General features: G+C 64.5%; 63 protein-coding genes (2 of these 63 cut by a window edge). 45 read left to right on the forward strand and 18 right to left on the reverse strand.

Annotation, left to right across the window (positions count from 1 at the left end):
• Both RCH15_RS01930 and RCH15_RS01935 read left to right on the forward strand, forming a co-directional pair.
• Positions 1-3321, forward strand: the 3' portion of a protein-coding gene (locus RCH15_RS01930) for a hypothetical protein (protein ID WP_326957482.1). 447 nt of this gene lie to the left of the window's left edge; 3321 of the gene's 3768 nt are visible here — the last part of the coding sequence; the start codon falls outside the window, past its left edge; it ends in the stop codon at positions 3319-3321.
• 48 nt (positions 3322-3369) lie between these two features.
• Positions 3370-3495 carry a hypothetical protein gene (locus RCH15_RS01935; RefSeq protein ID WP_326957484.1) on the forward strand — a complete coding sequence of 42 codons (126 nt, stop codon included), beginning with the start codon at positions 3370-3372 and terminating at the stop codon, positions 3493-3495.
• 37 nt (positions 3496-3532) lie between these two features.
• Here the strand turns inward: RCH15_RS01935 and RCH15_RS01940 are convergent, their stop codons facing one another.
• Entirely contained in the window at positions 3533-4960 is a 1428-nt protein-coding gene (locus tag RCH15_RS01940; RefSeq protein ID WP_326957486.1) for a GH1 family beta-glucosidase, read from the reverse strand.
• 416 nt (positions 4961-5376) lie between these two features.
• Between RCH15_RS01940 and rpsJ the strand changes: the two genes are divergently transcribed.
• The 23 genes from rpsJ (at position 5377) to map (ending at position 18387) form a co-directional block, all read left to right on the forward strand.
• Positions 5377-5685 carry a 30S ribosomal protein S10 gene (rpsJ, locus tag RCH15_RS01945; protein WP_038464699.1) on the forward strand — a complete coding sequence of 103 codons (309 nt, stop codon included), beginning with the start codon at positions 5377-5379 and terminating at the stop codon, positions 5683-5685.
• Between the two features lie 17 nt (positions 5686-5702).
• Positions 5703-6353, forward strand: a complete 651-nt coding sequence (gene rplC / locus RCH15_RS01950) for a 50S ribosomal protein L3 (RefSeq protein ID WP_326957488.1) — start codon at positions 5703-5705, stop codon at positions 6351-6353.
• 4 nt (positions 6354-6357) lie between these two features.
• Positions 6358-6981: a 50S ribosomal protein L4 gene (gene rplD, locus RCH15_RS01955; RefSeq protein WP_326957490.1), complete on the forward strand. Its 624-nt coding sequence runs from the start codon at positions 6358-6360 to the stop codon at positions 6979-6981.
• Entirely contained in the window at positions 6978-7283 is a 306-nt protein-coding gene (gene rplW / locus RCH15_RS01960; protein ID WP_326957492.1) for a 50S ribosomal protein L23, read from the forward strand. The genes rplD and rplW overlap by 4 nt, the downstream gene beginning before the upstream one ends.
• 29 nt (positions 7284-7312) lie before the next feature.
• On the forward strand, positions 7313-8152 hold the full coding sequence (gene rplB / locus RCH15_RS01965; protein WP_326957494.1) for a 50S ribosomal protein L2: 840 nt from the start codon (positions 7313-7315) through the stop codon (positions 8150-8152).
• A 12-nt stretch (positions 8153-8164) separates the two neighbouring features.
• On the forward strand, positions 8165-8446 hold the full coding sequence (gene rpsS, locus RCH15_RS01970) for a 30S ribosomal protein S19 (protein WP_018773666.1): 282 nt from the start codon (positions 8165-8167) through the stop codon (positions 8444-8446).
• Positions 8447-8484: 38 nt separating this feature from the next.
• Positions 8485-8850 (forward strand): 50S ribosomal protein L22, encoded by a 366-nt coding sequence (gene rplV, locus RCH15_RS01975; protein ID WP_003803798.1) that lies wholly within the window; start codon positions 8485-8487, stop codon positions 8848-8850.
• Positions 8851-9684, forward strand: coding sequence for a 30S ribosomal protein S3 (rpsC, locus tag RCH15_RS01980; RefSeq protein ID WP_326957496.1), 834 nt, complete (start codon positions 8851-8853; stop codon positions 9682-9684).
• Positions 9685-10101 (forward strand): 50S ribosomal protein L16, encoded by a 417-nt coding sequence (gene rplP / locus RCH15_RS01985; protein WP_123257072.1) that lies wholly within the window; start codon positions 9685-9687, stop codon positions 10099-10101.
• A gap of 2 nt (positions 10102-10103) precedes the next feature.
• Positions 10104-10433, forward strand: coding sequence for a 50S ribosomal protein L29 (gene rpmC, locus RCH15_RS01990; RefSeq protein ID WP_326957500.1), 330 nt, complete (start codon positions 10104-10106; stop codon positions 10431-10433).
• The gene (gene rpsQ / locus RCH15_RS01995) at positions 10430-10738 is read left to right on the forward strand and encodes a 30S ribosomal protein S17 (RefSeq protein ID WP_326957502.1); all 309 of its coding nucleotides are present in this window, start codon (positions 10430-10432) and stop codon (positions 10736-10738) included. Before rpmC ends, rpsQ begins: the two co-directional genes overlap by 4 nt.
• Before the next feature lie 485 nt (positions 10739-11223).
• Positions 11224-11592 carry a 50S ribosomal protein L14 gene (gene rplN / locus RCH15_RS02000; RefSeq protein WP_024366126.1) on the forward strand — a complete coding sequence of 123 codons (369 nt, stop codon included), beginning with the start codon at positions 11224-11226 and terminating at the stop codon, positions 11590-11592.
• Between the two features lie 3 nt (positions 11593-11595).
• Positions 11596-11955 (forward strand): 50S ribosomal protein L24, encoded by a 360-nt coding sequence (rplX, locus tag RCH15_RS02005; protein WP_326957506.1) that lies wholly within the window; start codon positions 11596-11598, stop codon positions 11953-11955.
• Positions 11955-12536: a 50S ribosomal protein L5 gene (gene rplE, locus RCH15_RS02010; protein ID WP_024366124.1), complete on the forward strand. Its 582-nt coding sequence runs from the start codon at positions 11955-11957 to the stop codon at positions 12534-12536. Before rplX ends, rplE begins: the two co-directional genes overlap by 1 nt.
• A gap of 95 nt (positions 12537-12631) precedes the next feature.
• Complete coding sequence (rpsH, locus tag RCH15_RS02015) at positions 12632-13030, forward strand: 30S ribosomal protein S8 (RefSeq protein WP_024366123.1); 399 nt, start codon at positions 12632-12634, stop codon at positions 13028-13030.
• Positions 13031-13048: 18 nt separating this feature from the next.
• Positions 13049-13585, forward strand: coding sequence for a 50S ribosomal protein L6 (gene rplF, locus RCH15_RS02020; RefSeq protein ID WP_326957508.1), 537 nt, complete (start codon positions 13049-13051; stop codon positions 13583-13585).
• Positions 13586-13587: 2 nt separating this feature from the next.
• The gene (rplR, locus tag RCH15_RS02025) at positions 13588-13971 is read left to right on the forward strand and encodes a 50S ribosomal protein L18 (RefSeq protein ID WP_326957510.1); all 384 of its coding nucleotides are present in this window, start codon (positions 13588-13590) and stop codon (positions 13969-13971) included.
• A 26-nt stretch (positions 13972-13997) separates the two neighbouring features.
• Positions 13998-14678, forward strand: coding sequence for a 30S ribosomal protein S5 (rpsE, locus tag RCH15_RS02030; protein ID WP_326957512.1), 681 nt, complete (start codon positions 13998-14000; stop codon positions 14676-14678).
• 3 nt (positions 14679-14681) lie between these two features.
• Positions 14682-14888, forward strand: coding sequence for a 50S ribosomal protein L30 (gene rpmD / locus RCH15_RS02035; protein ID WP_326957514.1), 207 nt, complete (start codon positions 14682-14684; stop codon positions 14886-14888).
• On the forward strand, positions 14889-15383 hold the full coding sequence (rplO, locus tag RCH15_RS02040) for a 50S ribosomal protein L15 (protein ID WP_326957516.1): 495 nt from the start codon (positions 14889-14891) through the stop codon (positions 15381-15383).
• Between the two features lie 185 nt (positions 15384-15568).
• Positions 15569-16879, forward strand: a complete 1311-nt coding sequence (secY, locus tag RCH15_RS02045) for a preprotein translocase subunit SecY (RefSeq protein WP_326957518.1) — start codon at positions 15569-15571, stop codon at positions 16877-16879.
• 5 nt (positions 16880-16884) lie between these two features.
• On the forward strand, positions 16885-17454 hold the full coding sequence (locus tag RCH15_RS02050) for an adenylate kinase (protein ID WP_326957723.1): 570 nt from the start codon (positions 16885-16887) through the stop codon (positions 17452-17454).
• A 105-nt stretch (positions 17455-17559) separates the two neighbouring features.
• The gene (gene map, locus RCH15_RS02055; RefSeq protein WP_326957520.1) at positions 17560-18387 is read left to right on the forward strand and encodes a type I methionyl aminopeptidase; all 828 of its coding nucleotides are present in this window, start codon (positions 17560-17562) and stop codon (positions 18385-18387) included.
• A gap of 128 nt (positions 18388-18515) precedes the next feature.
• Here map and RCH15_RS02060 read toward each other — a convergent pair whose 3' ends face one another.
• The 3 genes from RCH15_RS02060 to RCH15_RS02070 all read right to left on the reverse strand — a co-directional run bounded on the left by RCH15_RS02060 (position 18516) and on the right by RCH15_RS02070 (position 21819).
• Entirely contained in the window at positions 18516-19862 is a 1347-nt protein-coding gene (locus tag RCH15_RS02060) for an ABC transporter substrate-binding protein (protein ID WP_326957522.1), read from the reverse strand.
• A gap of 71 nt (positions 19863-19933) precedes the next feature.
• On the reverse strand, positions 19934-20818 hold the full coding sequence (locus RCH15_RS02065) for a carbohydrate ABC transporter permease (RefSeq protein ID WP_326957725.1): 885 nt from the start codon (positions 20816-20818) through the stop codon (positions 19934-19936).
• 50 nt (positions 20819-20868) lie between these two features.
• Positions 20869-21819, reverse strand: coding sequence for a carbohydrate ABC transporter permease (locus RCH15_RS02070; protein ID WP_326957524.1), 951 nt, complete (start codon positions 21817-21819; stop codon positions 20869-20871).
• Between the two features lie 267 nt (positions 21820-22086).
• On the opposite strand from RCH15_RS02070, the gene RCH15_RS02075 reads away from it, so the two are divergent.
• The 8 genes from RCH15_RS02075 (at position 22087) to RCH15_RS02110 (ending at position 27407) form a co-directional block, all read left to right on the forward strand.
• Positions 22087-23034: a P1 family peptidase gene (locus tag RCH15_RS02075; RefSeq protein ID WP_326957526.1), complete on the forward strand. Its 948-nt coding sequence runs from the start codon at positions 22087-22089 to the stop codon at positions 23032-23034.
• Between the two features lie 177 nt (positions 23035-23211).
• On the forward strand, positions 23212-23433 hold the full coding sequence (infA, locus tag RCH15_RS02080) for a translation initiation factor IF-1 (protein WP_009358723.1): 222 nt from the start codon (positions 23212-23214) through the stop codon (positions 23431-23433).
• Positions 23434-23501: 68 nt separating this feature from the next.
• Positions 23502-23615: a 50S ribosomal protein L36 gene (rpmJ, locus tag RCH15_RS02085; RefSeq protein ID WP_009358722.1), complete on the forward strand. Its 114-nt coding sequence runs from the start codon at positions 23502-23504 to the stop codon at positions 23613-23615.
• 183 nt (positions 23616-23798) lie between these two features.
• Positions 23799-24173: a 30S ribosomal protein S13 gene (gene rpsM, locus RCH15_RS02090; protein WP_024366110.1), complete on the forward strand. Its 375-nt coding sequence runs from the start codon at positions 23799-23801 to the stop codon at positions 24171-24173.
• 98 nt (positions 24174-24271) lie between these two features.
• Positions 24272-24673, forward strand: coding sequence for a 30S ribosomal protein S11 (gene rpsK / locus RCH15_RS02095; RefSeq protein WP_018773682.1), 402 nt, complete (start codon positions 24272-24274; stop codon positions 24671-24673).
• 133 nt (positions 24674-24806) lie between these two features.
• The gene (locus RCH15_RS02100; protein WP_024366109.1) at positions 24807-25817 is read left to right on the forward strand and encodes a DNA-directed RNA polymerase subunit alpha; all 1011 of its coding nucleotides are present in this window, start codon (positions 24807-24809) and stop codon (positions 25815-25817) included.
• A gap of 77 nt (positions 25818-25894) precedes the next feature.
• Positions 25895-26485, forward strand: a complete 591-nt coding sequence (rplQ, locus tag RCH15_RS02105) for a 50S ribosomal protein L17 (RefSeq protein ID WP_326957528.1) — start codon at positions 25895-25897, stop codon at positions 26483-26485.
• Between the two features lie 31 nt (positions 26486-26516).
• Positions 26517-27407, forward strand: coding sequence for a tRNA pseudouridine synthase A (locus tag RCH15_RS02110; protein ID WP_326957530.1), 891 nt, complete (start codon positions 26517-26519; stop codon positions 27405-27407).
• Here RCH15_RS02110 and RCH15_RS02115 read toward each other — a convergent pair.
• Positions 27373-29088: a sensor histidine kinase gene (locus tag RCH15_RS02115; protein ID WP_326957532.1), complete on the reverse strand. Its 1716-nt coding sequence runs from the start codon at positions 29086-29088 to the stop codon at positions 27373-27375. The two genes, RCH15_RS02110 and RCH15_RS02115, sit on opposite strands and share 35 nt — an antisense overlap.
• A gap of 254 nt (positions 29089-29342) precedes the next feature.
• Between RCH15_RS02115 and RCH15_RS02120 the strand changes: the two genes are divergently transcribed.
• Positions 29343-30188, forward strand: coding sequence for a response regulator transcription factor (locus RCH15_RS02120; RefSeq protein WP_326957534.1), 846 nt, complete (start codon positions 29343-29345; stop codon positions 30186-30188).
• 19 nt (positions 30189-30207) lie between these two features.
• Here RCH15_RS02120 and RCH15_RS02125 read toward each other — a convergent pair whose 3' ends face one another.
• The 10 genes from RCH15_RS02125 to RCH15_RS02170 form a co-directional block, all read right to left on the reverse strand.
• Positions 30208-30666: an Hpt domain-containing protein gene (locus RCH15_RS02125; RefSeq protein WP_326957536.1), complete on the reverse strand. Its 459-nt coding sequence runs from the start codon at positions 30664-30666 to the stop codon at positions 30208-30210.
• 161 nt (positions 30667-30827) lie between these two features.
• Positions 30828-31712: a type II secretion system F family protein gene (locus RCH15_RS02130; RefSeq protein ID WP_326957538.1), complete on the reverse strand. Its 885-nt coding sequence runs from the start codon at positions 31710-31712 to the stop codon at positions 30828-30830.
• Positions 31713-31739: 27 nt separating this feature from the next.
• A complete protein-coding gene (locus RCH15_RS02135) occupies positions 31740-32672 on the reverse strand; it encodes a type II secretion system F family protein (protein WP_326957540.1) in 933 nt (310 codons plus the stop codon).
• Positions 32673-32685: 13 nt separating this feature from the next.
• Positions 32686-34176, reverse strand: coding sequence for a CpaF family protein (locus tag RCH15_RS02140; RefSeq protein ID WP_326957541.1), 1491 nt, complete (start codon positions 34174-34176; stop codon positions 32686-32688).
• On the reverse strand, positions 34176-35357 hold the full coding sequence (locus RCH15_RS02145) for an AAA family ATPase (protein ID WP_326957543.1): 1182 nt from the start codon (positions 35355-35357) through the stop codon (positions 34176-34178). Before RCH15_RS02145 ends, RCH15_RS02140 begins: the two co-directional genes overlap by 1 nt.
• Positions 35358-35371: 14 nt before the next feature.
• Positions 35372-36094, reverse strand: a complete 723-nt coding sequence (gene cpaB, locus RCH15_RS02150) for a Flp pilus assembly protein CpaB (protein WP_326957545.1) — start codon at positions 36092-36094, stop codon at positions 35372-35374.
• Between the two features lie 11 nt (positions 36095-36105).
• The gene (locus tag RCH15_RS02155; RefSeq protein WP_326957548.1) at positions 36106-36981 is read right to left on the reverse strand and encodes a pilus assembly protein TadG-related protein; all 876 of its coding nucleotides are present in this window, start codon (positions 36979-36981) and stop codon (positions 36106-36108) included.
• Positions 36982-37001: 20 nt separating this feature from the next.
• Positions 37002-37382 carry a TadE/TadG family type IV pilus assembly protein gene (locus RCH15_RS02160; RefSeq protein WP_326957550.1) on the reverse strand — a complete coding sequence of 127 codons (381 nt, stop codon included), beginning with the start codon at positions 37380-37382 and terminating at the stop codon, positions 37002-37004.
• Between the two features lie 85 nt (positions 37383-37467).
• Complete coding sequence (locus tag RCH15_RS02165) at positions 37468-37671, reverse strand: Flp family type IVb pilin (RefSeq protein WP_326957552.1); 204 nt, start codon at positions 37669-37671, stop codon at positions 37468-37470.
• 174 nt (positions 37672-37845) lie between these two features.
• Positions 37846-38511 (reverse strand): A24 family peptidase, encoded by a 666-nt coding sequence (locus RCH15_RS02170; RefSeq protein ID WP_326957555.1) that lies wholly within the window; start codon positions 38509-38511, stop codon positions 37846-37848.
• A gap of 306 nt (positions 38512-38817) precedes the next feature.
• Here RCH15_RS02170 and rplM point away from each other — a divergent pair, with 306 nt between their 5' ends.
• From rplM to RCH15_RS02190, 4 genes are all read left to right on the forward strand, one after another.
• Entirely contained in the window at positions 38818-39261 is a 444-nt protein-coding gene (gene rplM, locus RCH15_RS02175) for a 50S ribosomal protein L13 (protein ID WP_024367145.1), read from the forward strand.
• 36 nt (positions 39262-39297) lie between these two features.
• A complete protein-coding gene (gene rpsI / locus RCH15_RS02180; protein ID WP_326957559.1) occupies positions 39298-39807 on the forward strand; it encodes a 30S ribosomal protein S9 in 510 nt (169 codons plus the stop codon).
• A 234-nt stretch (positions 39808-40041) separates the two neighbouring features.
• Positions 40042-41403, forward strand: coding sequence for a phosphoglucosamine mutase (gene glmM / locus RCH15_RS02185; protein WP_326957561.1), 1362 nt, complete (start codon positions 40042-40044; stop codon positions 41401-41403).
• Positions 41404-41467: 64 nt separating this feature from the next.
• The gene (locus RCH15_RS02190) at positions 41468-42418 is read left to right on the forward strand and encodes a glycosyltransferase family 87 protein (protein WP_326957564.1); all 951 of its coding nucleotides are present in this window, start codon (positions 41468-41470) and stop codon (positions 42416-42418) included.
• Here RCH15_RS02190 and mscL read toward each other — a convergent pair.
• The 3 genes from mscL to coaA form a co-directional block, all read right to left on the reverse strand.
• Positions 42384-42791, reverse strand: a complete 408-nt coding sequence (gene mscL, locus RCH15_RS02195) for a large conductance mechanosensitive channel protein MscL (protein ID WP_326957566.1) — start codon at positions 42789-42791, stop codon at positions 42384-42386. The two genes, RCH15_RS02190 and mscL, sit on opposite strands and share 35 nt — an antisense overlap.
• 89 nt (positions 42792-42880) lie before the next feature.
• Positions 42881-43588, reverse strand: coding sequence for a M15 family metallopeptidase (locus RCH15_RS02200; RefSeq protein ID WP_326957568.1), 708 nt, complete (start codon positions 43586-43588; stop codon positions 42881-42883).
• A gap of 206 nt (positions 43589-43794) precedes the next feature.
• A complete protein-coding gene (gene coaA / locus RCH15_RS02205) occupies positions 43795-44763 on the reverse strand; it encodes a type I pantothenate kinase (protein WP_326957570.1) in 969 nt (322 codons plus the stop codon).
• Between the two features lie 130 nt (positions 44764-44893).
• Here coaA and glmS point away from each other — a divergent pair, with 130 nt between their 5' ends.
• The 7 genes from glmS to mgrA all read left to right on the forward strand — a co-directional run.
• Positions 44894-46786 (forward strand): glutamine--fructose-6-phosphate transaminase (isomerizing), encoded by a 1893-nt coding sequence (gene glmS / locus RCH15_RS02210; protein ID WP_326957572.1) that lies wholly within the window; start codon positions 44894-44896, stop codon positions 46784-46786.
• Between the two features lie 4 nt (positions 46787-46790).
• Entirely contained in the window at positions 46791-47138 is a 348-nt protein-coding gene (locus tag RCH15_RS02215) for a holo-ACP synthase (protein WP_326957574.1), read from the forward strand.
• Positions 47139-47198: 60 nt separating this feature from the next.
• A complete protein-coding gene (locus RCH15_RS02220) occupies positions 47199-48713 on the forward strand; it encodes an NAD(P)H-hydrate epimerase (RefSeq protein WP_326957576.1) in 1515 nt (504 codons plus the stop codon).
• A gap of 90 nt (positions 48714-48803) precedes the next feature.
• Complete coding sequence (gene glgX / locus RCH15_RS02225; protein WP_326957578.1) at positions 48804-51044, forward strand: glycogen debranching protein GlgX; 2241 nt, start codon at positions 48804-48806, stop codon at positions 51042-51044.
• Positions 51041-53359: a malto-oligosyltrehalose synthase gene (gene treY / locus RCH15_RS02230; protein ID WP_326957579.1), complete on the forward strand. Its 2319-nt coding sequence runs from the start codon at positions 51041-51043 to the stop codon at positions 53357-53359. The genes glgX and treY overlap by 4 nt, the downstream gene beginning before the upstream one ends.
• Positions 53360-53391: 32 nt before the next feature.
• On the forward strand, positions 53392-55176 hold the full coding sequence (gene treZ / locus RCH15_RS02235) for a malto-oligosyltrehalose trehalohydrolase (protein WP_326957581.1): 1785 nt from the start codon (positions 53392-53394) through the stop codon (positions 55174-55176).
• A 15-nt stretch (positions 55177-55191) separates the two neighbouring features.
• Positions 55192-55812: the 5' portion of an L-glyceraldehyde 3-phosphate reductase gene (gene mgrA, locus RCH15_RS02240; RefSeq protein ID WP_326957583.1), read on the forward strand. The gene runs 417 nt beyond the window's last position; 621 of the gene's 1038 nt are visible here — the first part of the coding sequence; the start codon lies at positions 55192-55194; the stop codon falls past the right edge of the window.

Raw genomic sequence — 55812 nt, forward strand, 5'->3', positions numbered from 1 at the left:
TGGTCCGGAATCTCCGTCCTGGGCGGCGCGCTCGTTTGGTACTTCGTGGTGCTGATCGCCGTCGCGGTGCTGCTGACGCTGCTGGCGCTGACCCGTCCGGGATGGGTTCCGTCGGTGTATCTGGAACCGCTCATGGACCTGCACCCTTTCGTGGTCCCGGCGGTTGCCACGGCGGGAACCTTCCTGCCCGGACTTCTGAGCAGCGGTGAATATGCGTTCGTCATGTCGCTGTCCGGAGCGTATTTCGCCTTGATCGCGGCACTGCCGCAAAGCCGTTTCCGCGTTGCCCACTATTACGGGGCACGGGCCAGCCTCACCGTGGCCGCGGCGGCCGCTGCCTGGGCGGCGACGGGCGGGGTGCAGTGGATGATCCTTACCGTTGTGGTGCTGGCGGCGTTCCAGGCAGTGCTGGTGGCTTCCGGACGGGACGTGGTTGCCCCTGCGCTGCTGGGACCGGCCGGCCGCCGGCGCACGGATGCCCTCGGCACCTTCGGGCTGCAGTTGCTGTTGACCGTGGTGTGGGGTGCAGCGGCCTGGTTCGATTCCGCGGCCGGCGCCCCCGCCGGTGCCGGCGTTCCGCTCTGGGTGCCGCCGCTGCTGGCTCTGCTGACCGGCATGGTCCTCGCCGTGCGGCTGAGCGGAGTGGCGGAATGGGGGCCGCCGGCCGCCCTCGTCGTCACCGCGGCCGGTATGGACACGGCAGGCGGGTGGGCCCCGGCCGGGTTTCTGATTTCGGCTGCGGTGTTCTGGACCGTCCGATCGCTGCCGGCGGCCGAACCCTTGCGCCTGCATTTCGTTCTCGCGGCCCGCGTCGCCGTGTCGCTTGCTTTTCCGGCAGTCGCCGCGGCGGTCACCAGCGCGTCGCCCGCGGCGCTGCCGGTAGTGTCCGCCTTCCTGCTGGGGCTCCTGGCGCAGCAGCTGACCACGGCCGTCCTCGTCCGGACAGGCGTGGCCGCGCCGGGTCCCAACATCACTCTGGCCGCGTTTACGCTCGCGGCAGTCCCCACTCTCGCAGCGGTAGCCCTCGCCGATCCGACGCCGGGGAGGGCCTACACCGGCGCAGCCATCGTGCTTCAGCTCCTCGTCGGCCTCGGCATCGGCCTGGCACTGTCGGGCGCAGCGGCTAGTTCACCGTGGCGGCCCGGCGTTCCAGAGCTGCTGCCCGTCGGGATGGCGGCAGTGCTTTCCGGCATGGCATTCACGGGTGTCTCATTCATGGCCGGCAACATCAGTCTGGCCCTGACGTTCCTCTATCTGATAACGACGGCGCTGCGGCGCGGATCGCTGCGCCAGCGCTGGTGCTACTGGTGGCTGGCGCGGGGGGTCGGCACGCTCCTGGTCCTGACGGGATACCACCAGCTCCGGCGGGCCACTGGCCCGGTGTTGGTCGGGGGCGAGGAACTCGCCAGCGCCGCTGTCGCCGTGTTGGTTCTTGGCTTGCAGCTGACGTTCCCGCTGCTTGCAGCTGCCCGGGGCCGGGCTCCACGCGGCGTGCTCGCTGACGCCGCCGTCGTGCTGGTGCTGCAGGGCGCAGGCCTTGCTCTCCTGAGGTCCGCCCGGCCGCACGATGCCGGGTCCTGGCAGCTGACCGGCGTCGTCGTCCTTATCGCCCTCAGTGCTGCGGCGGCCGGGTTCGTGTTGCGCACCCGGCCGGCGGCTGCGGTATTCGCGCCCGCGGCGCTGGCGGGGCTGTTGCTGGCGCGGACCGGTTCAGCGCTCGACGTCGAGCTTGTTTTGGGTGTCTTTTCAGTATTCAGCGCCGTTATGGTGGTGGCTGCCGCCCAGCGCACGGCCAAGGGGAGTTACTTTGCTGCCGCCCGAGTACTGACTCTGGCTTTGGCGCTGGTGCTCAGCTATGACGCGGCCGCTTCCGTCACGGCCGTGTCCGTGGTCTTCGGGCTGGCTCTCGCAGCCCAGCATGGGATCCGTTGGTTCATGCGGTCCCGGCTGCAGGCGGTGCCCTTCCAGCAGGCTGCGGTATGGATTACGCTCGCTGGCCAGGCGGTGCTTCCCGCGGGGTTGCTGGCGGCAGCACCGGACGACGGCGGCCGCTGGGCCGTCCTGCTGCTGGTGGTTCTCCTGCTGGTTTCCGCAGCCGTGGCAAGCCGCGTGTTTCTGGCGCGGGGAGCGGCCTACCTTATGGTCTATGCGGCCGTGTTCGGTACCGTGGCGCTGGGGCCCCGCCTGCAGTTTGCCGCCGCAGCATCCGCCGGCGGAGTCTTGGATCGGCCCTTGTTGGATTACGACGGTGTGGTGGAGGTACTTCTCGTGCTGGCCGCGGCTGCGGCCGGGGCAGGTGCGCTGCTGCAACGGAGGCGGCGGGATGACGTCGAGCGCTGGCTTTGGCTTGTTGCCGCCGGCGGGTTCGCCGGAGCCGGCCTGCTGCTGGCGCAGGGTGCCTCCGGCTGGTTGGTCGCGGCCGCGGTTCTGGTCTGCGCCGCGGTCCTGTTCACAGCCTCCCATGTTGAACGGTGGTCCGTTTGCTACCCGCCGGCAGTCGCTGCCGTGCTGGTCGGCGCCACGCTGGCAGCCGCGGAACTAACAGGGCAGGCATCGGGCGTGTGGAGCAGCTACCTGCCGTGGCTGGCAGGGTGCGCCCCAGCCGGGGTGGGGCTGTACGCGGTGCGCTGGTTGCGCCGGGGGCCGCTGGCCGCGGATCCTCTCCGACGCTGGGCCCTGGCCTCAGGCGGGTTTTTGGGTCTGGCCCTCACGGCAGCCGCCGGGCTGCGCTGGGACCCGACCGCCTGGACCGGTGCCGTTCTGGTGGCCGTCGCGGCCATGGTGTGCTGCATTGAAGCCCCCGTCGGGGGCCGCCGGGTAGCCGCGGAGCTGGGCGCCCTGGCCACAACCGCGGCTGTGCAGCGCGCAGTGCTGTTCGCCGGACCGGATGCAAGCCCCGGCTGGCCCGGCTGGTTCTGGGTCCTGCAGTGGTACGTGGTCCTTGCCGCGGTGCTTGGTGCGCTGCGCCTCGCCGCCGGGAACCGCCCGGTTGCCCGGGCGGAGTGGGCCGCCGGTGCCGGCCTGCTGTCGTTGTCCGGCCTGGGAATTATTTTTGGCGGGGACCCCTCGCAACAACTGTGGGTGCTGGCTGTCCTGGCCGTCCTGCTCGTGGCGGGGCTGACCGCCGGCGAGCGGTTGTTTGTCTGGTGGGGGGCGGCGGGGGTGGCGCTGTGCATTCTGTGGGCGCTGCGCCAGTACACGTTCGCTTTGCTGGCTCTCGTGGCCGTGGCGTTGATTGGAATCGCGGTCTGGCGGCTGAACCGCAGCAAACCGGCCGTGGCCGAGCCGGCACCGCAGCCAGAACCGGCGGACCACGGATAGCGTCGGTCAGACGCTGATATTCTTACTTCCCTACGAAGGGAACCCACCATGGGCTGGATCATTTTTCTCATACTCGCGGCCGCCGTCATCGCCGGTGTCTTCTGGGCGAAAAATCATTTCCGCGCTGAAATTGAGCGGGCCAAGCGCATCAACCGGGCCAACGGCGACAAGTAGGGGCCCGCTGGGGTAGCGGCCGCCGGACACCCGAGGGCTACGTTTTGCGGGCCCTGCTGAGCGCCTGGTACCAGTAATACGAATCCTTCGGCGTGCGTTCCTGCGTGTCGAAGTCCACGTGGACCAGCCCGAAACGCTGAGAATAGCCGGCCGCCCATTCGAAGTTGTCCATCAGGGTCCAGACGTAATAGCCGAGCAACTCCACGTCCTCGGCAATGCCGCCGGGCGCCGTGGCGTCCAGGGCATGACCCAGGTGGGATGCGATGTAACTGATCCGGTCCGTATCCGCGAGGGGTCCGGAAACGTGGTCCGGTTCGGGAAAGCTGGCCCCGCTTTCGGTGATGTAAAGCGGGGGCAACGACGCGCCGTACCGGTCTTTAAGCTCCCTGAGCAGCGGACCGAGATGGTCCGGTGCCACCGGCCAGCCGAATCCGGTGGTGGGATACTCCGGGAACTCCACCAGATGGAACGGCATCTTCAGCACGGCGTCCGCGGTGCCTGCCGGGCTCTCGCCGGTTCCGCGCCCTGTCGCCACCTTTACGGGGTAGTAATAGTTCAATCCGTAGAAATCGAGGGGCTGGTGGATGGTGCGAAGGTCTGCGTCGGAAATTCTTCCCAGTGACCGGAACCAGGGCTTGGCGAGCAGCGGCACCTTAGGATAGCGGCCCAGGAGGATCGGATCCGCGTAGACCCGGTTCAGTACCAGGTCGAAGATGTCGGCCAGCATCCGGTCGGTCACTGACCGGCCCGCAGGCCGCACCGGTGAATGCAGGTTGGTGACGCCTACCGCGCCCGTAACCGCCTCGGCACGCAGTGCCTGCACCGCCAGGCCATGTCCCAGCAGTTGGTGGTGGACCGCAGGGAGGGCGTCGAAGAGCAGGTCGTGGCCCGGGGCGTGGACGCCCAGGGCGTAACCGTTGAGGGTGACAGATACTGGCTCGTTGAGCGTCACCCACTGGGCCACGCGGTCGCCGAAGCGCCGGCCGGCTGCCGCGCTGTACTCCGCGAACCGTTCGGCGGTGGTGCGGTTCAGCCATCCTCCGCGGTGTTCGAGGGGCAGCGGGGTGTCCCAGTGATACAGGGTGGCCATCGGCGAAATGCCGGCCTCAAGCAATTGGTCGATGAGCCGGTCGTAGAAGTCGAGACCTTCGTTGTTGAACGCTCCGGTGCCCTCCGGCTGGATCCGCGGCCAGGAGATGGAGAAGCGGTAGGAGTCGATGCCAAGCGTGCGCATCAACTCCACGTCCTCGGGGGCGCGGTTGTAGTGGTCGCAGGCTACGGCGGGGGAGTGGCCGTCCTGGATATTGCCGGGTTTCTGAACGAACGCGTCCCAGCCGGAGGGGCCGCGGCCGCCAGCCGCAAGGGATCCCTCGATCTGGAAGGCCGCCGAGGCCACCCCCAGTTGGAAACCCGGGCTCAGACGCGCGGCCAGGGCCTGAACTGCGACGGAATCCTGGACAGTCATGCCCCTATCATCCCTACGGTGCCGGGCTAAGGCAATGACACGGCAGCCGCCCCGGTTCCACCCCCGCCGTGTGCGGCGTCGATTCGCTTATGCCCGGTAAATCCGGCATACTAGATGAGTTGTTCAAGCGCTCCTTCGCGTCCCGATCCGGATAATGCCGGGTGTCAGGGTCCAAGTGGGAGACCAAACATAACCCACACCCCATGGAACTGCGGATGAGTACGCGTGAAAAGCGCGACACGCCCGACCGCGGGGGTCGGTTACGCCGGCAGGTTGAGGAACCCGGATTCTTCCGGATTCAGCTTGTGCGGCGGGTGGTAGTTACGACTTTGATTGCTTCGGCAGCCACATGCAACATGCAAGTAAACAGAGCAGCCCTAACCGGAGCAGCACTAACTGAAAGAGAGTCAGGCGACATGGCGGGACAAAAAATCCGCATCCGGCTGAAGTCATATGACCACGAGGTCATTGACGTTTCAGCCCGGAAGATCGTTGAGACGGTCACGCGCGCAGGCGCCACGGTAGTTGGCCCTGTGCCGCTGCCGACGGAGAAGAACATCTACTGCGTCATCCGCTCTCCGCACAAGTACAAGGACAGCCGCGAGCACTTTGAAATGCGCACGCACAAGCGTCTTATCGACATCATCGATCCCACGCCCAAGGCTGTTGATTCGCTCATGCGTCTCGACCTGCCGGCCGACGTGAACATCGAAATCAAGCTGTAGGGAGGTGCTGAGAGACTATGACCGCAACCCGTAACGTAAAGGGCCTGCTGGGCACGAAGCTCGGCATGACCCAGGTCTGGGACGAGAACAACAAGCTCATCCCCGTCACTGTGGTCCAGGCTGACTCAAACGTCATCACGCAGCTGCGCAATGCAGACACTGATGGCTATGTCGCCGTTCAGATCGGCTACGGCCAGATCGATCCCCGCAAGGTCACCAAGCCGCTGGCTGGTCACTTTGACAAGGCAGGCGTCACGCCTCGCCGCCACGTCGTCGAACTGCGCACCGCAGATGCTGACTCTTACGAGCTGGGCCAGGAGCTCTCTGTAGAGCTCTTCGAAGCCGGCCAGAAGATCGACGTCGTTGGCACCACCAAGGGTAAGGGCTTCGCCGGTGTTATGAAGCGTCACGGCTTCCACGGTGTTGGAGCTTCCCACGGTGCACACAAGAACCACCGTAAGCCCGGTTCCATCGGTGGCGCATCCACCCCGAGCCGCGTCTTCAAGGGCATGAAAATGGCCGGCCGCATGGGCGCCGTTCGTCACACCACGCTGAACCTCACGGTCCACGCGGTTGACGTCGAGAAGTCGCTGCTCCTGATCAAGGGTGCCGTCCCCGGCGCCCGCGGCCAGGTCGTACTCGTACGCACCGCCGTGAAGGGAGCCTAGTTCAATGACTAGCACTGTCAAGGTTGACCTGCCCGCAGAGATCTTCGACGTACAGACCAACGTGCCGCTGTTGCACCAGGTCGTCGTTGCCCAGCTCGCTGCTGCTCGCCAGGGTACCCACAAGACCAAGACCCGCGCCGAGGTTTCCGGTGCAGGTCGCAAGCCGTTCAAGCAGAAGGGCACCGGCCGCGCCCGTCAGGGTTCGATCCGTGCTCCTCACATGACCGGTGGTGGCGTTGTCCACGGCCCCACGCCGCGTGACTACAGCCAGCGCACCCCCAAGAAGATGATTGCTGCTGCACTGCGCGGCGCCCTCTCTGACCGCGCCCGTAACGGCCGCATCCACGTCGTTGCTGAACTGGTTCCCGGCACCAAGCCGTCCTCCAGCGCCGCACAGGCAACCCTGCGAGGTGTCTCCGAGCGCAAGAACCTGCTCGTTGTCATCGAGCGCGCCAACGATGTTGCCGCACTCTCCGTGCGCAACCTCACGGATGTTCACGTTCTGTACGCAGACCAGCTGAATACCTACGACGTTCTCGTTTCCGATGACGTTGTCTTCACCAAGGCTGCTTATGAAGCATTCGTCGCTTCCAAGGCAGTGGCAAAGAACGAGGAGGATGCCAAGTGAGTGCAGCCACCCTAAAGGACCCGCGCGACGTCGTGCTTGCACCCGTCGTTTCGGAAAAGAGCTACGGCTTGATCGATGAGGGTAAGTACACCTTCCTGGTGGACCCCCGCTCGAACAAGACCGAGATCAAGCTGGCCGTGGAGAAAATCTTCAAGGTCAAGGTCGATTCGATCAACACCATCAACCGTGCAGGTAAGCGCAAGCGGACCAAATTCGGATGGGGTACCCGCAAGAACACCAAGCGTGCAATTGTGAGCCTCAAAGAAGGCACAATCGACATCTTCGGCGGTCCGCTCTCGTAGCGGAGACCACTTTAACGAGGAAATAAATTATGGGAATCCGTAAATACAAGCCGACTACCCCGGGCCGTCGCGGCTCGAGCGTAGCGGACTTCACTGAAATCACGCGGTCGACGCCGGAAAAGTCGTTGGTACGTCCCCTCCCGAAAAAGGGTGGCCGTAACAACACCGGTAAGATCACGACCCGTCACAAGGGTGGTGGCCACAAGCGCCAGTACCGTCTGATCGACTTCCGTCGCCACGACAAAGACGGCGTCAACGCCCGCGTTGCCGAAATCGAGTACGATCCGAACCGCACGGCTCGCATCGCGCTCCTCCACTACGTTGATGGCACCAAGCGTTACATCATCGCCCCGAACAAGCTGTCCCAGGGTGACACCGTAGAGGCAGGTGCCGAGGCTGATATCAAGCCCGGCAACAACCTCCCGCTGCGCAACATCCCGGTCGGTACCGTAATCCACGCAGTTGAACTGCGTCCGGGCGGCGGCGCCAAGATGGGCCGCTCCGCCGGCGCGTCGATCCAGCTCGTTGCAAAGGAAGGCCGCTTCGCCCAGCTGCGGCTGCCTTCCGGCGAAATCCGCAACGTTGACGTGCGCTGCCGCGCAACCGTCGGCGAGGTCGGCAACGCCGAGCAGTCGAACATCAACTGGGGTAAGGCCGGCCGTATGCGCTGGAAGGGCGTTCGCCCGACCGTCCGCGGTGTCGCCATGAACCCGGTTGACCACCCCCACGGTGGTGGCGAGGGTAAGACGTCCGGTGGACGTCACCCCGTCAACCCGAACGGCAAGCGCGAAGGCCGCACCCGCCGTCCCAACAAAGAGAGCGACAAGCTTATTGTTCGTCGCCGTCGTACTGGCAAGAACAAGCGATAGGAGCCTGGACACATGCCACGCAGCCTGAAAAAAGGTCCTTTCGTTGACCAGCACCTCTTTGTAAAGGTAGCCAGGGAAAACGAAAAGGGCACCAAGAACGTCATCAAGACCTGGTCCCGCCGTTCGATGATCGTCCCCGACATGCTCGGCCACACGATCGCCGTACACGACGGACGCAAGCACATTCCGGTGTTTGTCACTGAGTCGATGGTCGGGCACAAGCTCGGCGAATTCGCTCCCACGCGGACATTCCGCGGCCATGTCAAGGACGACCGTAAGGGCAAGCGCCGCTAGGCGCCTGCACTTACGTCAAAGACGAGAGAAGGAAAGCAATGGAAGCCAAGGCAATTGCGCGTCACATCCGCGTAACGCCTATGAAGGCCCGGCGCGTCGTCAACCTTGTTCGTGGTAAGCAAGCGAATGAGGCTCTGGCAATTCTGAAGTTTGCCCCACAGGCAGCTTCAGAGCCGGTATTCAAGGTAGTTCAGTCGGCAATCTCCAACGCCCGGGTCCTCGCGGACCGCGACGGCGTGGCGTTTGACGAAGGTGACCTCATCATCAGCGAAGCGTTTGTTGATGAAGGCCCGACCATGAAGCGGTTCCAGCCGCGAGCCCAGGGTCGTGCATTTCAAATCAAGAAGCGCACGAGCCACATCACCGTGGTAGTCGCTACCCCGGAGAAAGAGGAGGCTCGCTAAGTGGGACAGAAAGTTAACCCGCACGGGTTCCGACTCGGCATCACCACCGATCACGTATCGCACTGGTTTGCTGACAGCACCAAGGCCGGCCAGCGGTACAAGGACTTCGTTCGCGAAGACATCCGCATCCGCCAGCTCATGTCCACGGGCATGGAGCGTGCCGGTATCGCCAAGGTTGAAATCGAACGCACCCGCGACCGTGTCCGTGTGGATATCCACACCGCACGTCCGGGCATCGTCATCGGCCGCCGCGGCGCAGAAGCAGACCGCATCCGCGGCGAGCTCGAAAAGCTCACGGGCAAGCAGGTTCAGCTGAACATCCTCGAGGTCAAGAACCCCGAGATGGAAGCTCAGCTTGTTGCCCAGGGCGTTGCTGAGCAGCTGACTTCCCGCGTGGCTTTCCGCCGCGCGATGAAGAAGGCCATGCAGTCCGCACAGCGTGCAGGTGCCAAGGGCATCCGCATCGCTTGCTCGGGTCGACTGGGCGGCGCAGAAATGTCCCGCTCGGAGTTCTACCGCGAAGGCCGTGTGCCCCTGCACACCCTCCGCGCGAACATCGACTACGGCTTCTACGAAGCCAAGACCACCTTCGGCCGCATCGGCGTGAAGGTCTGGATCTACAAGGGTGACGTCACCGCCAAGGAACTGGCTCAGCAGGCTGCTGCTGCTCCGTCCCGCGGCCGTGGTGCCAGCGACCGCCCGGGCCGCCCGGGTGGCGCTGACCGTGGTGACCGCCGTCGTCGTAACGACCGCCCGGCCGAGGCTGCACCTGTTGCTGCTGAAGCTCCGGCAACTGAGGCAGCACCTGCTGCTGCAGAAGGAGGACAGGCTTAAATGCTTATCCCACGTCGAGTCAAGCACCGTAAGCAGCACCACCCGGGTCGTTCCGGCGCTGCTACGGGCGGCACCAAGGTCTCCTTCGGTGAGTGGGGTATCCAGGCTTTGAGCCCGGCATACGTCACCAACCGTCAGATCGAGTCTGCCCGTATCGCGATGACCCGCCACATCAAGCGTGGCGGCAAGGTCTGGATCAACATCTACCCGGACCGTCCGCTGACGAAGAAGCCGGCCGAAACCCGCATGGGTTCCGGTAAGGGTTCTCCGGAATGGTGGGTTTCAAACGTCAAGCCGGGCCGGGTTCTCTTCGAGATCTCCGGTGTCGAGGAATCTGTCGCTCGTGAGGCACTGCGCCTGGCGATCCACAAGCTCCCGTTGAAAGCACGCATTCTGCGTCGCGAAGGTGGTGAATAGAAATGTCAGTAGGATCCAAGGAACTTGCATCCGCACAGCTGGACGGTTTCGACAACGAGCGACTCGTTGAGGAACTCCGTAAGGCCAAGGAAGAGCTGTTCAACCTGCGTTTCCAGTCCGCCACCGGCCAGCTGGAGAACCACGGCCGGCTGCGCGCGGTAAAGAAGGACATCGCCCGCATCTACACCGTTCTGCGTGAGCGCGAGCTGGGCATTCGTGCCGAGGTTGCCGCACCGGTTGTGGAAGCCAAGGAAGAGAAGAAGTCCAAGAAGGCTGCAACCAAGAAGGCCGACAAAGCTGAAAAGGTTGAGACCGAGGAGGATGCCAAGTGAGTGAAAAGGACGAGAACGTGACGGAAACTGTTTCCGCTGCAGCCAAGGCTGACGAGCGCGGTTACCGTAAGACGAAGCGCGGCTATGTCGTCTCGGACAAGATGGAAAAGACCATCACTGTCCAGGTCGAGGACCGCGTAAAGCACGCCCTCTACGGCAAGGTGCTTCGCCGCAACACGAAGATCAAGGCTCACGACGAAGAGAACAGCGCCGGCATCGGCGACCTCGTTCTGCTCGCCGAGACCCGCCCGCTCTCCGCCACCAAGCGGTGGCGTCTGGTGGAGATCCTCGAGAAGGCCAAGTAACACCTGCAGCCTCGCTGCCACGAAACCCCCGTTCCCTTTGGGAACGGGGGTTTTCTTGTGCTTGCGCGGGCCGGTTCCGAAGGGCACGTCGCGCACGGCAACTTTCAGGCGGGCGGACGACGTCGGCGGCCGGGTTTGCGGGGAGCGCGGCGGCCGGCGGGCCGAAAGCTTGCCGTGCAGAACGCCGTCGTCCGTGGTAGTGCCCGATTCTGACTGGCGGCCTATACGTGGTAAGATTTTGAGTTTGTATGGCGCCCTCTGTGCGCCGTCATTAACCTCGTAAACAAGCGTGCCACGGCATAGTGCCCCCTTGCGCCCCGATCCGTCGGAATCCGCCTGGGAAGCAAATGTTTTTGGCACGGGCGTTTAGGCCTGGTCTGGCAAAATCCAGGCAGGTCAAGAGACACCCCGATCAACCGTTCCGCAAGGCTCATTCCGTAGGAAGACTTTCGGTCTGAGAACCCGCGCGACGCAAGGAGTAAATAGTGATTCAGCAGGAGTCGCGACTCAAGGTCGCCGACAACACGGGTGCTAAGGAAATCCTTACCATTCGCGTTCTCGGTGGATCTGGCCGTCGCTACGCAGGCATTGGCGACGTCATCGTCGCTACCGTCAAGGACGCAATTCCGGGCGGCAACGTAAAGAAGGGCGACGTCGTCAAGGCTGTCATCGTCCGTACCAAGAAGGAACGCCGCCGTGCGGATGGTTCCTACATCAAGTTTGACGAGAACGCAGCTGTGATCCTGAAGGCTGACGGTGACCCCCGCGGTACCCGCATCTTCGGACCGGTTGGTCGTGAACTTCGCGATAAGAAGTTCATGAAGATCGTTTCTCTGGCTCCGGAGGTGCTTTAGTCCATGGCGAAAATCAAAAAGGGCGACCTGGTTCAGGTCATCACTGGCGCCAAGGCTGAGCGCGGCGGCGACAAGGGCAAGCAGGGCAAGGTTCTGCGCGTCTTTCCCGAGACCAACCGCGTGCTGGTCGAAGGCATCAACCGCGTAACCAAGCACACCAAGGTCGGTCAGTCGCAGCGCGGCACCAAGACCGGTGGTATTGAAGTCGTCGAGGCTTCGGTCCACATCTCCAACGTGGCTCTGGTTGACCCGTCCACCAAGAAGCCCACCCGCGTCGGTTTCCGCACCGAGACCGTTGAGCGCGATGGCGTGAAGCGCGAAGTGCGTGTCCGCGTGGCCAAGAGCTCAGGGAAGGACATCTAATGACTGAGACTCTCGAGACTCCGGCAAGCAAGATCGTTCCTCGTCTGAAGACCAAGTACGCGGATTCCATCAAGAGCACGCTCGTTGAGGAATTCAAGTACGAGAACGTCAACCAGGTTCCCCGCCTGGTGAAGGTCGTTGTGAACATGGGTGTTGGAGATGCCGCCAAGGACTCCAAGCTGATCGACGGCGCTGTCCGCGATCTGACCCTGATCACCGGCCAGAAGCCGCAGGTAACCAAGGCCCGCAAGTCGATCGCACAGTTCAAGCTGCGCGAAGGCATGCCGATCGGTGCACACGCAACTCTGCGTGGGGACCGCATGTGGGAATTCCTGGACCGTCTGGTCACGCTGGCTCTGCCGCGTATCCGTGACTTCCGGGGCCTCAGCGGCAAGCAGTTCGACGGCAACGGCAACTACACCTTCGGTCTGACCGAGCAGGTTATGTTCCACGAGATCGACCAGGATTCCATCGACCGCGTCCGCGGCATGGACATCACCGTCGTGACCACTGCCAAGACCGACGACGAAGGCCGCGCGCTGCTCAAGGCGCTTGGCTTCCCGTTCAAGACCGAAGATTAATCTAGCTACGTAAAAGGTCCGCCCGCGCCGGTACCGAACTTTGTTCGGAGAACCTGCACGGCGGAAACCGTTATGAGGAAGGGCACGAGCCCACCATGACAATGACAGATCCCGTCGCAGACATGCTTACGCGTCTGCGCAATGCAAACTCGGCATACCACGAATCAGTGTCTATGCCGTACAGCAAGCTCAAGGCACGCGTTGCCGACATCCTGAAGGCTGAAGGTTACATTGCCTCCTGGAAAGAAGAAGACGCTGAGGTTGGCAAGAAGCTGACCCTCGAGCTCAAGTTCGGTCCGAACCGCGAGCGTTCAATCGCTGGCGTTCGTCGTATTTCCAAGCCGGGACTGCGCGTTTACGCAAAGTCCACCAACCTGCCGCACGTGCTCGGTGGCCTGGGTGTCGCAATCCTGTCCACCTCTTCCGGCCTCTTGACTGACAAGCAGGCCGGCAAGAAGGGCGTGGGCGGCGAAGTCCTCGCTTACGTCTGGTAACGGGAAAGGAAGAGAATAATGTCACGTATTGGACGTCTCCCCATCACCGTTCCTGCCGGCGTTGAGGTCAAGGTTGACGGCTCTGTCGTCAGCGTCAAGGGTTCCAAAGGCGAGCTGAGCCACACTGTGCCCAGCCCGATCGAGGTTTCCCTGGAAGATGGCACCCTGACTGTCGCCCGCCCGAACGATGAGCGCGCCTCACGTTCGCTGCACGGCCTGACCCGCACCCTGATCGCCAACATGATCCAGGGTGTCACCGCAGGCTACGAGAAGAAGCTTGAAATCGTCGGTACCGGTTACCGCGTTCAGGCACGGGGCACTGACCTGGAGTTCGCTCTGGGCTACAGCCACCCGGTTAACATCACGGCACCGAACGGCATCACCTTTGCAGTAGAGACCCCGACCAAGCTCTCTGTTTCAGGCATCTCCAAGCAGCAGGTCGGCGAGGTTGCTGCCAACATTCGCAAGCTGCGGAAGCCGGACCCCTACAAGGGCAAGGGCATCCGTTACGCAGGCGAAGTCATCCGCCGCAAGGTCGGAAAGGCTGGTAAGTAACCATGGCGATCGCAATTAACAAGAAGCGTACGAACAAGAGCAAGTCTGCCCAGCGCAGCCGCCGCCAGCTTCGTATCCGCAAGCGCATCTCCGGAACGGCTGTACGTCCTCGTCTGGTCGTCAACCGCTCCGCACGCCACGTATTCGTCCAGGTTGTCGATGACAGCAAGGGCCTGACCGTAGCGAGCGCCTCCACTCTGGAAGCCGACCTTCGTGCATTCGACGGTGACAAGACTGCCAAGGCCAAGCGCGTTGGCGAGCTCGTCGCCGGGCGTGCCAAGGCTGCCGGTATCGAAGCAGTTGTCTTCGACCGCGGTGGTAACAAGTACCACGGCCGGATCGCCGCCGTCGCTGACGGCGCACGTGAAGGTGGGCTGGCACTGTGACCGAAAATAACGAAAAGGACAACCAGGTGACTGAAGCTGTAGCTGCTCCGGCAACTGAGACCGCTGCGCCTGCTACCACTGACAGTGCCCGTGGTGGCGCTCGTCGTGGCGAGCGTGGCGACCGCGGCCAGGGCCGTGGCGACCGTGGCGGCCGTGGTGGCCGCGATGGTGGCCGCGAAGCCGAAAAGAGCCAGTTCGTAGAGCGCGTCGTAACCATCAACCGTGTTTCCAAGGTCGTCAAGGGTGGTCGTCGCTTCAGCTTCACCGCCCTCGTCGTCGTCGGTGACGGCAACGGTATGGTCGGCGTCGGCTACGGCAAGGCTAAGGAAGTTCCTGCCGCCATCGCGAAGGGCGTCGAAGAAGCCAAGAAGTCCTTCTTCCGCGTTCCCCGCATTGGCAGCACCATCCCGCACCGCGTACAGGGTGAGGCCGCCGCAGGCGTCGTCATGCTGCGTCCGGCTTCCGCCGGTACCGGTGTTATCGCCGGTGGTCCGGTCCGCGCAGTACTGGAGTGCGTGGGCATCCACGACATCCTCTCCAAGTCGCTCGGATCTTCCAACGCCATCAACATCGTGCACGCGACTGTTGACGCGCTGAAGCGCCTCGAAGAGCCGGCAGCAGTGGCAGCACGCCGCGGCCTCCCGCTCGACGAGATCGCTCCGCCGGCAATGGTGAAAGCGCTTTTGAACCAGAAGGCAGGTGTCTGAGTCATGGCTAAGAACGTGCTTATCTCTGACGCTCAGTTGGAGATCACTCAGATCAGGTCCGCCATTGGCGGCAAGCAGAACCAGCGCGACACCCTGCGGTCCCTCGGCCTGAAGCGGATCGGGCACACTGTTGTCCGCACCGCCGACGCCGTGACCGTTGGAATGCTCAACACGGTTCCGCACCTGGTAAAGGTAGAGGAGGCGAAGTAAATGGCAGAGAAGAACACCGCCGAAAAGGCACAGGGCGCCGCTGCTGAGAAGCAGAACGCACTGAAGGTTCACCACCTGCGTCCCGCCCCGGGTGCCAAAACCGCCAAGACCCGTGTTGGTCGTGGTGAAGGTTCCAAGGGTAAGACTGCCGGTCGCGGTACCAAGGGTACGAAGGCCCGCTACCAGATCAAGGCTGGCTTTGCCGGCGGCCAGCTGCCGCTGCACATGCGCCTGCCGAAGCTGCGCGGCTTCAAGAACCCGTTCCGGGTCGAGTACCAGGTTGTAAACCTGGACAAGCTCAATGAGCTGTTCCCGGAAGGTGGCGCAGTCACCGTGGAGAACCTGGTCGAAAAGGGTGCCGTTCGCAAGAACCAGCCCGTCAAGGTGCTGGGCACCGGCGACATCACCGTCAAGGTTGATGTCACGGTCCACGCATTCTCGGCCAGCGCCGCAGAGAAGATTGCTGCAGCAGGCGGAACCACCACCGCCCTCTAACGGGGCGGCGGGGCAGTTGCCCGTTGCGTAAACTCCCGGTACCCGGGGCTCCGGCCCCGGGTACCGGGAGTTTTTCTGTTTTCCGGGCCCGGCGATTGTTCGCAGGGCGCGTCCACCCGTTAGACTCGGTTGTTGGGTTTATTTGACCTACCTCACACAACTTTACTTATTACTCAGGAGGACGCTTGCTTAGCGCATTTGGCCGGGCCTTTCGCACGCCTGATCTGCGACGCAAGTTGTTGTTCACGCTGGGAATCATCACAATCTTCCGCTTGGGTGCGTTCATCCCCTCGCCTGGTGTGAGCTACCAGAATGTCCAGCAATGCTTGCAGAACGGTCAGACCTCGGGCGGTATTTACCAGCTCGTCAACCTGTTCAGCGGCGGTGCACTGCTCCAGGTGTCCGTCTTCGCCCTGGGCATCATGCCGTACATCACGGCGAGCATCATCGTCCAGCTGCTCCGGGTGGTCATTCCCCGGTTCCAGATGCTCTACGAGGAAGGCGCCTCGGGCCAGTCGAAGCTGACGCAGTACACGCGGTATCTCACTATCGCCCTGGGCCTGCTGAACGCCACGACGCTGGTGTCCCTGGCCCGCTCCGGCCAGTTGCTGCCGAACTGCCAGCTCCCGATCATCCCGGACACCTCCATCATCACGACCATCCTGATCATCATCACGCTGACGGCCGGAACCGGCCTCATCATGTGGATGGGTGAGCTCGTAACCGAAAAGGGCGTGGGCAACGGCATGTCGCTGCTCATTTTCACCTCGATCGTTTCCAGCTTTCCCGGCTCGCTCGGCGCCATTTGGACCTCCAAGGGCCCCGGCACGTTCTTCCTGGTGCTGGTGATCGGCCTGCTGACCGTGGCCGCGGTGGTCTTCGTGGAACAATCCCAGCGCCGCATCCCGGTGCAGTACGCCAAGCGCATGATTGGCCGGCGCACCGTGGGCGGCACCAGCACGTACATCCCCATCAAGGTGAACATGGCCGGCGTCGTACCCGTCATCTTCGCGTCCTCGATGCTGTACCTGCCGGGACTGATCTCGCAGTTCAACCAGCCCAAGCCCGGCGAGCCTGTCGCCCCGTGGGTGGAGTGGATCAACAACAACCTGGTCCGCGGCGACCACCCGATCTACATGCTGCTCTACTTCGTCATGATTGTGTTCTTCACGTACTTCTATGTTGCGATCACTTTCAACCCTGAAGAAGTATCTGAGAACATGAAGAAGTACGGCGGCTTCATTCCGGGTATCCGTGCCGGCAAGCCGACCGCAGACTACCTGCAGTACGTGCTTTCAAGGATCACGCTTCCCGGTGCCATTTACCTGGCGTTTGTGGCACTGATCCCGCTGGTCGCCCTGGTCCTGATCAATGCCAACCAGAACTTCCCGTTTGGTGGCACTTCGATCCTGATCATGGTGGGCGTAGGTTTGGAGACCGTCAAGCAGATTGATGCGCAGCTACAGCAGCGTCACTACGAAGGGCTTTTGCGATGACGAGAATGTTGATTATCGGACCTCCCGGGTCCGGCAAGGGAACGCAGGCGGAACGCATTTCAGAGCGCCTCGGCGTTATTGCGATCTCCACAGGCGACATCTTCCGCGCCAACGTCAAGGGTGAGACGCCGCTCGGCATCGAAGCCAAAAAGTACATGGACGCGGGCGACTTCGTCCCGGACAGCGTGACCAACAAGATGGTCCGTGACCGTCTGGGTGAGGATGACGTCGATAACGGCTTCCTCCTCGACGGCTACCCGCGCACCACCGCGCAGGTTGATTACCTCGACGGGATCCTCGCCGACGGGGGCCAGTTGCTCGACGTCGTCCTGCAGCTCACGGCCGACGACGAGGAACTCGTCACCCGCCTGCTGGGCCGTGCCAAGGAAACCGGGCGCACCGACGACAACGAAGCCGTCATCCGTCACCGCCTGGACCTGTACCACGGACAGACCGAGGCTGTGGTGGCCAAGTACGCCGACCGCGGCATCCTGACCCGTGTGGACGGCATTGGCGGCATGGACGAGGTCACCGACCGCGTCATGCAGGCCATCAAAGAGGCCCAGTTGGCCTGATCGGCCCGTGAGACTCGAGGCTCCTCCCGGACGACCGGGAGGAGCCTCAGCCATTTAGCCGTCCGTCTCCCCAGGCGGCACAGCCCCAGTGAAAGGAAACCGCGGATGGCATTCGGCCAGCCACGCATCGAATACAAAACCAACGCTCAAATGCGGTCCATGCACGCTGCCGGACTCGTCCTGAGCCGGGCCCTCGACGCCGCAGTCGCGGCCGCCGTCCCGGGGAAGACCACCAAGGACCTCGACGCCGTGTTCGCGGCGGTCCTCCAGGCTGCCGGCGCCACGTCCAATTTCCTGGGCTACCACGGTTTCCCTGCCACCATCTGCACCTCGGTCAACGAGGAAGTGGTGCACGGCATCCCGGGTCGACGCGTCCTGCAGGACGGAGACATCCTTTCCATCGACGGCGGCGCCATCCTGGACGGCTGGCACTCGGACTCCGCCCGCACCGTAATCGTCGGAACCGCAGACCCGGAAGACCAGCGGCTTTCCGACGTCACCGAGGCTGCCATGTGGCACGGGATTGCCGCCCTGGCCGCCGGCAAGTTCGTGGGCGACATCGGGAACGCCGTGGATGACTATGTCACCTCCGTGCCCGGCAAATCGCTGGGCATCCTGGAGGACTACGTGGGCCACGGCATCGGCTCCGCGATGCACATGGCCCCGGACGTACCCAACTATCGCACCAACCACCGGGGGCCGAAGATCCGCCCGGGTCTGTGCCTGGCCATCGAACCCATGCTGGTCCGCGGCAGCATCGATACGGCCGTTCTGGAGGACGACTGGACAGTCGTCACCACGGACGGCAAACGGTCCTGCCAGTGGGAGCACTCCGTGGCTGTCCACGAGAAGGGCATCTGGGTGCTCTCAGCGCCCGACGGGGGAGCCGCAAAGCTGGCGCCCCTCGGCGTCGTGCCCGTCCCGATCCCCTGACCCGCACCCCGCGGCGGGAACCTAAGAGGACGATACGGATCTTCGCCTGGGATACGACGAATCCCTGGCGGTGCTGGAATACCAGCCACGCCAGGGATTCGTCGTACCGGAAGGGAGTTCGAGCAGCGTCAGCTCTTGAGCTTCGGCTTTACGTCCTTGGTATAGATCCCCTCCAGCGTCGTCTTAAGTGCTGTCATAGTGGCCTTAACGTCGCCTTGCTGGGTGAGGATGGCCGCGGCCGACTTGGCCATCTCCTGGTCCGCGCCGGGCAGGAACACGCGGGCGTTGTCCTGCACCCTGGTGACCGCAAGCTGGTCCATGGCGGTCTTGATCTGCGGGGTGGCGGCCAGCACAGCCGTCATATCCGAGGACTTGCGGACCGGCATGTAGCCGGTCGCTGCAGAGAATTCCGCCGTGTTTTCGGGTTCGGTCATGAACTTCAGGAATGTCGCCGCCGCGAGCTGGACCTCCTTGCTGACGCCGCTGGGAATGCCCAGGCCTGCGCCGCCGGTGGGGCAGACCGGGCTTTCGCTCTTCGGCCCGCCCGGCAAGTAACCGACCCCCACGTTGAATTTGGCGGACTTCAGCACGCCCAGCAGTGACCCGGTCGAGGAGATTGTCGAGGACGTGATGCCAGCGGCGAAGTCGTCGGCGGCTTCCTTCGAGGACACGCCGGCCCACTTGTCCTTGAAGATGGAGTCCTGTGCCCACTGCAGGGCCGCCACCGATTCCGCCGAATCGCAGTTCATGGTCCACTCATTGGACCAGCTGCCGCCCCAGCCCCAGAGGTTGTTCTGCAGCGTCCAGCCCGCGTATCCGGCCAGCGCCGGGTAAATGTAGGCGTACTGGGCACCCGAACTGGCCATGAGCTTGGGTGCCCATTCGCCGAACTCCTGCCACGTCTTGGGGGCGCGGTCCGGCAGCCCGGCGGCTTTGAAATGATCCTTGTTGTAGTAGAACAGCGGCGTGGAGCGGCCGTAGGGGAGGGCCCACTGCTTGTCCTCGTACTGGTAGTCGGCTACAAGGGACGTCTGGAAGTCATCCAGCTTGATGTCCAGCTGCTTTACGAGGCTGTCCAAAGCGATGATGTTGCCGTTGGAGTAATACCGGAACCACCAGACATCGGAGAGGACTACCAGACCCGGCAGGCCTGATTTTGCGGCCTGTGAGGTCTGGAATTTCTGGGCGATTTCCTCATAGTTGGCCCCGGCGGTGACCAGGTTTACCTTGATCTCGGGGAATTTGGCCTGAAACTTCTCGATGATCGCCTTTTCCACGTCCTGGGACTTGCCCGGGTGGTTGGACCAGAAATCAAAGGAAGCAGCGGGCTTGACGCCGTTGAAGTCGATGTCCGCGGCCGTGGTTGCGGCGGCGCTCCCGGAAGTGGATGGGCCTCCGCAGGCAGAGAGCGCTGCTGCGCCTGCCCCGGCACCGGCCAGTCCCAGGAAATGCCTGCGGTCCAAGTTAAACGCCATGGTGGATCCTCTCGATGATGCTGACTTGTTGGTGAAGCTGACTGTGCTGGGGGTGACATTCAGGGGCGGCGTCACCCGGTGACGCTGCCCTGAGTCAGGCCTGCCACGATGTAGCGCTGCAGCGCGGCGAAGACCAACAGGATGGGCACGATCACCAGGACCGCACCAGCCATCAGGATGCCCCAGCCGGAGCCGTTGCCCTCGGAGTTCTGCAGCAGCGTCAGGCCTACCGGAAGAGTCATCGTTTCGGGGCGGTCGGTAATAATGAGCGGCCAGATGTAGTCGTTCCATTCACTCACGACGACGACCAAGGCCACTGTGGCGATCGACGGACCGGACACCGGAGCGACGATCTTCCAGAGACGGCGCCAGTGTCCGGCGCCGTCGATCTCCGCCGATTCCAGGATGGAGGCCGGCAGCGTCAGGAAGTGCTGGCGTAGCAGGAACGTGCCGAAGGCGGTGCCAAGGCCCGGGAGAATGATCCCCCAGAGGGTGTTCTTGCCCCCCATCCCGGCAATCAGGATGTAGTTGGGCAGGATGGATACCTGCGGCGGAACCATCAGGGCCACGAGGATCAGCACGAAAATGACGTTCTTGTACGGGAAGCGGACGAACACCAGGGCGTACGCGGTCATGATGGCCAGGAAAACCTTGACTGTGGCGCCCACGCTGGTGACGATCAGGCTGTTCATGAAGAACTGGGCGAACGGCACCGTGGTCATGGCGACGTTGTAGTTCTCCAGGTTCACGCTCTCCGGCAGGAGCTTCAAGTCCATGGTGATAATTTCCCCCGGCTGTTTGAACGAGCTGAGGACCATCCACAGCAGGGGTAAGAAGACCACCAAGGTGGTGAGGAGCAAGGGAAGATAGCCGCCCACAATCGTCTGGGCCAAGTTGGCCCGGGAAAACGGGCCATGGCGTTGCCGTGGAATGTCGGCACCGGCATCAGGTGCGATGGCGGGTCCGGCGTTGGCGGCGGGGTCGGGATTGACCGGGGAGTTCAGGCTCACGAGTAGTGCACCTTCCGTTCGACGAACCGCAGCTGCAGCACGGTGATGATGAGCAGGATGGCGAACAGGACCACGGAGATGGAAGCCGAATACCCGGCCCGGTTAAAGGCGCCGAAGGCCTGCAAATAGGCTTCGTAGATCAGGGTGCTGGTGCCATTGCCCAGCGGCGTCATGATCCGGATGAGGTCGAAGGCCTGCAGCGAGCTCAGCATGGTGGTGATGAGCAGGAAGAACGTGGTGGGGGAGAGCAGCGGCAGTGCCATGCTGATGAAGCGCCTGAACCCGTTGGCGCCGTCCAGCGACGCGGCCTCCATTACATCCTGCGGGAGCGACTGCAGTCCGGCCAGGTAGACGACGGCGCAGTAGCCCAGGTTCTTCCAGATGTAAACGATGATGACCATGACCAAGGACAGCTGTGGATCGTTGATCCACTGGGGACTCTGCTGGCCAAGCCCGCGCAGCAACCAGGCCAGGACCCCGTAGCCGGGATCGAAGATAAACAACCAGACGAGCCCGACGCCGACACCGCTGAGCACGTACGGGGCGAACACAGCTGAGCGCGCAAAAGTAGTGCCCCGGATTTTGGAATTCAGCGCGAGCGCCACCAACAGGCCGAGGACCATCGAACCGCCCACGGTGATGAGCGTGAACACCGCCGTGGTGCCCAGCACCTTGGTGGCGTCCGAGCTGGTGAAGAAGGTGACGTAGTTGTCCAGACCCACCACCGTTGCCGAGGCGGAGCCCAGCGTCCAATCCAGGGTGGAGTAGTAAATGTTGTTGAAGAGCGGGAGATACGTGAACACCGCGATGAGCAGGAGGTTGGGCAAGGCCAGCGCCAGGAAGACGAAGAAGTCCCTGCGCGTTCTCGACGACCAGCGGGCACGCGGTGCTGCAGCCGGTGGGGCTTTGGTTGAGGCGCGGGGGCGGTCAGTTAATTGTCGGGTCATTCAGGTCTCTAACGGGTCCGTGCCTGCCGGAAGCAGACGGGTGGGCGGGGATACCTAGCTATCACTTCACCACATGGTTGGTGGGCTGAACCCCGCACAAGACCCCAGAAGAACGTTGTTGTCCAAGGCTTCGTCGCCCGTTAACTCTGTGTTGCCTGCAGTATTGCATAAGGTCCGGCATGACTGCAGATTCTCCGGTGCGATTCTTCCGGCGCACTTTATCCCGTCGGCGGGCGGTGGGCGCGCACGCGGGGGCAGAATGGCTTCATGACTTCGATAACGGATGTGCCGGGTATCCGGGTGGGCCATGCCGGCAGGACGGGCGCGGGCTGGCTCAGCGGGGTAACGGTGGTGTTGCCGCCGGGTGGGACGGTGGGTTCGGTTGATGTCCGGGGCGGCGGCCCCGGAACCCATGAGACCGACGCCCTCGACCCGACGACACTGACCCGCACGGTCGACGCCGTCGTGCTTGCCGGGGGGAGCGCTTTCGGTCTCGCCGCGGCCCACGGCACCCAGCGCTGGTGCGAGGAGAACGGCAGGGGCTTTCCGGTTCCGGGCGGTGTGGTCCCAATCGTGCCCGCGGCAGCGATCTTTGACCTCGGCCGCGGCGGAGACTTCACTGCCCGTCCGGACGACGCCATGGGCTATACGGCCGCTGCGGACGCCGCTGCCCGCGAGGACGGCCACGACGTCGAACGCGGCAACGCCGGCGCCGGCACCGGCGCAGCAATTGGCCGGGGCCAGTTCAAAGGCGGGGTTGGAACCGCCTCCCTCACTCTGGACAACGGCGTCGTGGTCGGCGCCCTGGCGGTAGTTAACTCACTCGGACTACCAACTGCTGCGGGAAAGGGGGCCGGGGACGGCAACCCGGGCGCCTGGGATCAGCCGCCGTTGCCGCTGAACACGACCCTGGTCGTGGTTGCCACCAACGCGTTCCTCGACAAAGCCGAGTGCAAGCGCACCGCCTCGGCAGCCCACGCGGGCCTGGCCCGGGCGTTGAACCCCAGCCATACCCTGGCCGACGGTGACACTGTCTTCTGCCTCGCTACGGGCGCAATCGCGCTGGACCGCAGCAGCGAGTCGGCGCGGCAGTCGGGATTGATCACGCTGCAGAGCGCGGCGGCCGACGCCGTGAGTCTGGCCATCCTGGACGGCATCGCTTGCGCCGAGGCTGTGAGCACACCGGCTGGCCGTTTTGGTGCATACCGGCCCTGAGTGCGCTACGATTGCTGGATTTAACATTCAGGCCCGAATGCCGTAATGTTGTCTGTTGGTTGTCTGCCCTGTTGTGCCCTTTTGTGGCCGGGAGGCATCAGCCAATCAATCAAAAACGTCCGCGGTGATCTCCGGTGCAAGCCGAAGGGCTGCGGCAAACAACAGTTAGCGGAGGGTATGGCCAAGAAGGACGGGGTCATTGAGATCGAGGGCGTTGTGACTGAGGCGCTGCCTAATGCGATGTTTCGCGTTGAGCTCACCAACAAGCACATCGTTCTGGCACACATCTCAGGAAAGATGCGCCAGCACTACATCAGGATTCTCCCTGAGGACCGGGTAGTGGTGGAGCTGAGCCCGTACGACCTGACACGTGGTCGTATCGTCTACCGCTACAAGTAAACACTGGGCGGCCGAGGCAACAGCCGAAAGCCGGTCCAGCTGACCACTGCAACACGCAAAGGAACGCCATGAAGGTCAAGCCGAGCGTCAAGCAGATCTGCGAAAAGTGCAAAGTGATCCGCCGTAATGGCCGGGTCATGGTGATCTGCGAGAACCCGCGCCACAAGCAGCGCCAGGGCTAATTTCCCTTTCGGGAAATCCTGGGTTGCTAACCCACGCAAGTAAATAAAAGGCAGCACAAGCTGATCTGGGACACTGAGTTATAACGAGTCCGGACAGCTAACCCCCGGTCGGAGGCTGGGGCCGCACGGATCGTGCGGGTGTACTGCCTACGACCTCCGGTTTATTCAAGGAGCACTGCCTCTATGGCTCGTCTCGCTGGCGTAGACATTCCCCGCGAAAAGCGGTTGGAAATTGCGCTTACTTACATCTACGGCGTGGGCAAGACCCGTGCACACGAAACCCTGGCTGCCACCGGCATCAGTGCGGACGTTCGGGTCAAGGACCTGTCCGACGCCGAGCTCGTCCAGCTGCGTGATTACATTGAAGGCAACTACAAGGTTGAGGGTGACCTTCGCCGCGAAGTAGCAGCAGATATCCGCCGCAAGGTTGAAATCGGCAGCTACGAAGGTATTCGCCACCGTAAGGGCCTGCCCGTACGCGGTCAGCGTACGAAGACGAACGCACGTACCCGCAAGGGCCCGAAGCGCACCGTCGCAGGCAAGAAGAAGACCCGCTAAATCCCATTTGCGCCCTAAAATCGCTGGCGCGATTTCAGGGCTCCGGCAAATGAGGGAATAGCGGATCTTTCCCCCGATAACTTTCTGTAGGAGAAATAATGCCCCCGAAGACTCGTGGCGCGGTTCGCAAGCCGCGTAAGAAGGACAAGAAGAACATCGCGCTGGGCCAGGCGCACATCAAGAGCACCTTTAACAACACCATCGTTTCCATCACGGATCCGAACGGTGCCGTCATCTCCTGGGCTTCATCCGGTGAGGTTGGCTTCAAGGGCTCACGTAAGTCCACCCCGTTCGCAGCCCAGATGGCCGCCGAAGCCGCCGCAAAGCGTGCGCAGGAGCACGGCATGCGCAAGGTCGACGTATTCGTCAAGGGCCCGGGCTCGGGACGCGAAACGGCAATCCGTTCACTGCAGGCTGCTGGCCTCGAAGTTGGATCCATCCAGGATGTAACCCCCAGCGCCCACAACGGCTGCCGTCCGCCGAAGCGCCGCCGCGTCTAAGGCTTTCCAACGCACCGGTGCTTGCCCGGACCTTCAATGGTCCGGGCAAGCCCGGCGGCGTTAAGTCCTCAGACCGATCTTTCCACCACCTGTGTTGCGTCATATAGCGGATGCTCGCCGAAAGGAAACCTAAGTGCTCATTGCACAGCGCCCCACCCTCTCCGAAGAGGTCGTCTCCGACAACCGCTCCCGTTTCATCATTGAACCGTTGGAGCCCGGCTTCGGATACACCCTCGGAAACTCCCTCCGCCGTACCCTGCTCTCCTCCATCCCCGGTGCCTCTGTCACGAGCATCCGGATCGATGGCGTGCTGCACGAGTTCACCACGGTCCCGGGTGTCAAGGAAGATGTCACTGAGATCATCCTGAACATCAAGAACCTGTCGGTCTCCTCCGAGCACGATGAGCCGGTTGTTGCTTACCTGCGCAAGCAGGGCCCGGGAGTCGTCACGGCCGCGGACATCGCTCCGCCGGCCGGCGTCGAATTCCACAACCCGGATCTGCACATTGCCACGCTGAACTCGAAGGGCAAGTTCGAACTCGAACTGACCATCGAGCGCGGCCGCGGCTACGTTTCGGCAGCTCAGAACAAGTCCGGCGACTCCGAGATCGGCCGCATTCCGGTCGACTCGATCTACTCGCCGGTCCTGAAGGTTACTTTCCGCGTGGAAGCTACCCGCGTTGAGCAGCGCACTGACTTCGACAAGCTCATTGTCGACGTCGAGACCAAGCAGGCCATCGCCCCGCGCGATGCCGTTGCTTCGGCAGGCACCACCCTGGTGGAACTGTTCGGTCTTGCCCGCGAGCTGAACACCGCAGCTGAAGGTATCGAGATTGGCCCGTCGCCGACGGACGCTGCCCTGGCAGCGGACATGGCTCTCCCGATCGAGGATCTGGACCTCACCGTCCGTTCCTACAACTGCCTCAAGCGTGAGGGCATCCACACCGTGGGTGAACTCGTGGCCCGCTCCGAGGCCGACCTCATGGACATCCGTAACTTCGGTGCGAAGTCCATCGATGAGGTCAAGGCAAAGCTGGTTGAACTGGGCCTGTCCCTCAAGGACTCGCCTCCCGGTTTTGACCTCGCAGCACGCGCCGCAGCAATTGAAGAGGACGACGCCGCTTTCAGCGACGACGAACTCTAACAAACAGATCTTGGCCTGCCGGCTGGATGCACCATGGTGTGCGCAGCCCAACGGCTTCCATATGAGGAGAAACTATTATGCCTACCCCCGCTAAGGGTCCGCGCCTCGGAGGCGGAGCGGCTCACGAGCGTCTTATGCTCGCGAACCTGTCCGCCGCACTGTTCGAGCACAAGCGGATCACCACCACGGTGACCAAGGCCAAGCGACTGAAGCCGTACGCCGAGCGCCTGGTGACCTTCGCCAAGCGTGGCGACCTGGCTTCCCGCCGCCGTGTACTCGGTTTGATCAGCGACAAGGGCATCGTCCACGAGCTGTTCACCGACATTGCCCAGGCAGTGGAGAACCGCAACGGTGGCTACACCCGCATCACCAAGATCGGCAACCGCAAGGGCGACAACGCTCCGATGGCTGTCATCGAACTGGTTCTCGAGCCGGTTTCCGCGAAGCAGGCAGTGGTAGCCGAGGCTACCTCCGCCGCCCAGCGCGACGCTGCCAAGAAGGACGCCGACAAGGCCGAAGCCGCCCCGGTTGTTGAGACCGAAGCTGCCGAGACTGAAGAGGCCCCGGAAGCTGACGTCGTCGAGACCGAAGCAGCAGCTACCGAAGAAGCACCGGAAGCTGACGTCGTCGAGACTGCAGCCACCAAGTCCGAAAAGGACGCGAAGTAATTCACTGATTCCTTCGCATAGACTTAAGTCTATGAGCCACCAGAAACCCGCTGCCCCCTTGAGAGGGGGCAGCGGGTTTCTGCGTGTCCGGCTGGATCTTGCGTACGACGGAGGACCCTTCAGCGGGTGGGCCGTGCAGCCCGGACGGCGCACCGTCCAGGGGACCCTCGAAGATGCCATCGCGATGCTCATCCGCCGGCCCGTCAGGGTCACGGTCGCCGGACGTACCGACGCCGGCGTGCACGCCCGCGGTCAGGTTGTCCACGTCGACCTCACCGAGGCGGAATGGATTGGCCTGAACCGCGGCGCGGAACTGGACCCCGCCGTCGCGCTTCTCCGCCGGATCCGGGGTTCCCTCAGCCGTGGCCTCGGCGATCTCACCGGCGCCATCGAAGTCCACAAGGTTGCCGCCGCTCCCAAGGGTTTTGATGCCCGGTTTTCCGCACTCTGGCGCCGGTACAGTTACCGGATTGCCGACGGTCCTGCCCTGTGGGACCCGCTGGGGAGGACCTCCACGCTGTGGCACCGGGAAGAGCTCGACGTCGGGCTGATGAATGACGGGGCCTCCCAGCTGCTGGGACTGCAGGATTTCCGGTCCTACTGCAAGCCCCGGGAAGGGGCGACCACCGTTCGGGAGTTGCAGCGCTTCGAGTTTTCCCGCGGCACCGACGGGGTGTTGGTGGCCACCGTCCAGGCAGACGCGTTCTGCCACAACATGGTCCGGTCGCTGGTGGGATCCGCGCTGTTCGTCGGCGCCGGCGTCGAAGAGCCCGGGTGGCTGCACGAGCGGCTGCAGGCCCGCCAGCGGGACGCAAAGTCCGTGCTGGCGGCTCCGCATCCTCTGGTCCTGGAGGAAGTGTCCTACCCTTCATCGAACGGGCTGCTGGCTAGGGCCGAGTTGACCCGGGCGCTGCGCCAGTAAGGTCCTGCTCGAGGGAGTGCTGCTCAGCATCCGCCGGCAGCGCAACTGAAAAAGTACTGCCGTAACCGGGGCGGGTAATGCAGGATATGGTGCCGCCGTGGCGCTCAATGATTGCCCTGGTAATCGAAAGCCCCAGCCCGACCCCGGGAATGGATCCCTCCCGGACGGCCGGACTCCGATAAAAGCGGGTAAAGACCTTTTCCGCGTCGGCCGCGGTCATGCCCATGCCGTTGTCCTTCACTTCCAGCAGCACCTGGCCGCCCCGGACTCCGGCAGTGACAAGTACGGTACCGCCGTCCGGTGAGTACTTGATGGCGTTGGAGATGAGGTTGTCCAGGACCTGGCTGATCCGCAGCGGATCCACGTGGACCCACAGCGGCTCCGGAACATCCATGGAAAGCGAAACGCCGGTGGCGTCGGCTTGCGCCTGTGCCGATCCCAGGCTGGTCTCGACCAGCCCGGCGAGGTCCGTCCGTCGTGGATGGACGGACAAAACCGCGGACGCGGACACGAGTAAGTCGGAGACGAGGGACAGTAGCCTCTCGGCGTTGCGCTGGACCACTTCGAGTCTCCGGACGGCGACGGGAGAGTGGCCGTCCACCTCGCCGAGCACCAGGTCCACGTTTCCCAGGACCGACATCAGCGGACTCCGGAATTCGTGCGAGACGTTCGAGATGAGGTCTTCCCGGGCCGCCAGGGCTTCCACGAGACCGGTCACATCGCTGTAAACGATGACTGCCCCGCTAAAACCGCCGTCCTCGTTCCGAATGATCCGTGCCGCCGTCGAGATGGCCCGCTGTTCTGCGGCCTCGCCGATCCACACGAGATAGTCCGCAAACGTCTCTCCCGCCAGAGCCCGGTGAATCGGCCGTTTGTCCTCGGGAAGGGGCGTCACACGGTCCTGGCTGAAGATAAGCTGGCGGGACTCTTCGGCCGGGGCGCCCGGGGCATCGGGGCGGGCGGCCCGGTGGAAGACTTCCTGCTGGTCGTTGACCAGCGTGGTCCGGCCGTCGGCGTCGAGAGCAACAATCCCGACGTCGATAGTGTCCAGAACTGTCTTCAGGAGCCGTTCACGCCTCCTGCTGTCCACCAGCAGTTCACGCATTTCCTTATCTTTTTGTTCCAGCCTATGGCGTTGGACCCGGACGTTGGCGCTGGCGAACCGGATGGCCACAGAAACCGCGAGCATCATCAAAGGCAGCAGAATTGCGGTTGTCATGTCCGCGGGTGAAATGTTGGGAAATTCTTGCACCGCCGACGGCAGCGTGATCAGCAGGGTGCAAACGAAGCTGAGTAAAACGGTGGTACGGGCGAAACCGGCGGAGATTGAAAGCCAAAGAACGGGAAATATGGCCAGAATACCGAGGCCGGCAACTGCTGGAAGAGCGCCGTTGCGGGCGAGCCCGATGACGAGGAAATCAAAGATCGGAATAGCAAGGTATGCATTGGCCGGCAGCCTTTCCCACGGAACCAGGAAACACGCCCCGAAGAGTCCTGCCATGAGGAGAATGGAGGCAAGGAAGATCCAGTTGTCCAGGAGGGTGGGCCAGACCGCGGGCGCCGCCGCGGCCAGCCCGGCCAGCAGGATCGTCAACGGCAGCTGGCACAGGGCGACCTGAAGCCGGGGCCTTAGTCGTCGAAAGAAACGGTCCGTGTGGCTGACCAGTAACTGCTCACGCAATATTGTGTCCCTATCTGGCCGGCGTTCTTGGTTTTCCTTGACCGCAAGTGCATTGACCGTGGCATGAAGACCATTATGCACGGGGCGGCAGCAGCAATGGGACAAGTGACGCGGCGGGTGGCGGCTCATAAACTGATCCGGCGAATTGAAAGGGTCCAGCCCGCCGACGTTGTAGCGTGGGTTGTCTGGAAGTGTTTCTGCACTGGCGCCGGGCTGTAGGGAAACATTTGTCGGATAGAGGGACAGGGACAGTAGTGAGCGATCTTGGTATAGCCGTAGTAATTGAAGATGATGACGACGTGCGTGGCCTCCTCGACGCTGTACTCCGGCAGTCGGGCTTCGAGGTGCATTCAGCGGCGACCGGCAGCGACGGCGTGGCCTTGGCCAAACACCGCCAGGCCAGTGTCATTACTCTGGATGTCGGGCTCCCTGATATCGATGGCTTCGAAGTGTTGCGTCGGATCAGGCAGTTCAGCGACGCTTATGTGGTCATGATTTCGGGCCGGGATGAGGAGCTGGACACAGTTTCTGCCTTGCAGGGCGGAGCAGATGACTATTTGGTGAAACCCTTCCGCCCCCGGGAGCTCCGGGCCCGTATCACAGCCATGATGCGCCGCCCCCGGCAGGCAGCGGTGCCGGCCGCGGCCGGCGCCGGCACCGGGATCGGCCCGGGCAGGGATGTTTCGGGTGGGGCGGTCGCGGCAGCCATGGGCGCTGTGCACCACCCTGATGCCGATGGTGACGACGCCGGACAGGCCGGATACGGCGAGGTGCTGCGCCACAACGGGCTCTCCCTGAACACGGCCAGCCGGACAGTGGTTTCGCGCGGCAAGGAACTGGTGCTCACGCGCAGCGAATTCGATCTTCTGCACGAGTTGCTGCGGGGGACCGGCGCGGTTCGAACCCGCTCCGACCTGGTACGCGTGGTGCGGGGCGAGCATTTCCGGGACGACACCTACATCAGCGGAGCCGATGAACGGGCTGTCGAGGTCCATATCGGGAATCTCCGCCGCAAGCTCGGCGAAGATCCGCAAGACCCCCGTTGGCTGATTACTGTTCGCGGGTTAGGGTACCGGCGCGCGCCGAAGCGCGCGGAGTAATCCAACACCACGCTGGAAGTTAATCATTCTGCGCTAAATAACACCGCTGCAGGGCTTGATTCGTGGCCTTGCCGACTTCGGCGATGACGGCCACCCTTGCCGGCGCTGAAGAGAAGCCTTTCGTCGGGATGATGTCTTCAAGTTCCAAGGCCAGGGCGGACAGCCGGGAGGCTCCCACCATGAGGGCGGAGTTCTTCAGGCTGAGGACTGCGTCCATGGCCGCATACGGGTCTCCGTTGGCAACGGATCGGATAAGTAATTGGATCCGCTTCTCCCAGATCCGGACGTAGTCCTGCGCGAAGGACCGGGCCACGGCTGGATCGCCCATCTCGACTTCCAGTTGCCGGAGCACCTGCAAGTCCAGCAGCGGCAGTCCGGCCCCCGGAGTCACCCGTTTGCCGGGCCCGGAGTCCGGGGCTGCGCAAAAGCAGACGCCGTTGGTGCTGCAGTCGCCCTCGCTCGACCCCGGAATGACCATAGTTCAAGGCTACTTTCGGACCTTGGGAAAACCCGGAGTGCAGGTGAAGGTCAAGGACGGCCGGAGGAAAGACGCCCACGGGGTAGTTCCGCGTGAAGCGCACAGGCGGGCCGGAGAACCACCAGGACACGGTGCAGTCCCGGCGCCGTGTTGATCCGCTTTCACTGCCCACTCAGCGTATTTACGACATTGATAGCGGCTGGGCCGAGCAAGGCAATGAAGAGAACCGGCAGGATGCACAGCATCAGTGGAAAAAGGACCTTAACCGGAATTTTCATGGCCTGCTCCTCGGCCCGCTGCCTGCGCTTCCTCCGCATTTCGCTGGCCTGGGTCCGGAGGACGGCCGAAATCGAGATTCCGTACCGGTCCGCCTGCAGGATGGCGTTGACGAAGCGACGCAGATCCTGGGCGCCGGTCCGGTCGGCAAGGGCCAGGTAGGCTTCGCGGCGCGACATTCCGATCTGCATGTCCTGAAGGGTCCGGACGAGCTCGGCGGCCAGCGGCCCTTTCCCGTTTTGACCGGTCCGGGACATCGCAGCGTCGAAACCAAGGCCTGCTTCCACCGCGATGGTCATTTGGTCAAGGGTGTCGGGCAACTCCAGCCCAATGGCGGCTTGGCGCTCGACCCCCCTGCTGTAAATCAGGAGGTCGGGAATGAAATAGCCGAGGACGGACACCGCAAACGAGAGCCACATGGTCTTGGCGCTTGGATCGCTCTTGATCAGCAGGAGTCCGAGGGCGATGGCAATGATGGCCCCGGCAACCTTTGCTGCCATAAGTCTTTTGAGCGGCCAGGCGGCAGGGCGGCCCGCCAGGGCCAGCTGCCGGTCCAGGTTGGCCACTAAACGCTTCGGTGTGAAGCGGCCGGCATAGGCTTCCAACAGGGAGCCCTTGGTTTTTGCAGGCTTTTTCGTGGCAATGAGGCCGCGGGACAGGTTCTCCTGGATGGAGTCCTTCCCGGGAACGCGGGTTCGAAGGACGGCCCAGAACGCCAGGACAAAAGCAGCCAGGAGTAAGCCAATAGCTGTGATGGGAATAGCTGACATGCAAACGTTCCTCCTTTCGGGCCTGACTTAGAACTTGAATTGGACGACTTTACGCAGCCAAAGGCCGCCGGCGGTGAAGAGGAGGGCGGCCACACCGATCATCATCAGCCCCAAGGGGGTCTGTACCATCGGGTCCATGTAGCCCGGGCTCATGAGCATCAACGCGACGGTGATCACTAAAGGAAGCAGCATGAGCACGAGCGCCGAAATTTTTCCTTCGGCGCTGAGCGCCTTCACCTGACCTCGGATCTGGCTCCGCTCCCGGATGGTTTGGCCAACCTGGTCCAGAACGTCCGCGAGGTTGCCGCCCACCTCGCGGTGGATGGCGATGGCCTGCGCCACCCAGGAAAAATCTTCCGACCGCATCCGCGAGGCGGCATCGTCCAGCGCCTCTCCCAGATCACGTCCAAGCCTTGTTTCGTTGATGATCCGGGAAAACTCTTCGGTGGTCGGGGCCTCAGCTTCCCCTGCCACCGCATCAATGGCCCGCAGCAGGCTGTGTCCGGCACGAAGGCCTCCAGCCAAAAGCTGCAGGGTCTCATCGAGCTGGTCGGAGAACTGGGCACGCCGCCGCGAAGCGAGGAACCGCAAGAGGAAGCGCGCGCCAAGGGGCGAGAGAAGCAGGAACAACAGCGCCGGAAACGGTCCGACTGTGGCCAGGACGCCGGCTCCGATCGCGGCCGCCGCCGCCAGCGCGAGCACAACAAACTCGGGCGCCCTGATGCCGAGGCCGGCCTGTTCCAGTGCTCCCGCCATCGCGGCGGTGTAGTTGCGCCGCTTCAGCAGGGATTCGGCGGCGGCGGTGGCCCGAGCACCGACGCCCCCGGCCAGCGTGTTGTGTCCGGCGGCGGCTGCCGTCGGCCGGTTCAGCAGGGTTTCGGGCCTCCGCGGAGCTATAACGAACAGGACGATGATGCCCAGCGCGGTGTAGCACAACAGGAATCCCAGGATCAGTGCCATGGGGATGCCCTCCTCATCGTGCCCGGGCCGCTACGGGAACAGGGTTGAAGACCTCGGGTGAGAGTTCGATACCGAGGTCCTTGAACCGGTCCGTGAATTTGGGCCGGACCCCGGTGGGCATGGGCTTGCCCAGGAAGCGGCCCTGCAGATCCAGTCCCGCGCTGTAATCGAATACAAACGCGTCCTGGAGGGTCACAACTTCCCCTTCCATGCCTTGCACCTCGGTAACGTGGGTGACGCGGCGAGTGCCGTCCCGAAGCCTGGTCAGTTGCACGATGACATCCACGGCGGAGGCAATTTGTTCCCGGACTGCCCGCAAGGGAAAGTCCATCCCGGCCATCAGGACGAGGGTTTCGAGGCGTGCGATGGCGTCACGGGGGGAGTTTGAGTGCACGGTGGAAAGTGAACCGTCGTGGCCGGTGTTCATGGCTTGGAGCATGTCCAGGGTCTCGCCGCCGCGAACTTCACCGACGACGATCCGGTCGGGCCGCATGCGGAGGGAATTGCGGACCAGATCGCGGATGGTGATCTCACCCTTGCCTTCGATGTTGCTGGGCCTGCTCTCGAGCCGTACCACGTGGTCCTGCTGCAGCTGCAGTTCCACGGCATCTTCAATAGTGACGATGCGTTCGCCCTCGGGGATGAAAGAGGACAGCACGTTGAGCAGCGTTGTCTTACCCGTTCCCGTGCCGCCTGAGACGATGATGTTGAGCCGGGCTTTGACGCAGGCGTTGAGCAGCTCCGCCATTTCCGGGGAGAGTGTGCCGAAACCGATGAGATCGTGGACCTGGAAGGGGTCGGTGGCAAATTTACGGATGGTCAGTGACGATCCGTTGACGGCCAGGGGCGGTATGACGGCGTTGACCCTGGATCCGTCGGCCAAACGTGCATCGACCAGCGGTGAGGACTCATCGATTCTGCGGCCCACGCGTGCCACGATCCGTTCGATGACTTTGCGGAGGTGTGGTTCGGAGGCGAAGCGGACCCTGCTGCGGGCGAGCTTACCGTGCTGCTCGACATAGATCATGTCCGGGCCGTTGACCATAATCTCGGTGATACTCTCGTCGTCGAGCAGTCGCTGGAGCGGCCCGTAGCCGAGGACGTCATCGCTCACGCCCTTAATCAGCCGTTGCCTCTCATCCTTGGTCAGCGGCACTTCCTCGGCCTCGACCACTTCGATCAGTTCCTGCTGCACCAGGGCATGGAGCTGGTCCTCCGTCAGGGAGGTATCGATCAGCCGGGTACCCAGCCTTTCGAACAAGATGGAGCCGGCGCGGTCCTTCAACTTGGCCAGGGCGTCCCGAGCCGGGGGCGCTTCCGCCACGGCGGGTTTGCGGGCACTAAGGGCAGCCTGGGGGACTGACGCTTGCTGCTTCCCGGGCGCCCGGGTGGAGCCGGCGTCCGGGGCGCTGCTGGCCGGCGTCGCAGGAGCCTGCCGGACTGGTGCGGCGGGGGCAGGCTCGGCCGCACCGCGGGCAGCCTGCAGTCGTTCGGCGAGGTTCATCAGGCACCTATCCGGTGGCGTGGCCCGTACCGCCGCGGCGAGGCGATCGGGGCAACGAAGCGGGCGAGTAGTTTTTGAAAAGCCTTGGTTGCCGGTCCCCGGGCAGTCCCGTAGAGCAGCGGAGAGCCCTGGTTCGTGGAGAGGGCCACGGCACGGGAGTGCGGTATCACCACATCGATGCTGGTTCCCAGGGCTGATTCGACATCGCGCAGTGTTATGCCTGCCTTGAAGTCCGCGCTGTTGAGCACCATATGCCGTTTGAGCGGGTGCATCCCCAGCTCGGCGAGTACGTCCAGTTCCTTGCGCATCCCGCGGACGCCCGGAACATCCGGCCCGCTGACGAAAACGAAGTCCGTTGCCTTGTCCAGGGCCGCAAGGGTGTGGTCCGACAGGCCCGGTGCGGTGTCCACCACCACGTAGCGGTACTGGCTGGCCAGTTGTTCCAGCAGGTGGGTGACATCATCTCCGGTCAATTCCGCTGCTGCGGCGGGGGAGTCCGGCGAGCAAAGGGCGTAAAGGCCGCTGGGATGGGCGCTCAGAAACGTTTTCAGCACCATGGTGTCCCGTCGCGCGGGCCCGTGTACGGCGTCGTACACCGAATGCTCGGGCGTGATTGCCAGCGCGCTGCCCACATCGCCAAACTGCAGGTCCAGGTCCACCAACACGGTGCCGTGTGGCGCCGATTTGGCGAAGCCTATTGCCAGATTGCTCGCGACTGTCGTTTTCCCGACGCCCCCCTTGGGGGAGACCACGGCGATGACCCGGCCCGCCCTTCCCCCTGGAGCGGTTTGGTCCGACGGTGCGCTTCGGCGGCGGCCGGCGCTGCCCACAGCGCGGTGAAGCAGGGCGGTGATGGCGGGTGCGTCGGCATCCGGCTCCAGCAGGTCGCGGGCTCCGGCACGCAACGCGGAGAGCACGACGCCGGGGTCCGCCGGCGCTGCCAGCAGCACCGCCACGTCCGGGGATTCGGCTTCAAATTTTGTTGTCAGCGCCAACGCCAGGTCCAGCGGCATCCCCGGGCCCAGAACCACGACGTCGAGGTCCCCGGGTTCCGCCAGCTCGTTGCGAATATCGGCCGGCCAGACCGGCAACCTGGCACCCTGCCACTGGTGGACCACGCCGTCCAGCTGGCCGGTGGCCGCACTCCGGAGCCGCCCGGGCAGGGCGGCGTCATCGGTCACTACAACATACCGGCTCACTTGTAGACCCCCTCACGGGTCAGTTCGCGTGTGCCGTCTTCCCCTGCGGTTGAGGGTTCGTCGGAAAGCCAGATGGTCCCGAATTCCTGCCCGTAGACCAGTTTCTCGGCGTTGGCGGCGGTCAGCGCAAGGGTGACCATCACGGACTTGGATGCGGCGCCCGTGCCGGCTCCGGTGGCCGGGTCTTTCGTTTCCGCCGCGGCGGCTCCCTGCACGGCCGTGACAAGGACCTTGTGCAGCGTGAGGTGGGTGGTTTCCGGCGGGGTTGCCAAGGAAATGAACACCCCTACCGTGTCGCCGGCCTCCAGCAGTCCGCCGACCGAGCGCTGCGGCTCCAGGAGAATCGATACTTCCTGCATCCCGGCCGGAACGGTGATGCTCCCTGGCTCCTGCGTTGTTGCCGGGTCCCGGAACCGGGTGCTCAGGAGCTGTTCGCCGGGGACTAAATCCACGGTGGTGACCAGTCCGCCGAGGGCAGCCGGATCAGTAACGGCGTCCGCGGGCCGGGCTTTTGCTGGCACTTCCTGCCTGGTGGCGCTTTGCAGCACGACGTCGGCCGGAGTGCCGGCGGGCACTGCCGCGCTGACGATCAGCACGTCGACGGTTTGGACGCCCGCCAAGGCGCGCTGCTCCGCCCCGTTCGTGTAGGCGATCAGCAAGAAGCTTCCAGCGATGGCCAGCACGGCGGCGGCTACCAACGCCAGGACTCTGCTCTTCACGGTGATTGCTCCTAGAGGCTTAGTGCGACGAAAAAGGCGTTGAGTGACTCTCCGCCGAGCTCTTCAACGCCGAACGACTGGAGATCCGCGAGGGAGACCAGTGTGATGAATGTTCCTTTGATGCCGGTGCAGTGGACGCAACCCGGCTCCGATCTCTGCTCGCTTGGCCAGCTGTGGGCAGAGACTTTAAAGGCGGCAAAACCGTCGATGACGTAGGAGACGTTGTTGCCCTGACCCGATGCGCTTTCGTACACCGGCAACAAGATGACCTTGCCATCGATATCGCAGTTTTGCGGCCCGCTCTTGCCGGGTTCCCCGCCGATGATCTGGTCCACGTCAACGGATGCCCTGCAGCTTTTTTTCTCGTCTTCATCCAGCCAGCCGAAGGCTCCCGGCAGGGTTTTTCCGCCTGCTCCGGTGCAGGTGGACGTGCTGGTGATCCACAGCTCAACATCTGTGGGAGCTGCGTCGAACATGCAGCGGGGGGCCGTGAAGGGAAAGACCGACGCCTTCGACGGGCTGCCCCACGACGCTTTTGCGACGGCTTCCACGGTGGTGGAATTGATGCCCAGGATTGGGGCGAACCAGTGTTGGATGGCGGTGCCCCCGTCCGGGGTAGCGGTGCTGGCCCGGACTGTGACGGAATTTCCGGCGATGATTGCCGTGGCCACAGAAACGCCGTCATGGGAGTTCTTACCCGCCAACCGGGTGGCAGTGGCGCCGGCGTTGGCGCAGTTGCCCACGGCGCAGTCCTGGGCGATGGCCAGAGCGGCGGCGTCGGCCCCGTTCTGCAACTCGAAGCGTTCGGCGTAGATCATGCCAACGTCAACCACGATCGCGGTGATGCCGAGCAGCACCACCATGAACAGGGCAGTGATTACCGCCACGGCACCGTCCTCGCCGGTGCTCAGCCGCCGCATCGCATGACCGCCCGCCCGGTGAGTGGAACGGTGGCACCGAAGAGGCCCGACAGCAGCTGCACCGAATAGGTGATGGTGACCGTCACATCCGTGGTGGACCCGCAGGAGGTTGGCGTGACCAGCACGTTTCCGGCGGTGAGGAGGGGGCGGAGGTTCGGCGCCCCGGCAATTGCCGCGCCGACGGCTGTACCGGGGTCTTTCTGAATCGCCATGACGCGGACCGACTCCCGGGCGGCGGCGCTGAGTTGAAGCTGGGCGTTGAAGACCCGGCCAAACTCGATGACCCCCAGAAGAAGCAAAAGAAGCAATGGAACGACCAAGGCAAACTCGACCGCGGCCGCGCCGCGTTCGGACTTTGATCGTTCCATTGCTTCTTTCTTGAGAGTGGGACGAATGAAGGCCAGCCCCGAACCCGCCGCGCCACTCGAGCCGGTCAGCAGTGGATCAAGGTGGCTAGAAACCGATCTTCACTTTGAGGCCGTTGAAGAAGGTGTTGAGCTGACCGCCGAAGGCGCCCACACCGACAACGAGGACCACGGCGATCAAGGCGACCATGAGGCCGTATTCGACGGCGGTGGCGCCCTTTTCGTCGTTGCGGAGGCGGGACTGGAGAGTGAAACCGAGTGTGTGCAGGCTTGCTGCCAGACGAGCGAACATTGGGACCCCTGGAGAATAAATCGGCTGGCCCAGCGCCAGCTCTGAAGCCACAGTAGAGCCCGCTGCGGCGCTTTAGCCCCGGCCTGCGCACAACCTGCGCCAAGGCTTGCCTTCCGCCCGTTTCCTGCGCCTGCGGTGCACTGGCAGTGGGTTGTTGCAGGGCCTTGGCAGCCCCTACGACGCGAATAGGGCAAGAGCCAGGGCGGCCGCCAGCATCGCGGGGCCGAAAGCCACTTCAGCAGGTTTGTCCGGTTTGGCCCGTTGGGCAATTATCAGGGTGAAAATTCCGCCAACCACGAACCCAAGGGCACCGCCGTAAAAGAGCTGGCCCCAGCCCAGGTGCCCGAGGTACAAGCCCACCGGAGCGGCGAGCTTCACGTCGCCCATGCCGATGCCGTTCGGTGACATGACGGCCAGGAGCAGGAAGACGACGAAGAGAATCGCGGCGCCGGCCGCTGCCCGGAGAAAAGGGGACCATTCCGCGGAGGCGGCGCTGCTGACCGCCAGGAGCCCCAAGCCGGTGAAGAGCAGAGCACCCACCAGGGGGTTCGGCAGGAGATGAAGGGCCAGGTCAATGCGGGCCAACTGAACGGCGAGCACGCCCAACACGAGGAAGGCCGGCAACTGCCAGTCCATGCCGAACCGCAGCGCCAGAGCGGCGCAAAGGAGGCCCGACAATGCCGCCGTCGCCGTTCTGGTCCCTCGGGCCGGTATGGGCCCAAGGCGCGGGATCACGCGGGCGATCATCCGCTCACTAAGTCTGCTGGCGAAAATACCGGCCACCCCTGCGGCCAGGGCGAGCAGTGGCCCGGCGCTGGCTGCCATACCTGAGGGGGACAAAGTAACTCCTTGGCTGAAACGGTGCGAAGGTATTTGTCCGGACCGTGCCCCTGTACGGGGACACCCCATTTTGACCCAACGTCACGTCATCGGCTATTCTTGGTAGTCGTTGTGCGTGTCCTTCTCGATGATGCGTGCCCGCTTGGAAATCCGGTTGCAGGATGACTATCCAACGTGCACATTCGAGACCATGGGATGACTGGTTACATAGAGCCCTCACCTCTGTTCCGGTAGCGCATAGATAGTAGGTGCACCCCCGAGTGACGCCTAAAACAAGAACGCCAGAACAAGAACGAGGCAAACACCGTGCGTACGTACACCCCGAAGCCCGGCGATATCAACCGCCAGTGGCACGTCATTGACGCCACCGACGTTGTCCTTGGTCGTCTTGCCAGCCAGACCGCAATCCTGCTGCGCGGCAAGCACAAGGCCACCTTTGCGTCCCACATGGACATGGGCGACTTCGTCATCATCATCAACGCTGAAAAGGTCGCCCTCACCGGCGCCAAGCTCGAGCAGAAGCGCGCATACCGCCACTCCGGCTACCCGGGCGGCCTGACCTCCGTCACCTACGCGGAGCTGCTGGAATCCAACCCGGTCCGCGCCGTGGAGAAGGCCATCAAGGGCATGCTCCCGAAGAACTCCCTCGCTGCACAGCAGCTGGGCAAGCTGAAGGTGTACAAGGGTGCCGAGCACCCCCACGCCGCACAGCAGCCCAAGACGTACGAAATCACCCAGGTCGCCCAGTAGTCCTGGCCACCAACAAACTTTTAATCAAGGAGAATCGTGGCTCAGAACGAAGAACTGACCACCGAGGCCGTTGTGGCTGAGGAAAACCTGACCAGCTACACCTCGGAAAGCGGTGCTGCGGAAGCAGAAGCGCCCAAGAAGGAACGCCCGGCCCTCACGGTTGCCGGCGCAGCAGTTGGCCGTCGCAAGGAAGCCGTTGCACGTGTCCGCATTGTGCCGGGTACCGGCAAGTGGACCATCAACGGCCGCGAACTGGCCAACTACTTCCCGAACAAACTGCACCAGCAGGACGTCAACGAGCCCTTCAAGATCCTCGATCTTGACGGCGCCTACGACGTCATTGCCCGCATCCACGGTGGTGGCATTTCCGGCCAGGCCGGTGCCCTGCGCCTCGGCATCGCCCGTTCATTGAACGAGATCGACACCGAGAACAACCGCGCCACCCTCAAGAAGGCCGGTTACCTGCGTCGTGACGCCCGCGTCATCGAGCGCAAGAAGGCCGGTCTCAAGAAGGCCCGTAAGGCACAGCAGTACTCCAAGCGCTAAACAGCGCTTCCCCAAGCTGTGGCCGCTGACGCGACCACAGCTTGGGACCCGCAGCGCTTTTCAGCGCTCGGATCCCCAAGCGCTCATCCCGCTTTCGAAAGCCCGTTCCGTCCCTCGTGGCGGGGCGGGCTTTCGTTCTTTAAACCGGTAAAGATCCAATTTCCGGCGGCGCCACGGTGCCCGTCGGGCGCCCCGGGGGCCGAGGCGCCCGTCCCATCGTCTAAACTTGAGCCGATGTCTAGATTATTTGGAACAGATGGTGTCCGGGGTTTGGCGAACGGCCTGCTGACGGCCGAGCTGGCGATGCAGCTGGCCCAGGCCGCCGCAGTCGTGCTTGGCCATGACCGCAACATAAACGGAACACGGCCGCGCGCCGTGGTGGCCCGCGACCCCCGCGCCAGCGGCGAATTCATCGCGGCCGCCGTGGAAGCAGGGCTGTCCAGCTCCGGAATCGACGTCTATGACGCCGGCGTCCTGCCCACCCCGGCTGCGGCCTATCTCGTGGCCGACCTGGACGCGGACTTCGGCGTAATGATCTCCGCCTCGCACAACCCCGCGCCGGACAACGGCATCAAGTTCTTCGCCCGCGGTGGCCAGAAACTCCCCGACGCCGTCGAAGATGCGATCGAAGACCAAATGAGCAAGGAGCCTTTCCGCCCGGTCGGTGGCGAGGTGGGCCGGATCCAGCGTTTCTCCGACGCGGAGGACCGCTACATCGTCCACCTGCTCGGTACCCTCCCGCACCGTCTGGAAGGGATCAAAGTGGTGCTGGACTGCGCCCACGGCGCCGCCAGCGGCTGTTCCCCCCAGGTATTCAAGGACGCCGGCGCCGAGGTCATCGTCATCGGCGCCGAACCGGACGGCCTCAATATCAACGACGGCGTCGGATCCACCCACCTGGGTCCGTTGAAGCACGCGGTCCTGGAACACGGTGCAGACCTCGGCATCGCCCACGACGGCGACGCGGACCGCTGCCTGGCAGTGGACCACGAGGGTTCCGAGGTGGACGGCGATGAAATCATGGCCATCCTCGCGGTGGCGCTGAAAGCATCCGGCAAACTCAAGGACGACGTCCTCGTGGCGACGGTGATGAGCAACCTCGGACTCAAGATTGCCCTGCGCGAAGCCGGAATCAACCTGCGCGAGACGGGCGTGGGGGACCGGTACGTCCTGGAAGGGATGCGGGAGGGCGGTTTCAACCTCGGCGGCGAACAGTCCGGGCACGTCATCTTCGCCGACCACGCCACCACCGGCGACGGTGTCCTTACCGGCCTGCAACTGGCAGCGCAGGTGGCGCTCACGGGCCGATCGCTGAAGGACCTGGCCGCGGTGATGACAAAACTTCCGCAGGTCCTCATCAACGTCCGGGGCGTGGACCGCACCCGGGTGAAGGGTGACGACGTCGTGGCGGCGGCGGTCGCCCTCGCCGAAGCTCAACTCGGCGACACCGGCCGGGTCCTGTTGCGTCCCTCCGGGACCGAACAGGTGGTGCGGGTCATGGTGGAAGCAGCCGATCAAGTAACGGCCCAGGCTGTCGCCGAGGAACTTGCGCTGGTAGTCCGCACGGAACTGGCCCTCGCACTCGTCTCGGACTAAGCCACGCCGAGGCCGCAGGCGGTGCTTCAAAGCCGGCGGGGCCGCGGCATGGCACTATCTGGGGATGGGGAAACTTTCACGCACGCGAGCACACGTCATCGACGGTTTGCCACGAAGCTGGCCTGACTTCGCGTCAAAGTACCCGCTGTTTATGATGCTGGCGCTTGTCCTCATCTGGCCCCTGGGGCTGCTATTGGCGTACATGTCGCTCAAAGCGGCTGTCCTCACTGATGCACTGGGACAGGACGCCCACGCGTACTGGCTCGCGGCCCAGGGAGAACTTGTCTACGGAAGGGCTCCGGGCGAAAGGGACGCGTACCTGTACTCGCCCGCCTTCGTGACGGTGTTGAGGCCCCTGGCCTTGCTCCCTTGGCACCTCTTTCTCGCCTTGTGGATCTGCCTCGAAGCGGCGGTCCTTTGCTGGCTTCTCAAGCCATTGCAGCGCCGCTGGTCGGTCCCCGCCTTTATGCTCTGCCTCCCTGAGATCGTGGTCGGAAACATTTACATACTGCTGGCCGCGGCGGCTGCTGTGGGCCTGCATAAGCCGGCCATGTGGGCCTTTCCGATCCTGACGAAAGTCACGGCGGGCGTCGGCCTCCTCTGGTTCGCGGTGCGCGGCGAGTGGCGCCTACTCGGCCAGGGCGTAGGCGGCTTGGCGCTGGTCGTCCTCGTCTTCTACGCTTTGGATCCGGCGGCATGGCAGGCCTGGCTGCAGTTTCTGGTCGATCACAGGGATGGCACTCCGGATACCCGGATAAGCTTCCTGTTGCGTTGCCTGCTGGCGGTGGTTCTGGTGCTGGTTGGTGCGCGCAAGCAGTGGCCGCTGCTGCTGGCTCCCGCCATGGTCCTGGCATCCCCGGTACTGGTGGGCCTTATCCCACTGACCCTCCTGGCTGCAGTTCCCCGGCTTACCGGGATGGCCTCCCCGGGAGCGAGAGACGGGCTTCCAGCCCCTAAGACGCCGGCGGTGCGCGGAACGCCTACAGAGTTCGCTGCGAGCGGAGAGCGTCCCTGATTTCGGTGAGCAAGGCGATCTGCGGATCCTCCGCGGCCTCTTCCTTCACGCCCGCAGTTATGCCGAGCCGGCGGTTGCGCCGCTCGATCATGTGGTTCATGGGCATGACGACGACGAAGTAGATGGCGGCCGCGATCAGGAGGAAATTGACGATGGCGGTCAACAGCACGCCGAACTTGATGTCGTTGCCGTTCAGGGTAACGACGGCAAAGCTGTCGAAATTGGGTGCGCCGGTCAGGCCCGCGATGAACGGCATGAAAACGCTCTGGACCAGTGCCGTAACAACGGCGCCGAAAGCGGCACCAATGATGACTGCGACGGCAAGATCCACCACGTTGCCTTTGAGAATGAAGTTCTTAAATCCTGTCAGCATATGCTCAAAACTAACCCACCCGGGCGGACTGCCCGAATCGCCGGGGGCAGGAGCCGCGTTGGGACCGGCTTGGAACCTGGGATGCGGCGCTAGGGGTAGCCCGGCGCGGCTTCGAGGCCCAAGTACTCCTCAAGGGTCGCAACGCCGCGCCCGTGCATCTCCGCCGCTGCCTCCACGCCCACGTAGCGCAAGTGCCAGGGCTCGTAGTAGTAGCCGGTGATCTCGTGGAACATCCACGGGTAGCGCACAATGAAGCCGAACAAATGGGCTTTGGCCTTTGCCCAGACCGCTGCCGGCTGGTTGGCGAACGCCGGGGTGAAACTGTCCCGGCCGCTGCCGTCACCGATGTCGAAGGACCAGCCTGTCTGGTGCTCCGAGTAGCCGGGCCGTGCTGAGGCCGTGTCCGCGGCGGCCCGGCCCTCCGTGGCCACCCAGTTGTTGTAGGTCGCGATCTGGGTGGTGTAGGAACGGTAACCGCTTGCGAGGGTCAAAACGACGCCGGCGGCCGCGGCCGCGGCGAACATCGCCTCCGCGGCCCCCGCCGTCGTGCTGTTCAACTGTGCGGCTTCCCCCGAGGTGGCCAGACGCACGCGCGGCCGGACCAGGTCGGCCGGAACAAACGTGGCGGGGGTGAGTGGCCGGTGTTTGTTCACCACCACCCACGGGCTCGCCGGATCGGTGAGCGAGTGCCGGGCCGGCGGCGTTTCGGCGGACGACGGCGGACCCGTTGCCGGTGCCGATGCGGCAGGACTGGCCGGCGCCGGGGCAGCGGAAGGGGTGGCGGCCGACGATGCCATAGTGCTTCCCTGGGCCGGCGTTGGCAACGGCGCGGGGGCGGACGTCGCCGGCCTGGAGCCTTCCGGGGTGCAGGCGCTCACGGCTGCGAGGGACGTTCCAGCCAGCAGCAGTCGGGTGAAGGCCCGCCTGCCCGGGGTGCCGGCCGTGCCAGAGGTGCTTTCCGGCGGAAGCCGACGCCCCCCGGAATCGTTCTGGCACACGCGTGCTACACCTTGCGCAGCAGCATGCGGCGGATGGAATGGTCGGCGTCCTTGGTGAGGACCAGCTGCGCACGGCCGCGGGTTGGCAGTACGTTCTCCTCCAGGTTCGGTTCGTTGATGCGTTTCCAAATCTCGCGGGCCGTCTGCTCCGCCTCCGCGTCCGAGAGTGTGGCATACCGGTGGAAATAGGACTCGGGCTGCGCGAACGCGGTGGTCCGGAGCTTGCGGAAGCGGTCCACGTACCACTCCTCTATGTAGGACGTTTTGGCATCAACATAGATCGAAAAATCGAAGAAGTCACTCAAAGCCAGGCCCTGCCGTCCGTCCTGCCGCGGCCGGGCCGGGGCCAGGACGTTCAGTCCTTCGACGATCAGCACATCGGGGCGGCGCACCACCACTTCCTTGCCGGGGACAATGTCGTACGTCACATGGGAGTACCACGGCGCCCGGACTTCCTCGGCGCCGCCTTTGATCTCGCTCACAAAGCGGAGCAGCGCCCGGCGGTCATAGGATTCGGGGAATCCCTTGCGTTCCAGCAACTGACGCCGCCTCAGTTCCGCCAACGGGTAGAGGAAGCCGTCTGTGGTGATGAGCTCAACATTGGGGGTGCCCGGCCAGCGGCGGAGCATCTCGCGGAGCACGCGGGCGATGGTGGACTTGCCCACGGCCACCGAGCCGGCGACGCCAATCACGAACGGTGTGCGCTGGGTCTGCTCGCCCAGGAAGGTGGTGGTGGCCGCGTGGAGCTGGCCGGCAGCCTCGACGTACAGGTGCAGCAGCCGTGACAGCGGAAGGTAGACCTCGCGGATTTCCTTCATGTCCAGCGGATCGCCGAGGCCGCGGAGACGCAGTACATCCTCCTGGTTGAGGGGCTGCTCCATCTGGGCAGCGAGCCGGGACCAGGTCTGCCGGTCCAGCTCCACGAACGGGGAGGCGCCGTCGCCGTTCGCTTCATTGCGTTGCAAAGTCACCATAGAGATTCTGCCCTCCGGCGGGCCGAGAGCGAAATGAGGGCCCCGACGCCCGCCCAGAACGCGCTGGGCAGGCGCGTGGCGCAAGCTCATCCTCCGTCGGCTGTGTAGGAAACCCGCTAGGCTTGGGGCCATGTGTGGAATCGTTGGATATGTAGGCCACTCCGCTGGCCGGGTAAATGCTGGACACAATGCCTTGGACGTCGTCCTTGAGGGGCTGCGGCGGTTGGAGTACCGGGGCTACGACTCCGCCGGTATCGCTGTCGTCGCCGACGGCACTATCTCGTCCCGTAAGAAGTCGGGCAAACTGAACAACCTGATTGCCGAACTCGAAGCCAACCCGCTGCCCGAGTCCTTCACCGGCATTGGTCACACCCGCTGGGCCACCCACGGCGGACCGACGGACCATAACGCCCACCCGCACCTGGCCGACGAGGGCGCGCTGGCTCTGATCCACAACGGCATCATTGAAAACTTCGCCGAGCTCAAACTGGAGCTGGTGCGCAAGGGCGTCACATTCCTCTCTGAGACGGACACCGAAGTAGCCGCCGCGCTCCTGGGCGACATCTACCGGAACCAGCTCCAAGGCGACCCGGCCAAGGGCGGCCTCACCAAAGCCATGCAATTGGCCTGCCAGCGACTCGAGGGCGCCTTCACACTCCTCGCCGTGCACGCGGACCAGCCGGACGTTGTCGTGGCGGCCCGCCGCAACTCCCCGCTCGTTGTCGGCCTCGGCGACGGCGAGAACTTCCTCGGCTCCGATGTCTCCGGCTTCATCGACTACACGCGCCGCGCCGTCGAACTCGGCCAGGACCAGATCGTCACCATCACCGCCGACACCGTGGAGATCACGGATTTCTACGGCGCCCCGGCCGAAGGCAAGGAATACCACGTCAACTGGGATCCGGCAGCAGCGGAAAAGGGCGGCTTCCCCTCCTTTATGGAGAAGGAAATCCACGACCAGCCCGACGCAGTCCTGCAGACCTTGCTGGGCCGCTCGGACATTGACGGCAAGCTGACCCTGGACGAGCTGAGGATTGATCCGGAGCTGCTTAAGAGCGTCAACAAGATCATCGTCCTGGCCTGCGGAACCTCCGCTTACGCCGGACAGGTGGCCAAGTACGCCCTTGAGCACTGGTGCCGGATTCCCACCGAGGTGGAGCTCTCCCATGAGTTCCGTTACCGCGACCCGATCGTGGACGAAAACACCCTCATCGTCTCCATCTCCCAGTCCGGCGAGACCATGGACACCCTGATGGCCGTCCGCTACGCCAAGGAGCAGGGGGCCAAGACAGTGTCCATCTGCAACACCAACGGGTCGACCATCCCGCGCGAATCCGACGCCGTGCTGTACACCCACGCCGGACCGGAAATCGCCGTCGCCTCCACCAAGGCTTTCCTGGCGCAGATCACCGCCGCCTACCTCCTGGGCCTCTACCTGGCCCAGCTGCGCGGCAACAAGTTCCAGGGCGAGATCAAGGACATCCTCGCGGACCTGCACAAGATCCCCGCCAAGATCCAGCAGATCCTGGACAACGAGGCGCAGATCAAGGAGCTCGGCCAGTCCATGGCCCAGGCCAAGTCCGTGTTGTTCCTGGGCCGCCACGTCGGCTTCCCGGTGGCAATGGAGGGGGCGCTCAAGCTCAAAGAGCTCGCCTACATCCACGCAGAGGGATTCGCTGCCGGTGAACTCAAGCACGGCCCCATTGCGCTGATCGAGGAAGGCCAGCCGGTGTTTGTGGTGGTTCCCTCGCCGCGCGGCCGCGACTCTCTGCACGCCAAGGTCGTCTCCAACATCCAGGAAGTCCGGGCGCGCGGCGCCAAGACGATTGTGATCGCGGAGGAAGGCGACGAGGCGGTCAAGGCTTACGCCGAGTACGTCTTCTACATCCCGGAGACCCCCACTCTGCTTGCGCCCCTGCTCAGCACCGTTCCGCTGCAGATCTTCGCGCTGGCCCTGGCCTCCGCGAAGGGTTATGACGTGGACCAGCCGCGCAACCTCGCCAAGAGCGTGACCGTAGAATAGCGCCATGATTGTTGGCATTGGCGTAGACGTCGTAGACATTGAACGGTTCGGCCGGCAGCTGGAGCGCACCCCCGGGCTGCGGGACAGATTGTTCGTCCCCGCAGAGCGTGAATTGAACACCCGGTCCCTGGCCGCCCGGTTCGCGGCCAAGGAGGCCGTGGCCAAAGTCCTGGGTGCCCCGGCGGGCATGAACTGGCAAGACTGCTGGATCGGCCTGGACCAAAACGGTCCAACCGTCCAGGTCAAAGGCACGGTGCTGGCCGTGGCGGCGTCGAAAGGCGTCAAGCGCTGGCACCTGTCGATGAGCCACGATGGCGGCATCGCTACAGCGACAGTCATTGCCGAGGGCTGACAGCGGCCCTGCCCAGAGCTTCACTTTCCGCAGCGACAGCACCGCGAATGGATTGAAACGATGATCAGCGCCTACACCGGAACCCAGATACGAGCGGCTGAGCAGCGCTTTCTGGATGACGGGCTGGGCCCTGCTCTCATGCAGCGGGCCGCCTACGGGCTGGCCAACGCGGTGGTCCGCGAACTCCGGGCCCGCGGCAGGCGCCTGAACGGCGGCAGCGTCACCGTGCTCGCCGGCAAAGGCAACAACGGCGGGGACGGTCTCTTCGCCGCCGCGATGCTGGCCCGCCGCGGCATGCGGACGACGGCGGTGCTCACCGCCGGCGATGCCCACCAGGAAGGGCTTGCGGCCTTCACCGCGGCGGGAGGCCGGGTGATACGCCTGACGGCGGAGAACGCCGCCGCCGCGGCGGCTGACGCCGCGCGCTCCGGGGTTGTCCTGGACGCCGTGCTGGGCACCGGCGCGCAGGGCGGACTCCGGGGCCCTGCCGCGGCGCTGATCGAAGCGCTGGCGCAGTCCCGGTCCGGGCTGGTGGTTGCCTGCGACGTCCCCAGCGGCGTGGACGCCGATACCGGAGCAGCCCACGCCCCCGTGCTCCGCGCAGAGCTGACTGTCACGTTCGGGGCCGCCAAGGCCGGCCTGCTGGCCGATCCCGGGGCCGACTTCGCCGGCCGTGTCCACGTCGTTCCCATCGGCATCGAGGCTGCGTTGCCGGTGCCGGCGGTGCGCCGGCTGGAGGCCGGAGACCTGGCTGCGTTGCTTCCCCATCCCGAGAGGCGCGCGCACAAGTACTCCCGCGGCGTCCTGGGCGTCGTGGCCGGTTCCCAGCGCTATCCCGGCGCCGCGGTCCTGGCCTGCCGCGGTGCTCTGGCGTCCGGTGTAGGCATGGTCCGGTACTTCGGGCCGCCGGAGGTGGCGGACCTGGTCCGTCGGTCCTGCCCGGAAGTGGTGTGCAGCTTTGGCAGCGCCGCTGATGCGCATGTGCAGGCCTGGCTGCTGGGACCGGGCTTGGACGACCAGGCCGGCGACCAGCTGCAGCGGGTCCGCGAGGCGGCCGCTACGGGCTTGCCCGTGGTCGCCGACGCCGGGGCGCTGCCGGCCCTGCCCCTGGACCTGGCACCGCACTTCGTACTCACCCCGCATGCAGGCGAACTTGCCGCCTTGCTGGCCCGGTACGGCGCCGAACCCGGCCGCACCGGGGTCGAGGACGCCACCCTCCCGGCCGCCCGGCAAGCCAGCGCCCTGACCGGCGCGACCGTGCTGCTCAAAGGCGCCGCCACGCTGGTCGCTGCGCCGTCCGGCTCCGTCTTCAGCCAGGCCGAGGCGACCCCCTGGTTGGCCACGGCCGGCAGCGGCGATGTCCTGGCGGGTGTGCTTGGGTCCCTGCTGGCACAACTGGCGGACAGCTCCGGCGCATTCGCTGACCGGGGCATCCCCGCGGCTGAGCGGTGGGCCGGCATCGCTGCCTTGGCCGCCAGCGTCCACGGCCGCGCTGGAAGCCGCGCTTCCGGCGGCGGTCCGGTGACGGCGTCGGACGTCGCCGCATCCGTTGGGGAGGTCATGAAAACGCTGTAACAATGCCGCACGCCAGTGCGCCGAAGTAAGTAGTAACCCTACTTACCAGTAGTCTGTCTAGAGAAATATCGCCACGCACGAGGAGTACACATGGAAGTCTGGCCCGGAACGGCTTACCCGCTGGGAGCCACTTTTGACGGCACCGGCACCAATTTTGCGCTGTTCAGCGAACGCGCCGAGCGGGTGGAGCTGTGCATCCTCGCCGATGACCTGACCGAAACCCGGATCGAGCTGACCGAAGTGGACGGTTACGTGTGGCACTGCTACCTGCCGCACGTCCAGCCCGGACAAAAGTACGGCTACCGTGTCCACGGCCCGTACGAACCCGAAAACGGCAATCGCTTCAACCCGAACAAGCTCCTCATGGACCCCTACGCCAAGGCAGTACAGGGGCAGATCGACTGGGATCCCGCGCTATTCACCTACGAATTCGGCGACCCCGACTCCCGTAACGACGCCGATTCGGCGCCGCACACCATGCACGGCGTGGTCATCAACCCCTTCTTCGAGTGGGACGGCGACCGCCAGCTGCGCATCCCGTACCACCAGTCGGTCATCTACGAGGCGCACGTCAAGGGCCTGACCGAGCTCCACCCCGAGATCCCCGAGGAGCAGCGCGGCACCTACGCCGGCGTCGCGTACCCGGCAGTCATCGATCACCTGAAGAAGCTCGGCGTCACCGCGATCGAACTCATGCCTGTGCACCAATTCGTCAACGACGGCACGCTCGAGGAGAAGGGCCTCAACAACTACTGGGGCTACAACACCATTGGCTTCTTCGCGCCGCAGAACAGCTACAGCTCCTCCGGCGACGTCGGGCACCAGGTCCAGGAATTCAAGGCCATGGTCCGCGACCTGCACCGGGCCGGCATCGAGGTGATCCTGGATGTGGTCTACAACCACACCGCGGAGGGCAACCACCTCGGCCCCACGCTGTCCTTCAAGGGCATCGACAACCAGGCTTACTACCGGCTGGTGGATGACGACCAGAAGCACTACATGGATTACACCGGAACCGGAAACTCGCTCAACGTCCGGCACCCGCACTCCCTCCAGCTGCTGATGGACTCCCTGCGCTACTGGGTGACGGAAATGCACGTCGACGGTTTCCGCTTCGACCTCGCCTCCACCCTCGCCCGCGAGTTCTACGACGTCGACAAGTTGTCCACGTTCTTCGAACTCATCCAGCAGGACCCGATCGTTTCCCAGGTCAAGCTCATCGCCGAGCCGTGGGACATCGGCCCGGGCGGCTACCAGGTGGGCAACTTCCCGCCGCAGTGGACCGAATGGAACGGCAAGTACCGCGACACCGTCCGCGATTTCTGGCGCGGCGAGGCCTCCACCCTGGGCGAATTCGCGTCCCGCCTCACCGGCTCCGCCGACCTGTACGAAAGCTCCGCCCGGCGCCCGGTGGCCTCGATCAACTTCGTCACCGCCCACGACGGCTTCACCATGCGCGACCTCGTGTCCTACAACGAGAAGCACAACGACGCCAACGGCGAAGGCAACAACGACGGCGAATCCCACAACCGCTCCTGGAACTGCGGCGAAGAGGGGGACACGGACAACGACGAGGTCCTGACCCTCCGCGCCCGCCAGCAGCGCAACTTCATCGCCACTTTGCTGCTCTCCCAGGGCGTGCCGATGCTGCTGCACGGCGATGAGCTGGGCCGCACCCAGCAGGGCAACAACAACACCTACTGCCAGGATTCGGAACTGAGCTGGATCCACTGGGAAGCGATGGATCAGCCGCTGGTTGAATTCACTGCCGTGGTTACCAAGATCCGCCACGACCACCCGACGTTCCGGCGCAGCCGCTTCTTCGACGGCCGCCCCGTGCGCCGTGGTGAGGGCGAGAAGCTGCCGGACATCGTCTGGCTCAAGACAGACGGCACCGAAATGCTCCCGGAGGACTGGGACAGCGGCTTCGGCCGGACCATCGGCGTGTTCTACAACGGAGACGGCATCCAGGAGCAGGACTCCCGCGGACGCCGGATCACCGACGACAGCTTCCTGCTGTGCTTCAACGCCCACGACGACGACGTGGACTTCGCCCTGCCGGCCGACGAGTACTCCCGGTTCTGGGACGTGCTCGTGGACACCGCGGACCAGGCTGACACCGAGAATCCGCTGAAGGCGGGTTCGGTGGTCAAGCTGGCCGCCAAGTCGATGGTGGTACTGCGGGCCCACTCCGGTCCCGAGGTCGAGGTCGACTACTCCGCTGCCGCTTCGCTGGCCTCCATGGCCGAGCACGAGGACGCCTTTGAGGAGATGGTGGAATCCCAGGAGGAAGCCGCCGCAACCGTCGCCGCGAAAGAAGCCGCCGAATGAGGACGCCTGTCTCCACCTACCGGCTGCAGATCCGGCCCGGCTTCACCCTCCAGGACGCTGCCGAGACGGTGCCGTACTTGAAATCGCTCGGCGTGGACTGGATCTACCTCTCGCCGATCCTTACCGCAGAAAAGGGATCGGACCACGGCTACGACGTCACCGACCCCTCCGCGATCGACCCCGACCGGGGCGGCGCGGAGGGCCTTGCCGCCGCCTCGAAGGCGGCGCATGACGCCGGCATGGGTGTGCTCGTTGACATCGTGCCCAACCACGTCGGCGTGGCGACGCCGGTACAGAACCCGTGGTGGTGGTCCCTGCTCCAAGAGGGAAAGCAGTCCCGCTACGCTGCCGCGTTCGACGTCGACTGGGACTTCGGTGCCGGCAGGGTCCGGATCCCTGTCCTGGGGGAGGACTCCGACGTCGCCGCCCTGGAAATCAAGGACGGGGAGCTGCGGTACTACGACCACCGTTTCCCGTTGGCCGAGGGCACCTATACCGCAGGTGATGATCCGCGCGAGGTCCACGACCGGCAGCACTACGAGCTGGTCGGCTGGCGCCGGGCCGACAACGACCTGAACTACCGCCGGTTCTTCGCCGTCAACAGCCTGGCCGGCATCCGGGTCGAACTCCCGGAGGTCTTCGACGAAGCCCACGCCGAAATCGTGCGCTGGTTCAGCGAGGGCCTCGTCGACGGACTCCGCATCGACCACCCGGACGGCCTTGCCGACCCGGAAGGTTACCTGCACCGGCTCCGCGAGGTCACCGGCGGCAGCTACCTGCTGATCGAGAAGATCCTCGAACCGGGAGAGGAGCTTCCGTCCAGCTTCGACTGCGAGGGAACCACCGGTTACGACGCCCTCGCGGACGTGGACCGGCTCTTCGTCGATCCCGCCGGGCAGGAACCGCTTGATGCGCTCGACACGGAGCTGCGCGGCGGCGTCGTCGCGGATTACGACGACATGATCCGGGGCACCAAGCGCCGGATCACCGACGGCATCCTGCATTCCGAGATGCTGCGGCTGGCCCGGCTGGTGCCCGCCGGGACGGGTCTCGGCGCAGAACGTGCCGCCGACGCCCTGTCGGAGATCATCGCCGCCTTCCCGGTTTACCGCAGCTACCTCCCCGAGGGCGCTGGCGTTTTGAAGGAGGCCTGCGAACTCGCAGTCCGCCGGCGTCCCGAACTGGCGGACGCCGTCGGGCTCTTGCAGCCCCTGCTCCTGGACGCCGGTGCCGAACTGGGCCGCCGCTTCCAGCAGACCTCCGGCATGGTGATGGCCAAGGGCGTGGAGGACACCGCCTTCTTCCGTTACACCCGGCTCGGCACCCTGACGGAGGTCGGGGCCGACCCAACCGAGTTCTCGGTGTCGACGGAGGAATTCCACCGCCGGATGACGCGCCGCAAGGCAACCATCCCGCTGTCCATGACGACGCTGAGCACGCACGACACCAAACGCAGCGAGGATACCCGGGCCCGGATTTCCGTGCTTGCGGAACTGGCGCCGGAATGGCAGGCGGCGCTGGCCCGGCTGCAGGAGCTCGCGCCACTGCCCGACGGGCCGCTGGCGAACCTGCTGTGGCAGGCCCTCGCCGGCGCCTGGCCTGCCGACCGCGAACGGCTGCAGTCATACGCCCAGAAGGCGGCCCGTGAGGCCGGCAACTCCACCGACTGGCTGGACCCGGACGCCGCCTTCGAGGAGAAGTTGGCCGCCGCAGTCGACGCGGCCTTCGACAACCCGGAGGTCCGGGCGGAACTGGCATCCCTGGTGGAGCTCTTGTCCCCGTACGGGGCCGTTAACTCCCTCGGCGCCAAGCTGGTGCAGCTCACCATGCCCGGGGTGCCGGACGTGTACCAGGGCACCGAATTCTGGGACCGCTCGCTGACCGATCCGGACAACCGCCGCCCGTTCGACTACGGTGCGCGGCGCGCGGCGCTGGCAGCGCTCGACGCCGGTGAGCGGCCGGCGTCGTACCTGGACGAGGCGGCAAAACTCCTGGTCACCTCGCGGGCCCTGCGTCTGCGCCGCGACCGGCCCGAGCTGTTCACGGGCTACCGTGCCCTCACGGCCACCGGGGCGGCGGCCGGGCACCTGGTCGGCTTCGACCGTGGCAGCGCAGCAGGGGCCGGCGCCGTGACGCTGGCTACCCGGCTGCCCCGCGGTCTGGAACAGCAGGGCGGCTGGCGGGATACCGCCATCGACCTGGCCGATGCCATGACCGATGAACTGACAGGCGCCACCTTCGGGCCGGGCTCCGTGCTGCTCGCCGAGGTTCTCGGCAGTTACCCGATTGCCTTGCTCGTCCCGGCAAAGCGCTGATTGAACCACCGAACGCGAACGGAAAATAGTCAATGACCTTGCCTGCCAAGCCAAATGCACGCTTCGACCTCTGGGCGCCGGAGGCCGGCGCCGTGACACTGCTCGCCGGCGGCCAGCAGTACCCGATGACGCCGCGGGCAGTCGGCGGTGCCATCGGAGGCTCAGACGGGAGCGGCTGGTGGACGGCGACGGACGCCCCGGCCACGGGCGAGGTGGATTACGGCTACCTGCTGGACGGGGACACCACACCGCTGCCGGATCCCCGGTCACAGCGGCAGCCCGACGGCGTCCATTCGCTCTCCCGGACCTTCGACGCCGGTAGCCACGAGTGGGCGGACGGGGCCTGGCAGGGCCGGGCGCTGCAGGGCGCCGTGATTTACGAGCTGCACATCGGCACCTTCACCCCCGAAGGCACGTTGGATGCTGCGGCCGGGAAACTTGACTACCTGGCGGACCTCGGCGTCGACTTCGTGGAGCTGCTGCCGGTCAACGGCTTCAACGGCACCCATAACTGGGGCTACGACGGTGTCCTCTGGTACGCCGTGCACGAGGGCTACGGCGGACCGGCCGCCTACCAGCGCTTCGTGGATGCCGCCCACGCTGCCGGGCTGGGCGTCATCCAGGACGTGGTTTACAACCACCTGGGGCCCAGCGGCAACTATCTTCCGCGCTTCGGTCCGTACCTGAAATCGGGGGAGGGCAACACCTGGGGTGACTCGGTGAACCTCGACAACGCCGGATCCGACGTCGTGCGCGCCTACATCCTTGAGAACGCCGCCATGTGGCTGCGGGACTACCATGTGGACGGGCTCCGGCTCGATGCCGTGCACGCCTTCAAGGACGAACGGGCAGTCCACCTGCTGGAGGAATTCGGTGCCCTCGCGGACACCGTCGCGGCAGAAACCGGACGGCCCGCCACCATGATCGCCGAATCGGATCTTAACGATCCGCGGCTGCTTTACCCGCGGGACGTCAACGGCTACGGCCTGGCCGGGCAGTGGAGCGATGACTTCCACCACGCGGTCCACGTCAACGTCAGCGGCGAGGCCGAGGGCTACTACGCCGACTTCGAATCCCTGGAGGCCCTGGCAAAGGTCCTCGTTGACGGGTACTTCCACGACGGCAGCTACTCCAGCTTCCGCGGCCGGCACCATGGCCGCCCCATCAACACCGGTGTGGTCCACCCCGCTGCGCTGGTGGTCTGCAGCCAGAACCACGACCAGATCGGCAACCGGGCCACCGGCGACCGGCTCTCCCAGACGCTCGGGTACGGGCAGCTGGCACTCGCCGCCGTCGCGGTCCTGACCTCGCCTTACACCCCGATGCTGTTCATGGGTGAGGAGTACGGTGCCACCACCCCGTGGCAGTTCTTCACCTCGCACCCGGAACCGGAGCTGGGAAAGGCCACCGCGGAAGGCCGGATCAAGGAATTCGAACGGATGGGCTGGGACCCCGCCGTCGTGCCTGACCCGCAGGACCCGGAGACGTTCACCCGCTCCAAGCTCAACTGGGCAGAATCCGCCGAGGGCGACCACGCCCGCCTGCTGGAGTTGTACCGGAACCTGATCGCGCTCCGGCGTTCGATGCCGGAGCTTGCCGGGCTAGGCTTCGAGGACACCGCGGTGGCGTTCAGCGAAGCGGACCGCTGGCTCCGCCTGCGCCGGGGCAGTGTGGAGGTGGCGCTGAACTTCTCCACCGAGCCGCGCCGACTTGCCGTAAGCGGTTCCACCTTGGCCCTCGCCACCGACGGCGCCGCGCGCCTTGAAGGCGGCCAGCTCGAACTCCCCGGCCACAGCGCCGCCATCATCTCCAGCTAAGACAGGATTGCCGCTATGACGTATGTTGCAGCAGAAACCCGCTATGACACCATGCCGTACCGCCGGGTGGGCCGCAGCGGGTTGAAGCTTCCCGCGATCTCCCTGGGCCTCTGGCACAACTTCGGGGACGACAAGCCGTTCGAGATCCAGCGCGCCATCCTGCGCCGGGCCTTCGACCTCGGCGTCAACCACTTCGACCTGGCCAACAACTACGGGCCGGCCGCCGGCTCAGCCGAAACCAACTTCGGCAGGCACCTCAAGGATGACTTCGCACCCTACCGGGACGAGCTCATCATCTCCACCAAAGCCGGCTACAACATGTGGCCCGGTCCGTTCGGTGAATGGGGTTCCCGAAAATACCTCCTGGCGAGCCTGGACCAGTCGCTGACCCGGATGGGCCTGGACTATGTGGACATTTTCTACAGCCACCGGCCCGACCCGGACACGCCCATGGAGGAAACCATGGGTGCCCTGGACTCCGCGGTCCGCTCCGGCAAGGCCTTGTATGCGGGCATCTCCTCGTACACGCCGGAGCAGACCCTCGAAGCCGCCCGGATTCTGAAGGAGCTCGGCACTCCGCTGCTGATCCACCAGCCCAGCTACTCCATGCTGAACCGCTGGACCGAAAACGGCAGC

Origin of the sequence: Arthrobacter sp. MP_M4, assembly GCF_035984855.1 — a bacterium.
GTDB lineage: Bacteria > Actinomycetota > Actinomycetes > Actinomycetales > Micrococcaceae > Arthrobacter.

Excerpts from the sequence above, each read along its gene's own strand:
- RCH15_RS01935 (WP_326957484.1), top strand. The coding sequence starts at position 3,370 with ATGGGCTGGATCATTTTTCTCATACTCGCGGCCGCCGTCATCGCCGGT.
- RCH15_RS01940 (WP_326957486.1), bottom strand. The coding sequence starts at position 4,960 with ATGACTGTCCAGGATTCCGTCGCAGTTCAGGCCCTGGCCGCGCGTCTG.
- rpsJ (WP_038464699.1), top strand. The coding sequence starts at position 5,377 with ATGGCGGGACAAAAAATCCGCATCCGGCTGAAGTCATATGACCACGAG.
- rplC (WP_326957488.1), top strand. The coding sequence starts at position 5,703 with ATGACCGCAACCCGTAACGTAAAGGGCCTGCTGGGCACGAAGCTCGGC.
- rplD (WP_326957490.1), top strand. The coding sequence starts at position 6,358 with ATGACTAGCACTGTCAAGGTTGACCTGCCCGCAGAGATCTTCGACGTA.
- rplB (WP_326957494.1), top strand. The coding sequence starts at position 7,313 with ATGGGAATCCGTAAATACAAGCCGACTACCCCGGGCCGTCGCGGCTCG.
- rpsS (WP_018773666.1), top strand. The coding sequence starts at position 8,165 with ATGCCACGCAGCCTGAAAAAAGGTCCTTTCGTTGACCAGCACCTCTTT.
- rplV (WP_003803798.1), top strand. The coding sequence starts at position 8,485 with ATGGAAGCCAAGGCAATTGCGCGTCACATCCGCGTAACGCCTATGAAG.
- rplP (WP_123257072.1), top strand. The coding sequence starts at position 9,685 with ATGCTTATCCCACGTCGAGTCAAGCACCGTAAGCAGCACCACCCGGGT.
- rpmC (WP_326957500.1), top strand. The coding sequence starts at position 10,104 with ATGTCAGTAGGATCCAAGGAACTTGCATCCGCACAGCTGGACGGTTTC.
- rplX (WP_326957506.1), top strand. The coding sequence starts at position 11,596 with ATGGCGAAAATCAAAAAGGGCGACCTGGTTCAGGTCATCACTGGCGCC.
- rplE (WP_024366124.1), top strand. The coding sequence starts at position 11,955 with ATGACTGAGACTCTCGAGACTCCGGCAAGCAAGATCGTTCCTCGTCTG.
- rpsH (WP_024366123.1), top strand. The coding sequence starts at position 12,632 with ATGACAATGACAGATCCCGTCGCAGACATGCTTACGCGTCTGCGCAAT.
- rplF (WP_326957508.1), top strand. The coding sequence starts at position 13,049 with ATGTCACGTATTGGACGTCTCCCCATCACCGTTCCTGCCGGCGTTGAG.
- rplR (WP_326957510.1), top strand. The coding sequence starts at position 13,588 with ATGGCGATCGCAATTAACAAGAAGCGTACGAACAAGAGCAAGTCTGCC.
- rpmD (WP_326957514.1), top strand. The coding sequence starts at position 14,682 with ATGGCTAAGAACGTGCTTATCTCTGACGCTCAGTTGGAGATCACTCAG.
- rplO (WP_326957516.1), top strand. The coding sequence starts at position 14,889 with ATGGCAGAGAAGAACACCGCCGAAAAGGCACAGGGCGCCGCTGCTGAG.
- RCH15_RS02050 (WP_326957723.1), top strand. The coding sequence starts at position 16,885 with ATGTTGATTATCGGACCTCCCGGGTCCGGCAAGGGAACGCAGGCGGAA.
- map (WP_326957520.1), top strand. The coding sequence starts at position 17,560 with ATGGCATTCGGCCAGCCACGCATCGAATACAAAACCAACGCTCAAATG.
- RCH15_RS02060 (WP_326957522.1), bottom strand. The coding sequence starts at position 19,862 with ATGGCGTTTAACTTGGACCGCAGGCATTTCCTGGGACTGGCCGGTGCC.
- RCH15_RS02070 (WP_326957524.1), bottom strand. The coding sequence starts at position 21,819 with ATGACCCGACAATTAACTGACCGCCCCCGCGCCTCAACCAAAGCCCCA.
- RCH15_RS02075 (WP_326957526.1), top strand. The coding sequence starts at position 22,087 with ATGACTTCGATAACGGATGTGCCGGGTATCCGGGTGGGCCATGCCGGC.
- infA (WP_009358723.1), top strand. The coding sequence starts at position 23,212 with ATGGCCAAGAAGGACGGGGTCATTGAGATCGAGGGCGTTGTGACTGAG.
- rpmJ (WP_009358722.1), top strand. The coding sequence starts at position 23,502 with ATGAAGGTCAAGCCGAGCGTCAAGCAGATCTGCGAAAAGTGCAAAGTG.
- rpsM (WP_024366110.1), top strand. The coding sequence starts at position 23,799 with ATGGCTCGTCTCGCTGGCGTAGACATTCCCCGCGAAAAGCGGTTGGAA.
- rpsK (WP_018773682.1), top strand. The coding sequence starts at position 24,272 with ATGCCCCCGAAGACTCGTGGCGCGGTTCGCAAGCCGCGTAAGAAGGAC.
- rplQ (WP_326957528.1), top strand. The coding sequence starts at position 25,895 with ATGCCTACCCCCGCTAAGGGTCCGCGCCTCGGAGGCGGAGCGGCTCAC.
- RCH15_RS02110 (WP_326957530.1), top strand. The coding sequence starts at position 26,517 with ATGAGCCACCAGAAACCCGCTGCCCCCTTGAGAGGGGGCAGCGGGTTT.
- RCH15_RS02125 (WP_326957536.1), bottom strand. The coding sequence starts at position 30,666 with ATGGTCATTCCGGGGTCGAGCGAGGGCGACTGCAGCACCAACGGCGTC.
- RCH15_RS02130 (WP_326957538.1), bottom strand. The coding sequence starts at position 31,712 with ATGTCAGCTATTCCCATCACAGCTATTGGCTTACTCCTGGCTGCTTTT.
- RCH15_RS02135 (WP_326957540.1), bottom strand. The coding sequence starts at position 32,672 with ATGGCACTGATCCTGGGATTCCTGTTGTGCTACACCGCGCTGGGCATC.
- RCH15_RS02140 (WP_326957541.1), bottom strand. The coding sequence starts at position 34,176 with ATGAACCTCGCCGAACGACTGCAGGCTGCCCGCGGTGCGGCCGAGCCT.
- RCH15_RS02160 (WP_326957550.1), bottom strand. The coding sequence starts at position 37,382 with ATGGAACGATCAAAGTCCGAACGCGGCGCGGCCGCGGTCGAGTTTGCC.
- RCH15_RS02165 (WP_326957552.1), bottom strand. The coding sequence starts at position 37,671 with ATGTTCGCTCGTCTGGCAGCAAGCCTGCACACACTCGGTTTCACTCTC.
- glmM (WP_326957561.1), top strand. The coding sequence starts at position 40,042 with ATGTCTAGATTATTTGGAACAGATGGTGTCCGGGGTTTGGCGAACGGC.
- RCH15_RS02190 (WP_326957564.1), top strand. The coding sequence starts at position 41,468 with ATGGGGAAACTTTCACGCACGCGAGCACACGTCATCGACGGTTTGCCA.
- mscL (WP_326957566.1), bottom strand. The coding sequence starts at position 42,791 with ATGCTGACAGGATTTAAGAACTTCATTCTCAAAGGCAACGTGGTGGAT.
- RCH15_RS02200 (WP_326957568.1), bottom strand. The coding sequence starts at position 43,588 with ATGGCATCGTCGGCCGCCACCCCTTCCGCTGCCCCGGCGCCGGCCAGT.
- coaA (WP_326957570.1), bottom strand. The coding sequence starts at position 44,763 with ATGGTGACTTTGCAACGCAATGAAGCGAACGGCGACGGCGCCTCCCCG.
- glmS (WP_326957572.1), top strand. The coding sequence starts at position 44,894 with ATGTGTGGAATCGTTGGATATGTAGGCCACTCCGCTGGCCGGGTAAAT.
- RCH15_RS02215 (WP_326957574.1), top strand. The coding sequence starts at position 46,791 with ATGATTGTTGGCATTGGCGTAGACGTCGTAGACATTGAACGGTTCGGC.
- RCH15_RS02220 (WP_326957576.1), top strand. The coding sequence starts at position 47,199 with ATGATCAGCGCCTACACCGGAACCCAGATACGAGCGGCTGAGCAGCGC.
- glgX (WP_326957578.1), top strand. The coding sequence starts at position 48,804 with ATGGAAGTCTGGCCCGGAACGGCTTACCCGCTGGGAGCCACTTTTGAC.
- treY (WP_326957579.1), top strand. The coding sequence starts at position 51,041 with ATGAGGACGCCTGTCTCCACCTACCGGCTGCAGATCCGGCCCGGCTTC.
- treZ (WP_326957581.1), top strand. The coding sequence starts at position 53,392 with ATGACCTTGCCTGCCAAGCCAAATGCACGCTTCGACCTCTGGGCGCCG.